Origin of the sequence: Massilia aerilata, assembly GCF_042656905.1 — a bacterium.
Lineage (GTDB): Bacteria > Pseudomonadota > Gammaproteobacteria > Burkholderiales > Burkholderiaceae_D > Telluria > Telluria aerilata.
The window spans coordinates 563,975-620,165 of the sequence record NZ_JBHSMZ010000006.1; the positions used below are offsets into that span (position 1 = coordinate 563,975).

At 65.2% G+C, this 56,191-nt stretch carries 53 protein-coding genes (2 of these 53 cut by a window edge); 42 read left to right on the forward strand and 11 right to left on the reverse strand.

The features are described 5' to 3' along the window. A protein-coding gene (locus ACFPO9_RS11650) for a phytoene desaturase family protein (RefSeq protein WP_379770811.1) crosses the window boundary here: on the reverse strand, nucleotides 1–1,371 show its 5' portion. It extends 213 nt beyond the left edge of the window; the window shows 1,371 of its 1,584 coding nt (coding positions 1–1,371); its start codon is at nucleotides 1,369–1,371; its stop codon lies off the left edge, out of view. Between the two features lie 99 nt (nucleotides 1,372–1,470). Beyond that, nucleotides 1,471–2,340 carry a TetR/AcrR family transcriptional regulator gene (locus tag ACFPO9_RS11655; protein WP_379770814.1) on the reverse strand — a complete coding sequence of 290 codons (870 nt, stop codon included), beginning with the start codon at nucleotides 2,338–2,340 and terminating at the stop codon, nucleotides 1,471–1,473. A 152-nt stretch (nucleotides 2,341–2,492) separates the two neighbouring features. Between ACFPO9_RS11655 and ACFPO9_RS11660 the strand changes: the two genes are divergently transcribed. From ACFPO9_RS11660 to ACFPO9_RS11690, 7 genes are all read left to right on the forward strand, one after another. Next, on the forward strand, nucleotides 2,493–4,124 hold the full coding sequence (locus ACFPO9_RS11660; RefSeq protein WP_379770816.1) for an ATP-dependent acyl-CoA ligase: 1,632 nt from the start codon (nucleotides 2,493–2,495) through the stop codon (nucleotides 4,122–4,124). A gap of 45 nt (nucleotides 4,125–4,169) precedes the next feature. Further along, entirely contained in the window at nucleotides 4,170–4,553 is a 384-nt protein-coding gene (locus tag ACFPO9_RS11665; protein ID WP_379770818.1) for a VOC family protein, read from the forward strand. A 115-nt stretch (nucleotides 4,554–4,668) separates the two neighbouring features. Continuing rightward, nucleotides 4,669–6,960: a TonB-dependent receptor gene (locus tag ACFPO9_RS11670; protein ID WP_379770821.1), complete on the forward strand. Its 2,292-nt coding sequence runs from the start codon at nucleotides 4,669–4,671 to the stop codon at nucleotides 6,958–6,960. Nucleotides 6,961–6,979: 19 nt separating this feature from the next. Next, the gene (locus ACFPO9_RS11675; protein WP_379770823.1) at nucleotides 6,980–8,314 is read left to right on the forward strand and encodes a spinster family MFS transporter; all 1,335 of its coding nucleotides are present in this window, start codon (nucleotides 6,980–6,982) and stop codon (nucleotides 8,312–8,314) included. A 60-nt stretch (nucleotides 8,315–8,374) separates the two neighbouring features. Continuing rightward, nucleotides 8,375–8,905 carry a MarR family winged helix-turn-helix transcriptional regulator gene (locus tag ACFPO9_RS11680; RefSeq protein WP_379770825.1) on the forward strand — a complete coding sequence of 177 codons (531 nt, stop codon included), beginning with the start codon at nucleotides 8,375–8,377 and terminating at the stop codon, nucleotides 8,903–8,905. An 11-nt stretch (nucleotides 8,906–8,916) separates the two neighbouring features. Then, a complete protein-coding gene (locus ACFPO9_RS11685) occupies nucleotides 8,917–9,612 on the forward strand; it encodes a TetR/AcrR family transcriptional regulator (protein WP_379770827.1) in 696 nt (231 codons plus the stop codon). Between the two features lie 51 nt (nucleotides 9,613–9,663). After that, nucleotides 9,664–11,265, forward strand: coding sequence for a diguanylate cyclase domain-containing protein (locus ACFPO9_RS11690; protein ID WP_379770829.1), 1,602 nt, complete (start codon nucleotides 9,664–9,666; stop codon nucleotides 11,263–11,265). Nucleotides 11,266–11,966: 701 nt separating this feature from the next. Here ACFPO9_RS11690 and ACFPO9_RS11695 read toward each other — a convergent pair. Beyond that, nucleotides 11,967–12,926, reverse strand: coding sequence for a hypothetical protein (locus ACFPO9_RS11695; protein WP_379770831.1), 960 nt, complete (start codon nucleotides 12,924–12,926; stop codon nucleotides 11,967–11,969). Nucleotides 12,927–13,166: 240 nt separating this feature from the next. On the opposite strand from ACFPO9_RS11695, the gene nirK reads away from it, so the two are divergent. Next, nucleotides 13,167–14,555: a copper-containing nitrite reductase gene (gene nirK, locus ACFPO9_RS11700; protein WP_379770834.1), complete on the forward strand. Its 1,389-nt coding sequence runs from the start codon at nucleotides 13,167–13,169 to the stop codon at nucleotides 14,553–14,555. Nucleotides 14,556–14,616: 61 nt separating this feature from the next. Here the strand turns inward: nirK and ACFPO9_RS11705 are convergent, their stop codons facing one another. From ACFPO9_RS11705 to ACFPO9_RS11715, 3 genes are all read right to left on the reverse strand, one after another. Then, nucleotides 14,617–15,828, reverse strand: coding sequence for an NRAMP family divalent metal transporter (locus ACFPO9_RS11705; RefSeq protein ID WP_379770836.1), 1,212 nt, complete (start codon nucleotides 15,826–15,828; stop codon nucleotides 14,617–14,619). 83 nt (nucleotides 15,829–15,911) lie between these two features. Next, nucleotides 15,912–17,306 carry an oxygen-independent coproporphyrinogen III oxidase gene (hemN, locus tag ACFPO9_RS11710; protein ID WP_379770839.1) on the reverse strand — a complete coding sequence of 465 codons (1,395 nt, stop codon included), beginning with the start codon at nucleotides 17,304–17,306 and terminating at the stop codon, nucleotides 15,912–15,914. Between the two features lie 18 nt (nucleotides 17,307–17,324). After that, nucleotides 17,325–18,512, reverse strand: coding sequence for an NnrS family protein (locus ACFPO9_RS11715; RefSeq protein ID WP_379770841.1), 1,188 nt, complete (start codon nucleotides 18,510–18,512; stop codon nucleotides 17,325–17,327). 240 nt (nucleotides 18,513–18,752) lie between these two features. Here ACFPO9_RS11715 and ACFPO9_RS11720 point away from each other — a divergent pair, with 240 nt between their 5' ends. From ACFPO9_RS11720 to ACFPO9_RS11735, 4 genes are all read left to right on the forward strand, one after another. After that, complete coding sequence (locus ACFPO9_RS11720; protein ID WP_379770843.1) at nucleotides 18,753–21,035, forward strand: nitric-oxide reductase large subunit; 2,283 nt, start codon at nucleotides 18,753–18,755, stop codon at nucleotides 21,033–21,035. A gap of 82 nt (nucleotides 21,036–21,117) precedes the next feature. Then, nucleotides 21,118–21,534, forward strand: a complete 417-nt coding sequence (locus ACFPO9_RS11725; RefSeq protein WP_379770845.1) for an RrF2 family transcriptional regulator — start codon at nucleotides 21,118–21,120, stop codon at nucleotides 21,532–21,534. Continuing rightward, nucleotides 21,531–21,755: a DUF2249 domain-containing protein gene (locus ACFPO9_RS11730; protein ID WP_379770847.1), complete on the forward strand. Its 225-nt coding sequence runs from the start codon at nucleotides 21,531–21,533 to the stop codon at nucleotides 21,753–21,755. Before ACFPO9_RS11725 ends, ACFPO9_RS11730 begins: the two co-directional genes overlap by 4 nt. Next, nucleotides 21,752–23,017 carry a permease gene (locus tag ACFPO9_RS11735; protein WP_379770850.1) on the forward strand — a complete coding sequence of 422 codons (1,266 nt, stop codon included), beginning with the start codon at nucleotides 21,752–21,754 and terminating at the stop codon, nucleotides 23,015–23,017. Before ACFPO9_RS11730 ends, ACFPO9_RS11735 begins: the two co-directional genes overlap by 4 nt. Here the strand turns inward: ACFPO9_RS11735 and ACFPO9_RS11740 are convergent. After that, complete coding sequence (locus ACFPO9_RS11740) at nucleotides 23,005–23,676, reverse strand: Crp/Fnr family transcriptional regulator (RefSeq protein WP_379770852.1); 672 nt, start codon at nucleotides 23,674–23,676, stop codon at nucleotides 23,005–23,007. The two genes, ACFPO9_RS11735 and ACFPO9_RS11740, sit on opposite strands and share 13 nt — an antisense overlap. 155 nt (nucleotides 23,677–23,831) lie before the next feature. Here ACFPO9_RS11740 and ACFPO9_RS11745 point away from each other — a divergent pair, with 155 nt between their 5' ends. The 9 genes from ACFPO9_RS11745 to ACFPO9_RS11785 all read left to right on the forward strand — a co-directional run bounded on the left by ACFPO9_RS11745 (nucleotide 23,832) and on the right by ACFPO9_RS11785 (nucleotide 30,901). Next, the gene (locus ACFPO9_RS11745; protein WP_379770854.1) at nucleotides 23,832–24,467 is read left to right on the forward strand and encodes a YitT family protein; all 636 of its coding nucleotides are present in this window, start codon (nucleotides 23,832–23,834) and stop codon (nucleotides 24,465–24,467) included. A gap of 51 nt (nucleotides 24,468–24,518) precedes the next feature. Next, nucleotides 24,519–24,938: a ribonucleotide reductase subunit alpha gene (locus ACFPO9_RS11750; protein ID WP_379770857.1), complete on the forward strand. Its 420-nt coding sequence runs from the start codon at nucleotides 24,519–24,521 to the stop codon at nucleotides 24,936–24,938. A 79-nt stretch (nucleotides 24,939–25,017) separates the two neighbouring features. Then, the gene (gene ubiU, locus ACFPO9_RS11755) at nucleotides 25,018–26,037 is read left to right on the forward strand and encodes a ubiquinone anaerobic biosynthesis protein UbiU (protein ID WP_379770860.1); all 1,020 of its coding nucleotides are present in this window, start codon (nucleotides 25,018–25,020) and stop codon (nucleotides 26,035–26,037) included. A gap of 2 nt (nucleotides 26,038–26,039) precedes the next feature. After that, on the forward strand, nucleotides 26,040–26,927 hold the full coding sequence (gene ubiV / locus ACFPO9_RS11760) for a ubiquinone anaerobic biosynthesis protein UbiV (RefSeq protein ID WP_379770862.1): 888 nt from the start codon (nucleotides 26,040–26,042) through the stop codon (nucleotides 26,925–26,927). 8 nt (nucleotides 26,928–26,935) lie between these two features. Then, nucleotides 26,936–27,427, forward strand: a complete 492-nt coding sequence (gene ubiT / locus ACFPO9_RS11765) for a ubiquinone anaerobic biosynthesis accessory factor UbiT (RefSeq protein ID WP_379771022.1) — start codon at nucleotides 26,936–26,938, stop codon at nucleotides 27,425–27,427. A 13-nt stretch (nucleotides 27,428–27,440) separates the two neighbouring features. Continuing rightward, the gene (locus tag ACFPO9_RS11770) at nucleotides 27,441–27,872 is read left to right on the forward strand and encodes a putative zinc-binding protein (RefSeq protein ID WP_379770864.1); all 432 of its coding nucleotides are present in this window, start codon (nucleotides 27,441–27,443) and stop codon (nucleotides 27,870–27,872) included. Between the two features lie 56 nt (nucleotides 27,873–27,928). Further along, a complete protein-coding gene (locus ACFPO9_RS11775; RefSeq protein ID WP_379770866.1) occupies nucleotides 27,929–30,412 on the forward strand; it encodes an adenosylcobalamin-dependent ribonucleoside-diphosphate reductase in 2,484 nt (827 codons plus the stop codon). A 32-nt stretch (nucleotides 30,413–30,444) separates the two neighbouring features. Continuing rightward, nucleotides 30,445–30,693 (forward strand): heavy-metal-associated domain-containing protein, encoded by a 249-nt coding sequence (locus ACFPO9_RS11780; RefSeq protein ID WP_379770869.1) that lies wholly within the window; start codon nucleotides 30,445–30,447, stop codon nucleotides 30,691–30,693. Beyond that, nucleotides 30,683–30,901 (forward strand): hypothetical protein, encoded by a 219-nt coding sequence (locus ACFPO9_RS11785; RefSeq protein WP_379770871.1) that lies wholly within the window; start codon nucleotides 30,683–30,685, stop codon nucleotides 30,899–30,901. Before ACFPO9_RS11780 ends, ACFPO9_RS11785 begins: the two co-directional genes overlap by 11 nt. Nucleotides 30,902–31,043: 142 nt before the next feature. On the opposite strand, the gene ACFPO9_RS11790 is transcribed toward ACFPO9_RS11785, so the two are convergent. After that, entirely contained in the window at nucleotides 31,044–31,208 is a 165-nt protein-coding gene (locus ACFPO9_RS11790; protein WP_379770872.1) for a hypothetical protein, read from the reverse strand. Next, on the reverse strand, nucleotides 31,198–31,449 hold the full coding sequence (locus ACFPO9_RS11795; RefSeq protein WP_379770874.1) for a hypothetical protein: 252 nt from the start codon (nucleotides 31,447–31,449) through the stop codon (nucleotides 31,198–31,200). The genes ACFPO9_RS11790 and ACFPO9_RS11795 overlap by 11 nt, the downstream gene beginning before the upstream one ends. A gap of 213 nt (nucleotides 31,450–31,662) precedes the next feature. Between ACFPO9_RS11795 and moaA the strand changes: the two genes are divergently transcribed. Genes moaA through ACFPO9_RS11815 form a run of 4 tightly spaced genes read left to right on the forward strand, consistent with a single transcriptional unit; the run spans nucleotide 31,663 to nucleotide 35,946 of the window. Further along, the gene (gene moaA, locus ACFPO9_RS11800) at nucleotides 31,663–32,637 is read left to right on the forward strand and encodes a GTP 3',8-cyclase MoaA (protein ID WP_379770876.1); all 975 of its coding nucleotides are present in this window, start codon (nucleotides 31,663–31,665) and stop codon (nucleotides 32,635–32,637) included. A 1-nt stretch (nucleotide 32,638) separates the two neighbouring features. After that, entirely contained in the window at nucleotides 32,639–33,286 is a 648-nt protein-coding gene (locus ACFPO9_RS11805) for a carbonic anhydrase (protein ID WP_379770879.1), read from the forward strand. Beyond that, the gene (locus ACFPO9_RS11810; protein WP_379770881.1) at nucleotides 33,283–35,247 is read left to right on the forward strand and encodes a type IV pili methyl-accepting chemotaxis transducer N-terminal domain-containing protein; all 1,965 of its coding nucleotides are present in this window, start codon (nucleotides 33,283–33,285) and stop codon (nucleotides 35,245–35,247) included. Before ACFPO9_RS11805 ends, ACFPO9_RS11810 begins: the two co-directional genes overlap by 4 nt. An 18-nt stretch (nucleotides 35,248–35,265) precedes the next feature. Beyond that, nucleotides 35,266–35,946: a response regulator gene (locus ACFPO9_RS11815; protein WP_379770883.1), complete on the forward strand. Its 681-nt coding sequence runs from the start codon at nucleotides 35,266–35,268 to the stop codon at nucleotides 35,944–35,946. A 1-nt stretch (nucleotide 35,947) separates the two neighbouring features. On the opposite strand, the gene ACFPO9_RS11820 is transcribed toward ACFPO9_RS11815, so the two are convergent. Continuing rightward, nucleotides 35,948–38,284, reverse strand: a complete 2,337-nt coding sequence (locus ACFPO9_RS11820; RefSeq protein ID WP_379770886.1) for a response regulator — start codon at nucleotides 38,282–38,284, stop codon at nucleotides 35,948–35,950. A 185-nt stretch (nucleotides 38,285–38,469) separates the two neighbouring features. Here ACFPO9_RS11820 and ACFPO9_RS11825 point away from each other — a divergent pair, with 185 nt between their 5' ends. The 10 genes from ACFPO9_RS11825 (at nucleotide 38,470) to ACFPO9_RS11870 (ending at nucleotide 50,827) form a co-directional block, all read left to right on the forward strand. Further along, nucleotides 38,470–39,744: an MFS transporter gene (locus ACFPO9_RS11825; RefSeq protein ID WP_379770888.1), complete on the forward strand. Its 1,275-nt coding sequence runs from the start codon at nucleotides 38,470–38,472 to the stop codon at nucleotides 39,742–39,744. 52 nt (nucleotides 39,745–39,796) lie between these two features. After that, nucleotides 39,797–41,161 (forward strand): NarK family nitrate/nitrite MFS transporter, encoded by a 1,365-nt coding sequence (locus ACFPO9_RS11830; protein ID WP_379771025.1) that lies wholly within the window; start codon nucleotides 39,797–39,799, stop codon nucleotides 41,159–41,161. A 202-nt stretch (nucleotides 41,162–41,363) separates the two neighbouring features. Further along, nucleotides 41,364–45,179, forward strand: a complete 3,816-nt coding sequence (locus ACFPO9_RS11835; protein ID WP_379770891.1) for a nitrate reductase subunit alpha — start codon at nucleotides 41,364–41,366, stop codon at nucleotides 45,177–45,179. 32 nt (nucleotides 45,180–45,211) lie between these two features. Then, entirely contained in the window at nucleotides 45,212–46,768 is a 1,557-nt protein-coding gene (narH, locus tag ACFPO9_RS11840; protein WP_379770893.1) for a nitrate reductase subunit beta, read from the forward strand. A gap of 1 nt (nucleotide 46,769) precedes the next feature. Beyond that, nucleotides 46,770–47,444, forward strand: a complete 675-nt coding sequence (gene narJ / locus ACFPO9_RS11845) for a nitrate reductase molybdenum cofactor assembly chaperone (RefSeq protein ID WP_379770895.1) — start codon at nucleotides 46,770–46,772, stop codon at nucleotides 47,442–47,444. 18 nt (nucleotides 47,445–47,462) lie between these two features. Then, the gene (gene narI / locus ACFPO9_RS11850; protein ID WP_379770897.1) at nucleotides 47,463–48,146 is read left to right on the forward strand and encodes a respiratory nitrate reductase subunit gamma; all 684 of its coding nucleotides are present in this window, start codon (nucleotides 47,463–47,465) and stop codon (nucleotides 48,144–48,146) included. 27 nt (nucleotides 48,147–48,173) lie between these two features. Further along, entirely contained in the window at nucleotides 48,174–48,920 is a 747-nt protein-coding gene (locus ACFPO9_RS11855) for a peptidylprolyl isomerase (RefSeq protein WP_379770899.1), read from the forward strand. Nucleotides 48,921–48,924: 4 nt separating this feature from the next. Continuing rightward, nucleotides 48,925–49,530: a nitroreductase family protein gene (locus ACFPO9_RS11860; RefSeq protein ID WP_379770901.1), complete on the forward strand. Its 606-nt coding sequence runs from the start codon at nucleotides 48,925–48,927 to the stop codon at nucleotides 49,528–49,530. Next, entirely contained in the window at nucleotides 49,527–50,096 is a 570-nt protein-coding gene (locus ACFPO9_RS11865) for a PAS domain-containing protein (RefSeq protein ID WP_379770903.1), read from the forward strand. Before ACFPO9_RS11860 ends, ACFPO9_RS11865 begins: the two co-directional genes overlap by 4 nt. 32 nt (nucleotides 50,097–50,128) lie before the next feature. Further along, complete coding sequence (locus ACFPO9_RS11870; protein WP_379770906.1) at nucleotides 50,129–50,827, forward strand: diguanylate cyclase domain-containing protein; 699 nt, start codon at nucleotides 50,129–50,131, stop codon at nucleotides 50,825–50,827. An 83-nt stretch (nucleotides 50,828–50,910) separates the two neighbouring features. Here the strand turns inward: ACFPO9_RS11870 and ACFPO9_RS11875 are convergent, their stop codons facing one another. Further along, nucleotides 50,911–51,480, reverse strand: a complete 570-nt coding sequence (locus tag ACFPO9_RS11875) for a nitroreductase family protein (RefSeq protein WP_379770908.1) — start codon at nucleotides 51,478–51,480, stop codon at nucleotides 50,911–50,913. A 152-nt stretch (nucleotides 51,481–51,632) separates the two neighbouring features. Between ACFPO9_RS11875 and ACFPO9_RS11880 the strand changes: the two genes are divergently transcribed. The 7 genes from ACFPO9_RS11880 to ACFPO9_RS11910 all read left to right on the forward strand — a co-directional run. Then, the gene (locus tag ACFPO9_RS11880) at nucleotides 51,633–51,890 is read left to right on the forward strand and encodes a MoaD/ThiS family protein (protein ID WP_379770910.1); all 258 of its coding nucleotides are present in this window, start codon (nucleotides 51,633–51,635) and stop codon (nucleotides 51,888–51,890) included. Nucleotide 51,891: 1 nt separating this feature from the next. Further along, nucleotides 51,892–52,371 (forward strand): molybdenum cofactor biosynthesis protein MoaE, encoded by a 480-nt coding sequence (locus ACFPO9_RS11885; protein ID WP_379770913.1) that lies wholly within the window; start codon nucleotides 51,892–51,894, stop codon nucleotides 52,369–52,371. Continuing rightward, a complete protein-coding gene (modA, locus tag ACFPO9_RS11890; protein WP_379770915.1) occupies nucleotides 52,368–53,120 on the forward strand; it encodes a molybdate ABC transporter substrate-binding protein in 753 nt (250 codons plus the stop codon). Before ACFPO9_RS11885 ends, modA begins: the two co-directional genes overlap by 4 nt. A 3-nt stretch (nucleotides 53,121–53,123) precedes the next feature. Beyond that, nucleotides 53,124–53,843 carry a molybdate ABC transporter permease subunit gene (gene modB / locus ACFPO9_RS11895; RefSeq protein WP_379770917.1) on the forward strand — a complete coding sequence of 240 codons (720 nt, stop codon included), beginning with the start codon at nucleotides 53,124–53,126 and terminating at the stop codon, nucleotides 53,841–53,843. Then, entirely contained in the window at nucleotides 53,840–54,937 is a 1,098-nt protein-coding gene (gene modC / locus ACFPO9_RS11900; RefSeq protein ID WP_379770919.1) for a molybdenum ABC transporter ATP-binding protein, read from the forward strand. Before modB ends, modC begins: the two co-directional genes overlap by 4 nt. A gap of 461 nt (nucleotides 54,938–55,398) precedes the next feature. Continuing rightward, nucleotides 55,399–56,058, forward strand: a complete 660-nt coding sequence (locus ACFPO9_RS11905; RefSeq protein ID WP_379770921.1) for a L,D-transpeptidase family protein — start codon at nucleotides 55,399–55,401, stop codon at nucleotides 56,056–56,058. A gap of 58 nt (nucleotides 56,059–56,116) precedes the next feature. Further along, nucleotides 56,117–56,191, forward strand: partial view of a SirB2 family protein gene (locus ACFPO9_RS11910; RefSeq protein ID WP_379770923.1) — the beginning only. The gene runs 312 nt beyond the window's last position; the window shows 75 of its 387 coding nt (coding positions 1–75); its start codon is at nucleotides 56,117–56,119; the stop codon falls past the right edge of the window.

The following is a 56,191-nucleotide window of genomic DNA, read 5'->3' on the forward strand; positions in this document are numbered from 1 at the left end:
TGCGGCCAGGTCCGGGGCGGCCTCGATGCGCCGGCCGATCTCGTATTCCTTCAACCCGTCCATGTAGGCGGCCGCCTGGTCGATCACCTGCTGCCCAACCCGGGCGCGGATGGCGTCCCAGCCTTCACGCGGCTCGACCGGCATCGCCACCGGATACAGGTAGACGATGTCCTGGCCGGGCGGCGACTGGCCGGGATCGACGGCGGACGGTGCGGTCATCCAGAGATAGGGCAGCCTGGACACCTCGCCGCGCGCGGCGCAGCGGAAGTTGTCGAGCACCGCCTCCGAAGTGCCGACCAGCAGCACGCTCTTGCGCAGGCTGAGCCCATCGGGACGCATGGCCTCATGGCGCGAATAAGCGACCTGGCCCGACAAGGCCACGTCCACTTTCAGCGGTGAGGCGCCGTGGGCGTTGGACGGCGCCAGCGCGACCCGGGTCAGGGTCCGGCGATCGAGCGCACCCGGCGTGACCATCTCCAGCGCCATCTTCGGATGCAGGGAGGCGATCACCGTCCGCGCCTCGACCAGCCGGCCGTCGGCCAGCCGCACGCCGCCGACCCGCCCGCCCTCGGCGAGGATTTCGGCGACCGGCGATGACAAGAGGATATCGCCGCCCAGTTCGCGCAGCCGGGCCGCCAAGGCATCCGACAGGGTCTGCATGCCGCCGACCGCGCGGCCCAGGCCGAAGCGATGGATGAAGCCCAGCAGCGCAAAGTAGATGCCGGTGGCTTCGGCGGCGATCGGTCCGGCGGCGCCCAGCAGGCAGCACAGGGCCGACTGCGTCACCGGGTGTTCGAAGCGTTCCATGACCGAGGTGTAGGCCGGGCTGCCGATCAGCGCCATCAGCTCGGGTTTCAGCTTGCGGTGCTTCAGGAGCGCCCGCAGCGACTGCCACTTGGCGCCGAGGTTGAGCCGGGCCGGATCGACCCGCATCATCGGGATCGCCATGTCGATGAAGGCATCCACCAGCTTCATCAGCGCCAGGAACTCGTCGGCGTCACGGCTCGAGAAGCGCCGGATCTCGGCCGCCGTCTGCGCCGCGCTGCGGCCGAACACCAGCGAATTGCCGTCCGGGTGGAGATAGACATAGCCCGGCTCCATGTCCACCTGGCGAAAGCCGTGACGCTCCAGCTGCAGTTCGCGCGGCATCATGGGATGCACGCGCAGTGACATCAGGTCGAGAGCGCAGGGATGAACCAGGTGGCGCGGCGCCTCCGGGATCAGGTATCCGCTGGAGGCCATGCCGCCGATCTTGTCGCGCGCCTCGATGACCACCACCTTCCTGCCGGCGGCGGCCAGGTAGCAGGCAGCCGCCATGCCATTGTGCCCACCCCCGACGATCGCCGCGTCGTATTGCTTCATTCCCGTCATGCCGTCTCCTTCCGCTCGCGCGGATTATCGTGTGCTCATTGGAACACGGCCGGGCACGCCGGCGACAGCGGAACGGTTTGACTCCTCGTCAAAGCAAGGCTAGCGGCGCGCCACCCTACCCGACACCAGCATGTGGACGAAGCGTTCGATGCGGCGCATCAGGTTACGGCGGTCGGGACCGGCCGGCACCAGCACGTCGCTCATGATGTAGCGCACCATCAGCTCGCACACCAGTTCACGGTCGATCACGATGCCATGCCGTTCTTCCCAGGCGTCGAACACCATGGACAGGATGTCCTGGAAGCGGTGCACCGAGTCGGTGAAGATGCGCTGCAGCCAGCGAGTGGCGTAGTCCGGGGCCACCAGCAGCAGGCGCCGCGCGCGGCTGGTTTCGAGATAGTTGTCGATGAAGTCGAGCAGCGCCTGGAAGCGTTCGTCCGGGTCGTTCGATGCCGCGATCGTCAGCAAGGTGGCATGGAACTGGTCGCGCTTGTGGCGCGAAAAAGCGTCCAGCAGGTCGTCCTGCGAAGAAAAGTAACGGTAGAAGGTGCCGCGCGAAATACCGACTTCCTCGCAGACGTCGAGGATCGAGATCCGTTCCGCCCCCGAGCGCAGGATGATTTCTTCGGTGACTGCCAGGATCTTGGCGATGGTGTCGCTCGACCGCTTGTTCAGCTTGGCCTTGGGTGCGGCGGTACGCGCCGTCAGCGGCGCTCGCGCCCCCTCCAGCTTGGGCGCAGGCTTCGCGGCCGGCTTGACGGCCGGTTTGGCCACCACTGCTGCCGCCGGCTTGGCGCGTGGCGCCGCCTTGGCCGCAGGCGTGGCGGGTGCTTTGGCCGCAGGCGTGGCGGATGGTCTGGCCGCCGGCTTGGCGCGCGTCGCCGCCACCTTCGCGTCAGGCACGGCCTTGGCGCCAGCCTTCGGCTTCGGCGCCGCCGTCTTCTTCACTGCTTTGACTGAACCGGTCATTGTTTTATTTGCACACGTTCCTGGAACGGCGATTGTAGCGCATGGCCATAGCTGCGGAAAGCGCATCCTCAGGCGATTTCAAGCTTTTCTTTGACACTTTTTGAGTTTGTGTTTATATTTCAAGCACAAATAAACGCAAAACAGGAGACGACATGGCAGGCATGGGCAACCCCGATACCTGGTCGGTGGGTCAGCAGGACACCATCATCGCCGCACTCGACAGGGCAGTCGCGGCCCATCCCGAGCGAGTGCTGCTCGATTTTGGCGGCGAGCTGACCACTTATGGCGAATTCGACCAATTGACGACCCGCCTCGCGCACTCGCTGGCCGGACTGGGCCTGCGTGCCGGCGACACCATCCTTACCATGCTCGACAATAATATCGACGCAGTGGCGGGATGGATCGCAGCGAACAAGCTGTGCGCGGTCAGCGTGCCGGTGAACACCGCACTGCGCGGCGAGTTCCTGCGCCACCAGATCGCCGACTCGAAGGCGCGCATCCTGATCTGCGAGGCGGATTACGTCGAGCGCATCGCCCAGGTGGCGGAGGGGCTGCCGGATGCCGCGCTGATCCTGTACCGCGGCAAGCTGGATACGCTGCCGCCCTGCCCGATCCGGATCGACCCGATCGACCAGCACCGCGGCCACTGCGACGAGCCGATCGCCAGCAAGCCAACGCCGTCCGACCTGGCATGCATCGTCTACACCTCCGGCACCACCGGCCCATCCAAGGGCTGCATGCTGAGCTACAACTACATGTGCAACCTGGCGCGCCTGCAGCTGCGCGCGGGCCCGGCCACCGCCGACGACATCACCATCACGCCCCTGCCGCTATTCCACATGAACGCCATGTGCGTCGGCGTGCTGTCGAACATCCTGGTCGGTGCGCGCGTGGCGATCGTGCCGCGCTTCTCGGTGTCGAATTTCTGGCCCGAGGTCGAGCGCAGCGGCGCCACCATCGCCTCGATCCTGGGCGGCATGGGCGGCCTGCTGGCCCAGGCGCCGGACAGCGACGCGATGCGGCGCTGCTTCGGCCAGATCCATACCGTGCGCGGCAATCCGTTCACCGAGGAGACCAAGAAGATCTGGCGCGAGCGCTTTGGCGCCCGGCAGGTTGGCGGCAACGGCTACGGCCTGACCGAGGCCAGCGTGATCACCTCGCTGCCCGGCGGCGAATACGCGGCGCCGGGCTCCTCCGGCAAGCGCATCCCCGACTTCGATGTCCGCATCGTCGACGACCTCGACCGCGAACTGCCCGCCAATACGCCTGGCGAGATCGTGGTACGCCCGCTGCGTCCCGACATCATGTTCATGGGCTACTGGGGCCGCCCGGCCGATACCATGAAAGTGATGCGCAACATGTGGTTCCACAGCGGCGACATCGGCAAGTTCGACGAGGACGGATTCTTCTATTTTGTCGACCGCAAGAAGGACTACCTGCGCCGCCGCGGCGAGAACATCTCCAGTTTCGAGATGGAAGCGGCATTCGCCGCCCACCCCGACATCGAGGAGGTCGCGGTGCATGCGGTTCCGTCGGACAAAGGCGAGGACGACGTCAAGGTCACGGCGATCCTGAAACCCGGCTGCGCGCTGTTGCCGGAAGCCCTGTTCCACTGGGCGGTCGATGCCGTTCCCTACTACGCACTGCCGCGGTACATCGAATTTCGTAGCTCGATGCCGAAGAATCCACAGGGACGGGTGCTGAAGTACCAGTTGCGCGAAGAAGGATGCACCACAAGCACCTGGGACCTGGAGGCCACCGACATCAAGGTCAGCAAGCGCTGATCCGCACCCAGACCATTTCATGCACCGGAAGCAGGAGACCATGGTATGACCATCATCACTCATTTCACGCTGGGCACGCGCGATCTCGAACGCGCCAGGACATTCTACGACCACGTGCTGGCGCCGCTCGGCTTCACGCGCCTGCTGGACATCGAAGGCCGTATCTGCGGCTGGGGCATCGGGGCGCCCCAGTTCATGGTGGGCTATCCCCGCAACGGCGAACCGGCCACGGCCAGCAATGGCCTGACCATCGGCCTGGCCGCGCCGAACCGGGCGGCGATCGACGAATTCCATCGCCGTGCGCTCGCGCTCGGGGCCCTTGACGAAGGCGCGCCCGGCCCGCGTCCGGTTGCACCGAACGCCTACGCGGCCTATATCCGCGACCCGGATGGGCACAAGGTCGCCGCGTCCTGCCGCACGCCCGAATAGCACCTGCGGCTGTTCGCCGCATCCGGACATCGCACCGCGCAAGCATGGCCAACAATGCGCGCGGCGCGCCGACTTCAGCCGGTCGAGAACGATAACAACGATCACGGAGACAAGCATGATCCCATTCGCTCCACTGCGCGTGCTGGCGGGCAGCTGCGCCATGTCCATCCTCGGCGGTGCCGCGCTTGCCGCACCGCCTGAAATGGCGCCCGACGCGGCACCATCCGGCACGCAAGTGGAGACCGACGCGGCACCCGCAGTACCGAAAGTCATCGTCACATCGCAACGCCGCGAACAGGCACTGCAGGAGGTCCCGGCGGCAGTCACGGCCATCGACGCCAAAGAACTGTCCAGGCGCCAGATCGGCGACATCAAGGCGCTCAGCGCCAATGCCCCATCCCTGCTCATCAGCGATACCCCGGTCGGCAAGAACAACATGATCATCGGCATGCGCGGCATTGCGCCGACCTCGATCTCGTCGAATAACGACCCGACCGTCGGCATCTACGTCAATGGCGTGTACTACGCCCGTACCGCGGGCGCCAACGCGGCCATGGTCGACATGGATGCGGTCGAGGTGATTCGCGGACCGCAGGGCACGCTGTTCGGCCGCAACACCATCGGCGGCGCATTGAACATGACGACCAGGGCGCCGCAGCAGGCGTTCGAAGGCAGCCTGACCGCGGGCGTGGGCAACTTTGACCAGCGCGCGCTGACCGGTATCCTCAATCTCCCGCTGGGCAAGGCCACGGCCCTGCGCCTGGTGGCCGATGGCCTCAGGCACGAAGGATACGGGCGGAGCGCGCCGCTCGGCGAGCAGCTCGGCGACGAGGACCGGCGCTACTTCCGTGCCTCGCTTCGCAGCAGGCCGCTGCGCGACCTGCTGGTCGACCTGACCTATGACAAATTCAGCAGCGACGCGGCGTCCCAGGTCTGGATCGTCAATTACTTCGATCCTGCCATCGCAGCACGCACGCTGGCCCCCGTCGCGCAATATGTCCAGGACGGCGGCTATACCAGCCAGGCCGGCTTCAATCCGCGCAATACGACCGATGTAAGCAACTCGACCGCGACGCTGCGATGGAACACCGGACCGGCCACGCTGAAGTCCATCAGCGCATACCGTCATCTGTCGACCGTCAGCGGCTACGACCTCGACGCGACCCCGGTCTTCGTCAACCAGTTGCAGCGCTACGCCGTCAGCGGCCACCAGTTCACACAGGAGCTGCAGGTGTATGGCAACGCCATGGAAGACCGCCTCGACTGGATCGCCGGGGCCTATTACTTCAGCGAGGGGCTGCGCGACAGCAGCCTGGTGACGACGCCCTCCGGAGCCAATACCCTCGGGCGCCTCAACGCATTCGACTCGCGCCAGACCTCGGCGAGCGTATTCGGGCAGCTGTCCTATGCCGTGCTGCCGCAGCTGCGTGCCACCGCCGGTGCGCGCCTGGTCAGGGACGAGCGCGAAGTCGACTATTCCACCCCGCGCTACCTGCTACAGAGCGGGACCATGTTGGCGGGTAACGCCGGCTGCGCCCTGGCCGCGGCCGGGCTCGACCAAGGCGGCTGCCATTATGTGCCGCCCGCGCTGCACGCCCGCTACACGCCGTGGACGCTCGGCCTCGACTACAAGCTGGGCAGCGACACGCTTGTGTACGGCAAGGTGTCGCGCGGCTTCCGATCTGGCGGCTTCCAGCCCGGAGGCGCCACCAGCGCGTTCGGCTACGCGCCTTTCGACAAAGAACAGGTGATGTCGTACGAGGCGGGCTCGAAGATGGAACTGCTCGAGCACAGGCTGCGCCTGAACCTGGCTGCCTATCTGGCCAAATACAAGGACATCCAGCAAATCACGCCGCAGTTCCCACCCGGCAGCACGACGACCATCAGCTCGGTGATGAATGCCGGCGACGCCACCGTCAAGGGCCTTGAACTCGACGCCGTGCTGCGCCTGGCGGACCTGAGCCTGAGCGCCGGCATCGGCTTGACCGATCCCGAATTCGACAACGGTCCGTTCAAGGGTTTGACATTCGTCACCACCGCCAAGACCACCGCCGCTGTGGGAGCGGATTATCCGCTGGTCACGCCGCTCGGGCAGCTCGACCTGCACCTCGACTACAACTGGCGCTCCAAAGTGGCCTACTTCCAGCCAGTGAACACAAATACCTTGCCCTTCCAGGCCCTGACGGCCGGGCAAGTCGCCTCGAACACCCAGCCGGCATTCGGCCTGCTGAATGCCATGGCCACGCTGAAGCTGGCGGGCGACCGGACGCGCGTCAGCCTGTGGGCCAAGAATCTGGCCGGCAAATACTACTGGGCCCGTTCGAACTCCTTCTACATCCAGGGCTATAACAACCAGACCCCTGGCGACCCGCGCACTTTCGGCATCAAGCTCGAGCTCCGCTTTTAACGCCAACCTGGAAAACGACATGGAAATCCTTCCGCGACAACGGCTGGCGGCCCCCTATCCCAGCCTGGGCTACGCCGCCTGGGTAATCGGCGTGCTGTTCCTGGTCACCCTGTTTTCCCAGCTCGACCGCCAGTTGCCGGCCCTGCTGGTGCGTCCGATCCGCGCCCATTTTCAGATCTCGGACACCTCGTTCAGCCTGTTGCAGGGTTATGCCTTCTCGATCTGTTATACCTTGATGGGACTGCCTCTCGGGCGTCTGGTCGATCGCGCAGTGCGGCGTAACCTGATTTTCTGGGGCTTGCTGTTCTGGACCGTGATGACTGCCCTGTCCGGGTTTGCCAACTCCTACACAGTACTTTTCCTCGCACGCATGGGGGTCGGCGTCGGCGAAGCGGTGCTTGCTCCCGCTGCCTATTCGATCATCGCCGACTACGTGGCACCCGAGCGACGTGGGAGGGCTCTGGCCTTCTACTATACCTCGCTGGCGGTGGGTTCCGGCGCATCCATGCTGCTGGGGGGCTGGCTCCTTGGTGCGATCCCCAAAGAAGGGATGGCGCTGCCCCTGCTGGGCGTATTACCGGCCTGGCGCATCTGTTTCCTGGCAGCCGCCGCGCCCGGCATCGTGCTCGGCGCCCTGCTGTTCAGCGTACGCGAACCAGTGCGGCGCGAGCAAAGCGCAGAGGCGAAGCATTGCACCGTCCGTGAGTTCCTGGCTTTCCTCGGTCAGCACCGACCTACCTTCGCGCGCCTGCTGACGTATCCTGCGTTGCTGGCGATGATCGGCTACGGCATGCTGTCGTGGGCGCCCGCCCTGTTCGACAGGCGCTTCCACATGCCATCCAGCCGCGCCGGCATCGTCCTCGGCGCAATCATCGCTGCCGCGGGCCTGGGTGGTACCTTGCTTAGCGGCTACCTGAGCGACCGCTGGCTTCGCAAGGGGGTGCACGCGGCGCGCTTCCGGGTCTCGCTGGTCGGCACCCTGATCTGCGCACCGATGGCAGCGCTTTGGCCACTGGCCCCGGACGCGACCACAGCCTTTGTACTGCTCGGCTGCGCCGTTCTGGGCTTGAGCATCTCACAGTCGGCGGCCCCGGCATGCATCCAGGAGATTTGCCCGAACAACATGCGCGGCCAGGCGATCTCGGTCTATCTTCTGATCGCCGGCCTGTTAGGCATCGGACTGGGGCCGACACTGGTCGCGCTCGTGTCCGACCTTATCTTCCACGACGATACCAAACTGCACTGGGCGCTCAGCACCACCGTCCTGCCGACTGCGCTGGTGGCAATCTGGCTTTGCTGGTCGGGCCTGAATGCGTTCGAGTCCACGCGCACAGCAGTCCAGGAACATAAGTAGAACCGGCGAAGGACAGCGACAGCCTTCGTCTGCCATCGACTCGACTAACGAAAAGCAAATATGCACGCACCACCAGCGCCATCCCAAGTTGACACGATGCTTCCGGAACGATTCGCCATCGCCCTGCACGCTACCGCGCGCGCCTGGCGCCTGGGGCTCGACGCACGGCTGAAGAACCTGGGCATCGGCCAGGCCGGCTGGCTGGCCATAGCCGCCATTGCCAAGTCGACGCCTGAGCTGTCCCAACGCGCGATCGCCGAGCGCCTGGGTGTGGAAGCCGCATCGATGGTTGCGATGATTGACCGACTGGAAAGCCTTGGATTGGTCGAGCGCATGCCCTGCCGGTCGGACCGGCGTATCAAGCTTGTCCGCTTGACTGCCTCCGGGTGCAAACTGCATGGGAAGGTACAAGCGGAGGCGAATGCATTTCGCACGAATATACTGGCCGGGGTGGATTCTGCGCATTTGGAGCAGGTCGCCGAATTGCTCGTCCGGCTGAACGGGGACATCGAGCGTGAACTTGGCAACTTGTCGCCTCGTGGGCGGCAGAAAAAAGGCTGCGTTACCCTTGCCCCTTCGGTTTTTCAATGAGGGAACTATCCATGAGGTGGCAAAGGCGCAAGGATGCGCGTCCCGCGGAGATCGTCGATGCGGCGATCAGCGTCTTTACAGAAAAGGGTTACGCAGCGACCAGGCTCGACGAAGTCGCGAAACGCGCCGGCATTGCAAAAGGCACTCTCTATCTATATTTCGACACAAAGGAAGACATCTTCCGGGCGGCGGCCCACCATGCCTTCGAGTCCAACTTGGATGCTGTTGGCGCGGCTGACTCCGCGCCATGGACATCGCTGCGCGAACGCCTGCCAGAGCTGCTGCTCCGTTTGATTGACGTGGCAAACGAAAACCGATTCCCGGCGATATTCCGCATGGTTATCAGCGAAAGTCGCCTGTTCCCGGATCTGGCACGCATATGGCATGACGATGTCGCATCCCGCATCCTTGACCTGATCACAACGCTGGTTGTCCAGGCACAGATCCGCGGCGAGGTCAGAGATGGCGACCCTCGGCTATTCGCATTTTCCATCACCGGGCCACTCCTGGCCGGAATGCTGTTTCGCGAGACTTACGGCGCATTCAGTTCTCACACACCTGAGCTACAAGCCTTGGCATTACAGCACGCGACTACCGTGCTGGACGGCTTGATGCTGCCAGCACAAGCGCAGGCAGATGCATCCACTTTTAAAAGTTCTGGTGTGCATCCTGATGAGCCGCGCATCACTGGAGCCAGTAATATCTGAAGAGGCGTACGCAGGGCTTGTAGAATGCCACTTCCGTGTTCAGGTGCTTCCATGCAATCGATCGTTCGTCTAGGTTCCCTTAAGTTCCGTATCACCGTTGTCGTGGCAGTATCCGCATTGCTTGCCGCTAGCCTCGTGGCCCTCGCATCGCTTGCAGTAACAGAGCAAGAAATGATGCATATTGTTGGGGACCAGCAATACACGCTGCTGGAAAGCGTGGCATCCAACATCGATGAAGACCTCGAGTCGAAGCGAACCATGCTGAAGATTCTCGCCGAGGCCCTGGAGGCTGCCCTCATCCATGACGGTGCGCAGCTTCAAGAATTCCTTGAAAAACGTGGGACTTTGCGCGACGAATTTTTCAACGTGGTGGCTTTCGACCCGAATGGCACCGTCATCGCCAGCCTGGCCGATCGACGTGCAATTGGCACGAAGGGCTTTCAACATCGAGAATATTTCACTCGAACGGTCATGGCGCGCGAGGGTACGACCTCCGAGCCTTTCCGAAGCGCCTTGTCGGGAAAGCCGGTGGTGCTGGTAACACAACCGGTGTACGCCGACGATGGACGATTACTGTTTATCCTTGGTGGCGGTATCAACCTCGAAAGTCCGAGATTCTTCGGACAGCTTTTGAAGCTCAAGCCCGGCGACAGCGGTTATTTATTTTCAGTGACAACAAAGGGCGTGATCATTCACCACCCCACGCCTGGGCGGATTCTTGCGAACGTCAAGTCTGAGCCAGGAGGGGCAGTAAAGTCGACGCTCGCCGCGATGTCGGGTTTTGAGGGTTGGACCGAGGGTGTCAGTAAATCGGGGGTCCACGCGCTCATTTCATACAAGAGACTTCGCTCGGTGGATTGGATCGTTGGCGCGGTGTACCCGGTTTCCGAGGCGCTTACACCGATCATCGACATGCGCCGAAAGGCATTGATCGCGTCTTTCGTAATCGCAATCGCTACTGCGGTGATTGCGTGGTTTGCAGTGCTCCGCTTGCTGCGGCCGCTTGCCGCTTTAAGGCGGCATGTTGCAGGTCTTTCAGACGGCGAAACAGATATTTCTGTGTTCGACGTAGATAGAAAGGACGAGTTTGGTGACCTTAGCCGTGCCTTCTATAACCTGTCTCAGGAGCGAGCAAAAGCAGAAGCCGAACTGGCGGAACTCGCACAAACCGATGCACTTACCGGCGTTTATAACCGCAGAATGCTGGAGAAAACGCTTGCCTTTGCGGTTGCGCGAACGAAACGCGCGTCGTATAAGATCGTTCTGGCGTATATGGATATCGATCACTTTAAAGCGATAAACGACGGTCTTGGGCATGCGTGCGGCGACGCGATTCTCGTTGAGTTTGCTCAGCGGCTCTTGTCCGTTGTTCGTACGGCAGATACGGTTGCACGCCTTGGCGGCGACGAGTTTGTCATCGTCTTCGAGCACGTACGCGAGGTAACGGAAGCTCAGGCTCTTGGCGAAAAGATCGTTGATGTCATGCGGCGACCATTTAACTTGCCAAATAAAACCCTATCAATCACAACTAGCGTGGGGCTTGCCATATCCGACGAGTGCAAGGACACGCCGGAACTCATGTTGGCTCGTGCAGATACGGCTCTTTACAAAGCCAAACAAGCCGGGCGTGACCGTTATGTCGTTTCCTGTTAGAGCGCATCTGTGAAAACGCTCAATATGCTTCAAATGGGATCGAAAGCTGGCAGGAAGATGCGGGCGATACGTGTGGCGAAAGCGCTGACGTAGATCAGCGCAATAGCACTGATCTACAGATATGCTGGAGGCGAGGACGGGAGTCGAACCCGTCTAGACGGCTTTGCAGGCCGTTTTTCATCCATATCAATCAATGAATTAGGCGAGAACCGCAGTTTTGCACCACATGAGCTCGTTAAAGAGAGCCTTTCAAGATGAGAAGAAACCGGCACGGTGCCGGTAAAAGCCGGTCTTCGACCGGCTGGCTTCGGACGAAGCGGGACTCTAGAACGCATAACCGATACCAAGGCCCAGCAGCAGCGGGTCAACCTTCACTCGACTGGCGCACCCTTGCAATCTCGACATCCCTGCGGTTTTGCTCCTTCTTGACAGCGAGGTTGACACACCAGTGTCGGTCGATCCTGAAGTCGACACGGCTCCCCGTTCTTTATCGCGACCGTGGACAGGATTGACTTGCTTTAGGCGATGGATTTAAGACGTTGCGTGCCAGGCCGGCCAGGCAAGACATTCCCATGCTGCTGGTGCACTGGAGCTGCGTTGCTCGCGACGGTCTCGCGAAGGGCCGCCCATGACATCACATGGACTGGCATCGCCGCAGGAGCTTTCAAAAATGTAGCCGAGTCGCCGGACGCAACCGGAATTCACAGGCGGCCCGAGACGCCGAACATCAAGGCTCTGTCGGCAGTAAGCTGCACACCGTTGACGTGCCGTAGCACCGGCTGCTGAAAGAAGCCGTAGGCCTGCAGGCGTTCGCTGAAGGTGTAAGAAAGGCCTGGGCTCAGGAACAGGTAGCGTCCACCGCTATCGGCGGGTTCGGCATTGACGCCACTGTCGCGCGCCTTGTGAACGAAGTTCAGCTGCGCCAGCAGGCCCAGGCGCTCGCCTACCCCTTTCCGGTAGCCGAGGTCGGTACTGAACTGCGCGCCCGCCTTGTAGCCGTCGCGGCTGTTCAGCGCGCGCTGGTATTGTCCTTGAACGAACCAGGAAGCATCGTCGGCCGTGCAACGCTGGTGGAAGTAGCTGCCGACGATCAGATCGGTCGTCCCGGTACCGGGCTGCAGGCTCCGCTCCGCGCGCTCGCTTTCGGCGTTTTCTACGGTAAAGTGGCCTGTCGGCAGCTTGAGTCCAATGACGATGCCAGCCCTGCCGGGGTTCATCGCATCGCCCGTGGCGGCGTACTGATAGCGCGCCAGCAGGCGTACGTCCCCGAGTTCGGTGAACTTCCATTCGTTCGTCAGCGCCGCACCGTGGTGATTGTGGATGTGCGCGTGATCGCGGTCGCCGAGCGCCGCGCTGATCGAAAGGCCCCATCCATTGCCGAAACCATGGCTGTAGGTAGTCATCAGGTTGCGGTTGACGGTCTCGACCTCATCGTGGTGATGCGGTATCTGGCCGACCGCTACCTTGTCTCCTCCCGAGAAGGCTTGATCCTGGTCGATGTACTCATAGTGCAGATCGAAGCTTGAGCCGGCCTCGATCAGGGCGCTGTGCGAGGTCCAGTTCGTGTTCACGGTGCAGAAAGCCGAGCCGCAGCTTGCAAAAGCGGCGCCCGGGAGAATGAATGCGACAGCGATGGCGTGACGAAGTGTGCTGGCTTTCATATCTGATCCTTATCAGTTGATTTAAATTTTTCCGTTTGGAAAAATCATAGCCGTCGCGAAGTCGATTCTTGAATGATTCAGATCAAGGTCCTGCACCATGAATCGATGTGCCGCGAGGTACTTACCCGATCCGCGCTGGCTTGAAAAGGCTTGATCCGAATCATTTCTACTACTCATCCCTGAAACCTATGATTGCGTCGTATCAACGACAAAACACAGGTATATAAAATGAAACCCAAGATGCTCCCTTATCTCATCGCCTCCGTCCTACTGGGTGGCGGCATGCTCGCGCCAGCCTATGCCCAGCATGAGCACATGCATGCGCCTTCGGCAGTGCAGACCGTTGCGGATGTCACGTTCACGCTGCGCACCGATATCTCTGACGGCAAGTTGGTCTTCATGGGAGACGCGGGGCCGATCAACGGCAAGGCCAACCCGACCCTGAACGTGCCAGTCGGCGCAGTGGTCCAGATCAACCTCGTCAACGGCGATGGCGCCACGCACGACATCAGCGTCAAGGACTTCGACGCCAAATCGAACCAGGTGAACGACAAGGGCGCGAGCACGACCATCGTGTTCCGCGCCAACAAGAAAGGGACCTTCGACTATGTCTGTTCCCTGCCGGGCCACGTCCAGGCCGGCATGATCGGGAAGATCGTCGTCGGCGAGCCGGCGGCGGACACCCGGCCAAAGGCGGCCGACATCTCGCGCGATCCGCACGACCTTCCCCCATCGGTCGGCAAGCGCGGCCCCCAGCACCTCAGCGTCAATCTGGAAACCACGGAAGTCATGGGCCAGTTGATGGACGGCTCGACCTACAAGTACTGGACCTTCAACAGCAAGGTGCCGGGTCCTTTCATCCGCGTGCGCGTGGGCGACACCGTCGACGTCAACCTGAGCAACGCGAAGGACAGCCATATGATCCACTCGGTCGACTTCCACGCGGTAACCGGCCCGGGCGGCGGCGCCACGGTCACGCAGGCGGCGCCCGGTTCATCGAAGTCCTTCACCTTCAAGGCGCTCAATCCCGGCCTGTACGTGTACCACTGCGCCACGCCGATGGTGGCCCAGCACATCTCCAATGGCATGTACGGCATGATCCTGGTCGAGCCGGAAGGCGGACTGCCGAAGGTCGACCGTGAGTTCTATGTGATGCAGGGCGAGCTGTACACGGCCCAGCGCCATGGCACCGCAGGGGAAAACGAGTTCTCGCTCGAGAAGCTGCTCGCGGAGCAGCCGGAACATCTGATCTTCAACGGCAATCACGACGCCCTTACCAAGACCCACCGCATGGAAGCAAAGGTCGGCGAGACGGTACGGATCTTCTTCGGTGTCGGCGGCCCGAACGCCACCTCGAGCTTCCACGTGATCGGCGAAGTGTTCGACCGCGTGTACAGCCTTGGCGACCTCACCACGGCGCCGCTGCGGAATGTCCAGACCACGACCGTGGCCCCCGGCGGCGCGACCATGGTCGAGTTCAAGGTCGACGTACCGGGCCGCTACATTCTGGTAGACCACGCGCTGTCTCGCATGGAAAAAGGCCTGGCCGGCTTCCTGTATGTGACGGGCGATCCCAATCCGGCCGTGTTCCGCTCGACCAGCAGGCCGGACGCACTGTCCGGACACTGAGGGAAGGCCATGAACGCCGCGTCCGCGCGGCGTGGCCGGCGAGACGCACTCGCCGGTCGGCTTACATCAGCAGCATCGCCGCCACCGCGCACGCCATGACAACGGTACTCAGCCAGCCAAGCAGTTTCAGGCGTGGGCGGGCAGCCAGGCTGCCCATGATGTCGGTGCGCGTCACAATCAGCATCATGACGGTCATGATCGGTACTGAAATGACGCCGTTGACGACTGCGCTCCAGTATAGGGCCTTGATGGGGTCAATGGGCGTGAAAATCAGGCCCATTCCCGCCAGCGTCGAGATAGCAATCATCGTGTAGAACCGCGGCGCCATCGCCGGCTTGTCCTCGAGGCTGCTGCGCCATCCCAATGCGTCGGACACCGCGTAGGCGGCAGAGCCGGCAAGTACCGGTATCGCAAGCATTCCCGTTCCGACGATGCCGAGGCTGAACATCAGGAAAGCCGCCTGGCCTGCCACTGGGCGCAGCGCTATGGCCGCCTGGGCGCTCGTCTGGATATCGCTGACGCCATGGACGTGCAAGGTCACTGCGGTCGTCAACATGATAAAAAACGCCACCAGATTCGAAAAGGCCATGCCGATGCACGTATCGAGCTTGATCCGGGCGAAATTCCTTTTTACCTGCGCAGGCGGGCACTTCAGCGGGTGTGCCGCCGGGTCGGACCTGAGCTCTTCCACTTCCTGCGATGCCTGCCAGAAGAAGAGATAGGGGCTGATCGTCGTTCCGAACACCGCGACGATGGTGGTGACATGGGACGCGCTCCACGGCAAGCCGAGCACGTCCCCCGGATGCAGAAATACTGCGTTCCAGGGCACGTGCACGGCGAAGACTGTCCCGACATAAGCAAGCAAGCCCAGCGTGAGCCATTTCAGCAGGCGCACATAACGCGAGTAGGGAATGAAGACCTGTAGCAGTACCGAGGCGAGCCCGAAGCCGATCGCATACAGGTGCGCAGGACCACCCATCACCAGGTGGACCGCGTCGCCCATTGCCGCCACGTCTGCTGCGATATTGATGGTGTTCGCGACCAGAAGCAGGCCCACGATGAAATACAGCAGCGACGGCGGATAATATCGGCGGATATTGGCTGCCAGCCCCTGGCCCGTGACCCGCCCTATTCTTGCGCTGACGATCTGGATACCCATCATCAAGGGGTAGGTGAACAGCAGCGTCCACAACATCCCGAAGCCGAATTGGGCGCCGGCCTGCGAATACGTCGCGATGCCGCTCGGATCGTCGTCAGCTGCGCCGGTGATCAATCCGGGGCCAAGCTTGCGGATCCAGGCCTTATCGGGACGATCGGAGGGGCCCCGGACTGGCACGCTTTGGAGGAAGCGGTATTTCAGATCGTCCTCGAGTAACGAAGACGCTGCAGCGGCACGGCCTCGGGCGTGCCGAAGTATTTGTCGAACACCATGCACACGTTGCGGATCAGTAGCCGACCCTTGCGGCTCACCTGGAGCCCATCGTCTCGCAATTCGAGCAGGCCTTCGGCGCCGAGCGCCGCCAGCTGCGCCAGCTCGGCCGCGAATCCGGCGCTGAAGTCGATTCCCCAGCGCTGTTCCAGTGCGCCGAAGTCGAGCTCGAAATTGCACATCAACTGCTGGATGATGTGCCGCCGCGCGAGGTCGTCGGCCGATAGGCGGAACCCGCGCGCGACGGGCAGCACACCCTCGTCCAGGCGCGAGTAATACGCCTCGAGCGATTTTTCGTTCTGGCTGTAGGTGCCGTTGACGGCGCTGATCGCCGACACGCCGCAGGCGACGGTGTCGATCGCCGCGTGAGTCGAGTAGCCCTGGAAATTGCGGTGCAGAGTGCCATTGCTCTGCGCAAGCGCCAGCTCGTCGTCCGGTCTCGCAAAATGGTCCATGCCGATGTAGACGTAGCCGGCCGCGCACAAGCGTTCGATGCACAGCCCAAGCATCGCAAGCTTGGTGGCCGCATCGGGCAGGTCCTCGTCGCGGATCAGCTTCTGCGATTTGAACATTTGCGGCATGTGCGCATAGTTGTAGACCGAGATCCGGTCCGGATCAGCCTCGATCACCTTGTCGAGCGTCTGGGCCATGGTGGACAGGTTTTGCAGCGGTAGCCCGTAGATCAGGTCGATGCTGACCGAGCGGAAGCCGGCTGCGCGTGCCGCCGCGATCGCGTCGCGCGTCATCGCTTCCGGCTGCACGCGGTTGACGGCGCGCTGCACGTTCTCGTCGAAGTCCTGGACGCCGAGGCTCAGGCGGTTGAAACCCTGGGCCCGCAGGGAGTGGATGCGCTTCGCATCGACCGTGCGCGGATCGATCTCGATCGAATATTCGCCATCCTCGTCGCCGGCAAATTCAAAGCGGCTGCGCAGGAAATCCATCAAGGCACCCATCTGTGCGTCGCTAAGGTAGGTCGGCGTGCCGCCGCCGAAGTGCAGCTGCTCCACCGGGCCGCAGGCCGCGAACAGGCTGGCCTGCATGTCGACCTCGCGCACCAGGTAACCGAGGTATTTTGCCGCCTTGCTGCGGTCATGGGTGATGATCTTGTTGCAGGCGCAGTAGTAACAGAGGGACTCGCAGAATGGCACGTGCACATACAGCGAGAGCGCCCGTCCGGGAACGCCGCCCCATGCCGCGGCTGCGAAATCGATGGCTGAGAACCCGCTGTTGAAACGGTCGGCGGTGGGATAGGAGGTGTATCTCGGCCCGCGCTGGCTCATGCGGGAAATCAGTTCGGGGTCGAAATCGACGGTATGTTGCATGATGAGGCTTTCGTTGGTTCAGCCTTCGCGTCCGTCGGGGCGCGGGGCAGTAAGGAGCGGCAGGTAGGCCGCGACATAGGCCAGGAAGCAGCCGCTCCAGCATACGGTGGCAAGGACCAGCCAGGGCATCCGCGAAGCAGGCGCCACGGCGGCCGCGAAACGGGCCAGGACGGCGCCCTGCGCCAGCACGTACATCAGGGTTTCCGCACGTCCGGCCTTTAGCGGACGGCCAGTGTGGCCGAGCGCGGTGCGGGTGATCATGCCGATCACCAGTCCGGCGAGCGAGCCGACGGTCAGCAGGTGCAGCGCCGCGCTCTGCGTCACCACGCCGTACTGGGCCAGCGCCAGCGCGGCAAATCCGAGCGGAATCCAGGCGTACGAGAGGTGCAGGATCCACAGCAAGGGGTTGCGCCAGGTGCGCCACGGCTTCCAGCCGGCCAGGCGCAGCGCCTGGGCCGCCGCGGCGGCCAGCGCGAGCGCCGCTGTGAACGGCGCCGGCAGACCCACGGTCCAGGCGGCGCCGGCCAGCACGGTCAGAATCAGCGAGGCCTTGTCGCGGCGGGCGTCCTGCACCGGCTTGGTGCCGGGCGCACCGTTGGCGGTGAACATCGGAATCACGCGGCCGCCGATCACGGCCTCGATCGCCACGATCAGCACGATGGCGGCATGCACCGGCGCCAGCGGGTCCAGGCGCAGCCAGCCCAGGGCGGCGGCGTGATATAGCAGGTTGGACAGCGCCAGCAGCCCGAGCAGGACCACGAGAAACATGTTGCGGCGGTTGCCCGACTGCTTCAGCACCCTGTACAGCGGCAGCGCGGCAAGCGGCAGGAACGCCAGGTCGACCACGGCCGCCGGCAAGGGCGGTGCGGCCAGCATGGCGGCGCGCCCCGCCACCCAGACGCCGGCGATCGCCGCCAGCGGCCAGCCGCGCGGCGTCCACAGCTTGGTCCAGTTATAACCGGCCGTGTACAAAAAGCCGACGATGACGGCGATGGCGAAGCCGTACACCATCTCGTGCATGTGCCAGAGCATGTCGATACGGGCCGGAACCGGCCAGCCCGCCTGCGCCGCCACCCACAGGGGCACGCTGACCGCGGCGAAGGCAGCGGCCAGCAGATAAAAGGGCCGGAAGCCAAGGCCGAACAGGGCCGGGCCGGTGCGCGGCGCCGGTGCGGGGCGGGCTTCTTCGATGGTCATGAGCGGCATGCGGATTCTCCTGAAAGCTGCATTTGATCCGCATGTTAGTTGGGGGCTGCGGACCCCGCAATCCGCCAAAGTGACTAGCCCCCTAGCCCGTGCCGCCGGCCTGCAACGGCCTTCCTAAACTGGATCAAGGATTTCAAATAAAAGCTGCATGTGATATGCAACAAATGCCGGACTGGACCCAGAATATGTCGTTGGCGCTGTCCGGCGCCACCGATCAACCACCCGTGAAGGAACGAGATTATGCAAGCGACACGCAAACTCTGGGCCTGGCTCGCGGTCATCTGTGTACTCTCTTTTGCCACCCTGCTGATGGTGGGAAGGGAGATTTACCTGAAGGCCCCGCCGATCCCGACATCCATCGTCGATACCGGCGGCCATACCCTCTACACCGGCGACCAGGTCCGGCTCGGTCAGCAGGCCTGGCTGTCGGCCGGCGGCCAGCAGCTCGGCACCGTCTGGGGCCACGGCAGCTACGTCGCGCCCGACTGGTCGGCCGACTGGCTGCACCGCGAAGCCCTGGCTCTGCAGGAAAACCTGGCGCAGCGCGACCACCGTACCGCCTACAGCCAGCTCGACGGCGGCGCCCGCGCCCGCATCGACGCACTGGTGAAGGACGAACTTCGCCACAACAGCTACGACGCGGCCACGGCTACGCTAGTCGTATCGGGCGAGCGCGCCGCCGCGATGCGCGACGTGGCGGCGCACTACGCCGGCCTGTTCGGCACCGATCCGAAGCTGGACAAGTTGCGCGAGCAGTACGCCATGAATGCCGGTTCGCTGCCGCAGGCCGACCAGCGCGCAGCGTTGACCGGCTTCTTCTTCTGGTCGGCCTGGGCCGCCGCCACCGACCGTCCGGGCGAAACCGGCCTGTCCTACACCAGCAACTGGCCGCACGAACCGCTGGTCGGCAATACCCCGAGCGCCGGCACCGGCATCTGGTCGATCGCCAGCGTGATCCTGATGATCGGCGCGATCGCCGCCATGGTGCTGTTCCATTCTGCCCACAAGGAGGAAGACGATCCTGCCCCGCCCAAGGCCGACCCGCTGTTCAGCCTGAAAGCCACGCCCTCGATGAAGGCGACCAAAAAGTACTTCCTGGTCGTGGTGGCCCTGATCCTGGCCCAGGTCGGCATGGGCGTGATCACCGCCCACTATTCGGTCGAAGGCCACAGCTTCTTCGGCTTCCCGCTGGCCGACATCCTGCCCTACACCGTCAGCCGCACCGTCCATACCCAGTTCGCTGTGCTGTGGATCGCCACCGCCTGGCTGGCAACCGGCCTCTACATCGCCCCGGCCATCTCCGGCCGCGAGCCGAAATTCCAGAAGCTGGGCACCGACGTCCTGTTCTACGCGCTGCTGTTCATCGTCGCCGGTTCCACCATCACCGGCTGGCTCGGCACCCTGCAGCACCGTGGCGTCGACTTCAGCTTCTGGCTCGGCAACCAGGGCCTGGAATTCACCAGCATGGGCCGCATCTGGCAGTACCTGCTGTTCGCCGGCCTGCTGTTCTGGGCCCTCCTGCTGGGCCGCGGCCTGTGGCCCGCGCTGCGCCGTCCGTCGGAAAGCCGCGGTCTGATCGCCATGGTGTTCCTGGCCGCGCTGTGCATCGGCGGCTTCTATGCCAGCTCACTGGCCTGGGGCCAGCACACGCACTACGCCATGATCGAATACTGGCGCTGGTGGCTGGTGCACCTGTGGGTCGAGGGCTTCTTCGAAGTATTCGCCACCGCGGTCATTGCCCTGCTGTTCTCGCGCCTGGGCCTGATCCGCGCCGCCACTGCCAACAGCGCCATCGTGCTGGAAACCATCGTGTTCCTGTTCGGCGGCATCCTCGGCACCCTGCACCACCTGTACTGGACCGGCACCCCGACCTCGGTGATCGCCATCGGCGGCATGTTTTCCGCCCTCGAAGTGGTGCCCTTGTCGATGATCGGCATCGAAGCATACCGCAATTACCAGCGCTCGAAGGCCGCGCCGTGGGTCAAGAGCTATAAATGGGCGATCCTGTCCTTCATCGCCGTCGGCTTCTGGAACATGGTTGGCGCCGGCCTGCTGGGCTTCTCGATCAATACCCCGATCGCCCTCTACTACATGCAGGGCCTGAACCTGACCGCCGCCCACGGCCACGCGGCCCTGTTCGGCGTCTACGGCATGCTCGGCATCGGCCTGATGCTGTTTTGCCTGCGCGGCCTGTCCGACCGCCTGGCCTGGTCAGACGCCCTGCTCAAGCCGATGTTCTGGCTGCTGAACATCGGCCTGGCGATGATGGTCTTCATGGCCCTGGTGCCGGCCGGTATCTACCAGGCCGTCGCCGGCATCACCAGGGGCATGTGGTATGCCCGTTCGCCCGAGGTGATCCACTCGGCCTTCATGGAAAACATGGTCTGGCTGCGCGTACCGGGCGACATCGTGTTCAGTATTGGCGTGCTGTGCCTGGCGCTGTTCGTCCTGCGCCTGGCGCGCCGCAAGCCGGCGACGGCCGAAGCGTCGGTGACGGCCGGCGCCCCGACCACCAAGGCCTGAGTTGATCTGAGTTGCGGGCGCCGGCCGGACCGATTCCGGCCAGCGCCCGTCTTCGCACATATTGCGCGCACAAGGAGCCAGCATGCGCCTTACCGACCATACCGACTACGCCCTGCGGGTCCTGATGTATCTTGGCGCCCACGACGGGCGCCTGGCGACCACCGACGAGGTGGCCACCTTGCACGGCATCTCCCACAACCACCTCACCAAGGTCGTCAACCAGCTCGGGCACGCCGGCTTCGTCAAGACGGTGCGCGGTCGCGCCGGCGGTATCCGCCTGGCGCGACCGGCCTGCGACATCACGGTCGGCGACGTGGTGCGCTGTACCGAGCCCGACCTGCACGTGGTCGCCTGCCTGGATGGACGACCGAGTGGCTGTGCGTACGCCGATACCTGCTGCCTGAAGCGCATTTTCCGGAGCGCGACCTCGAGTTTCCTCGACGTCCTCGACCGCGTACCGCTCTCCAGCCTGCTGGCGCCGGCGGGAGCCCCGGCATGAACGCCCTGCGCTGCCTCGACCTGCGCGGCCTCCAGCCGCCCGAGCCGATGGAACGGGTACTCGACGCCCTCGACCTGCTTGCCGGCGATGCCATCCTGGAAGTCATTCTCGACCGCGAACCGCATCCCTTGTACCGTATTCTGGCCCGCAACGGCTACACTTGCACGGCACGATGGGCGCCCGAGGGCTGCCGCGTCAGCATCCGCAGGGCCGCCGCGTGAGGCGCGCGCTCGAACTCGGGCGCACCCCGGGCCCGTCGCTGCCGCTGCGTTTCCTGCTCACCGCGCCCTGGTTCGGCGTGGCGGCCGGACTGCTGCTGGCCTGGCACGGCGGCGACGCGCTGGCATCGCGCTGGAGTGGCATCACGCTCGCCATGGTGCACCTGCTGACGCTCGGCTTCCTGAGCATGACGATGGCCGGTTCGCTGCTGCAGATGCTGCCAGTGGTGGCCGGGCTGCCGCTGCGCGGCGAGCGCCTGGGACGCTGCAGCTGTCCGCTGCTGGCGGCCGGCACCGTCCTGCTGGCGCTGGCCTTCGCCACCGGCGCGGCGCCGCTGTTCGCTGCGGCCGCCGCCACGCTGGCGGGAGCCTTCGCGCTGCTGCTGGGCTGCCTGCTGCCTACCGTGTGGCGGCGCGACGGGGCGCCCGCATCGATGCTGCACATCGTGCGCGGCATGCGCAGCGCAGCCGCCATGCTGGCGGCAACCGTGTGCGCGGGCCTGGCACTGGCCGCCTGGCTGGCCGGCGGCCCTGCAATGCCGGCGCTGGCGCTGACGGACGTGCATGCCGGGCTCGGCCTGGTCGGCTGGGTCACCCTGCTGGTGGCCGCCGTGTCCTTCCAGGTGCTGCCGATGTTCCAGGGAACCTCGCCTTATCCGGCGCCCGTCGTCCGCTGGCTGGTGCCGGCGCTGGCGCTGGCACTGGCCGCCTGGGCCGCCGCGCGCTGGTTCGACGCGCCCTGGCGCGACGCCTTCGGCATGGCCGGTGCGGCCGGCACCGCGGCATGGATCGCCGCCGGCTGGCGCCTGCTGGCCCGCCGCCGCTCGACGCCCGACCCGACCACGGCGCACTGGCGTCTCGCGCTGGCGTCGCTGGCGGCGGCCTGCGTATTCGCCTGGCCCGGGCCGGCCGGCGACGCTCGCACGCTGTTCACGGGCGTCGCCTTCCTCGTTGGATTCGCGATGACGGTGGTCGACGCCATGCTGGTCAAGATCGTGCCCTTCCTGCTCTGGTATCACATGCAGGAGCGCGCTGCGCCCGGAACGCGGGTCCCGAAAGCCATCGAGCTCGTGCCGGCGTCACGCATCCGGGCGCAGTTCCGCTGCCATTCAGCGGCCGTCGGGCTGGGAATGCTGGCGTGCTGGATGCCTGTGCTGGCCAAGCCGGCCGGGCTGATGCTGGTCGCCGACTGCCTGCTGCTTGCCGCGAGCCTCAGCGCGCCACTGCTGCGGCACCGCCGGCTGTTATATCTTCAGCCTTCGTAGGCGCGCAGGCCATCGGCGTCGAGGATCTCGATGACGCGTCCGTCGACACGGATCAGCTCGCGTACCGACAAATCATGCAACACGCGTGAGAAATACTCGGGCGTGATGTTCAGTCGGGAGGCGATCGAACGCTTGCTCACCGAGAGCGTCAGCCGCTCTCCGGTTTCCGGCGCGTCCTTGAGCAGATAGCCCACCACGCGCTGGCCGCCGGTATGCAGGGTATAGGCTTCGACATCCGCGATCAGGCCGTGCATGCGGCGGCTGATCCCGGCCAGCATGCGGCGGGCAAGGGCCGGGTGGCGATCGAGTTCAGCGAAGAGGCCGTTCTTTCCGACATGCAGCAGCATGCAATCCTCGAGCGCGGTCGCGGTCACCACGTAGGGCTTGTCCATGAACATCACTGCCTCGCCGAAGCTCTGGCCGCGTCCGAGGATCTCGACGATCTTTTCCTGTCCCTGTGCCGACACGAAGCCCAGCTTCACCTGGCCGTACACGACCGAGTAGAAGCCCGAACACGGGTCGCCGCGCTCGAAGATGGTGCGCCCGCGCGGCGCATGCACTTCCGTGGCCGCGTCGGCGATGGGCCCCAGCTCGTTGTCGCACAGGTCCGAGAACAGCGGCATTTGACGCAGGAACCTGCGGGGATCGATGGCGTGCATGGGGTTTCCTTTCGATGTGATCCCATCCATTGTCGACCCGTCAAGCCGGAAGCGGGATACGCCGGAAGAACTAGCCCGCTTACGCCATCGTGCAGACAGCCAGGCGGAAAGCTGCTCTCTACAATGATCGCACTGCAACCGAAGACGACCCAGACATGGCAAGCACCCCTACGGCCGCGGCGCCATCGGCGCGCACACCGGCCCCGCACACGCTGTTCGACGACGCTCAGGCCCTGGTCGCCGGCACCATGCTGGCCTCGCTCGGCGTGGCGCTGATGACCAAGGCCGGCCTGGTCACCGGCGGCATCGCCGGCCTGTGCCTGCTGCTGCACCATGCCACCGGTGCGCCGTTCGGTGCGATTTTCCTGGTCCTGAGCCTGCCCTTCTACCTGTTCGCGATCCGCCGCCTGGGCTGGACCTTCACCCTCAAGACCCTCGGCGCGGTGCTGCTGTTCTCGAGCGCAGCCGAACTCCTGCCGCGGGCGCTGGACCTGGCGCGCATACAGCCGTGGTATGCAGCCTGCATGGGCGGCATTCTGGTCGGCACCGGCCTGCTGGTGCTGTTCCGTCACCAGGCAAGCCTGGGGGGCTTCAACGTGCTTTGCCTGTGGCTGCAGGAGCGCCGCGGCTGGCCCGCCGGCCTGGTGCAGCTCGCGATTGACACGCTCATCCTCCTGGCCTCATTGACCGTCATCGCACCGCGCCCGTGGTTGTATTCGCTGCTGGGCACCGCGATCCTGAACCTTACGCTCGCCGTCAACCACCGGCCCTGCCGCTACGCCGCGCGCTGATACCCGCTGATGCGCGCCCACCGTCTTGAACGATCCGACCTTTTAACCAATATGCAGACCACCGCCCCCACCCTGTCCAGCTTCAACGACTTCCTCGCCGCCGCACGCGCCCAGCCGGACGCGCAGCGCCTCCTGTTCGTGTTCGGCGTCGCCGAACTTCCGCCCACCCACAGCCCCGGACAGGCGATCCGCTTCCGCGAAGGCAGGGGCGGCGCCCTGTCGCCGGTCATGTGCGTCGACAAGGCCATCGGTGAACTCGCGGACTTCCCTGCCCTGGTGGCGGAATCGCGCAGCACCGGCCAGCCCTGGGACGTGGTGTTCGCCGCCGCGCTGGCCGCGCCCGCCGGTCGCGAACCGTCGGAGCCAGAGGTCGAGCAGGCGCTGCGCTCGATGATCGGGGCGGTCCACCGCGGCGCGGTCGAGCGCTTCCTCGCCTTCGACGCCGAGGGCCGGTCACTGCTTTTATCCTGAAGCTTGAACCGGTTTAAGGACGGATGCGGAGCGGGTGCCTATAGTCCTGCCACGACTTACATCGCGCTTCCTACCGACCATGCCATCCACCTCCCCCCATCCATTTGAACTCGTCTGCCCGGCGGGCAGCCTGCCCGCCCTGAAAGCCGCCGTCGACCACGGCGCCGACTGCGTCTATCTCGGCTTTCGCGATGCCACCAACGCCCGCAACTTCGCCGGCCTGAATTTCGGCGAAGCGGCCATCGCCGAAGGCATCCGCTATGCCCAGTCGCGCGGCCGCAAGGTCTTCCTGGCCCTGAACACCTATCCGCAGCCCCAGGGCTGGGACACCTGGCGCAGTGCCATCGACCGCGCAGCCGAACACGGCATCGACGCGGTGATCCTGGCCGACCCCGGCCTCATGGAATACGCCGCCCGGGTCCACCCGCAGCTACGCCTGCACCTGTCGGTACAGGGCTCGGCCACCAGCCACGAGGCGATCGCTTTCTACCACCGCCACTTCGGCATCGCGCGCGCCGTGCTGCCGCGGGTGCTGTCCCTGACCCAGGTGGCGCAGGTGATCGGCAACACGCCGGTCGAGATCGAGGTGTTCGGCTTCGGCAGCCTGTGCGTGATGGTCGAGGGACGCTGCCAGCTGTCCTCGTACGTCACCGGCGAATCGCCGAACACGCACGGCGTCTGCTCGCCGGCCAGGGCGGTGCGCTGGCAGCAGACCCCGAAGGGGCTGGAATCGCGCCTGAACGAGGTGCTGATCGACCGCTACGAAGACGGCGAGCAGGCCGGCTATCCGACCCTGTGCAAGGGCCGCTTCGACGTCGATGGCGAGACCTACTATGCGATCGAGGAGCCGACCAGCCTGAACACGCTGGAAATCCTGCCCCGGCTGGCGGCCCTCGGCGCGCGCGCGATCAAGATCGAGGGGCGGCAGCGCAGCCCGGCCTATGTGGCCCAGGTCACCCGGGTCTGGCGCGAGGCGATCGACAATTGCCTGGCCGAGCGCCAGCGCTATTCGGTCAAGTCGGCCTGGATGGCGGCGCTGGACAAGCTTGCCGAAGGCCAGCAGCACACGCTGGGAGCCTACCACCGTCCGTGGAAATGAACATGAAAATCGCTCTGGGACCCCTGCAGTACTACTGGCCGCGCGACACGGTCTTTTCTTTCTACGACACGATGGCGCAGGCGCCGGTCGATATCGTCTACCTCGGCGAGACGGTATGCTCGCGCCGCCACGAACTGCGCCTCGCCGACTGGCTGGCCGTGGCCGAGCGCCTGGCCGCGGGCGGCAAGCAGGTGGTGCTGTCGACCCAGGTGCTGATCGAATCCGGCGCCGAGCTCGGCTCCCTGCGCCGTATCGCCGACAACGGCCGCTTCCTGGTCGAGGTCAACGACATGAGCGCGGTCGCCTGCATGGAAGGACGGCCCTTCGTCGCCGGGCCGCACCTGAACATGTACAACGTCCCCTCGCTGGCGCTGCTGGCAAGGGCCGGCGCTACGCGCTGGGTCGCGCCATTCGAGATGTCTGCCGAGAGCCTCGCGGCCATGCGCGCCGCCCTGCCCGGCGGCCTGGAAACCGAGGTGTTCGCCTTTGGCCGCATGCCGCTGGCGTTTTCGGCGCGCTGCTTCACCGCCCGCCAGCAGAACCTGCCGAAGGACGATTGCCGCTTCAGCTGCCTCGTCCATCCGGACGGCCTGCTGATGGAAACCCGGGAACGCCAGCCCTTCCTGGTGCTGAACGGGATCCAGACCCAGTCGGCCATGGTCTGCAACCTGGCCGGGGAACTTGACGCCATGCGCCGCATGGGGGTCGACGTCATCCGCCTCAGCCCGCAGTCGGCGCACATGGCCGAGATCACCGGCCTGTTCCATGCCGTGCTGTCGGGCAAACTGTCGGGCGCGGATGCGCAGGCGTGCATGGCGCCGCTGCTGCCCGCCCAGGCCTGCAACGGATTCTGGCACGGCAAACCGGGCATGGCGCAGGAGGCAGCATGAGCGGCCACATGAGCGCCCAGCCTGCGCGCCGCCTGCCGTCCGCGGTGGCGCATCTGCTGTCGCGGCTGCCGGCCAGGCCTGGGTCGCGCGCCTTCGCCCACGCGCTGAATGCCTTGCTGGCAGCGCAGCTCGACAGCGACACCCGCCAGGCACTCGAAGGCCGGCGCCTGCGCCTGGCGGTGGCCGACGCCGGCCTGGCCTTCGACTTCCGCTGGCGCGGCAAGGCCTTCGAGGCGCTGGCACCGGGCGCCGCGGCCGACCTCGTGATCATGGCCACCCTGCACGACCTGGCCCTTCTGGCCGCCCGCAAGGAAGACCCGGACACGCTGTTCTTCGGCCGGCGCCTGGTGATGGAAGGCGACACCGAGCTGGGCCTGTTGATCAAGAACACCCTCGACGCACTCGACGGCACGCCCTTCGACCCCGCGCGCCTGCATCCTGCCCGCGTTCTGGAACGCCTGCGCCTCCGCCTGCGCCGTCCCGGACACGCCCCATCCTGACTGGAGAACCCCCATGGGCAAAGACCGCACCGTTTTCCCTCTCGTGTATTCCTGCTCCGGCTGCTCCAGCGCGGCGCAGATGGCCAACCACATCGCCCTCGAGCTGGACCGCCGCGAAGTGGCGGAGATGTCCTGCATCGCCGGCGTCGGCGGCGACGTGCCCTCGCTGGTCAAGCTCGCGAAGTCCGGGCGGCCGGTAGTCGCAATCGACGGCTGTCCATTGGAATGCGCACGCAACTGTCTGGCCCGGCACGGCGTGGCGCCCGACCTGCACTGGCAGCTGGCCGAGCACGGCGTCCGCAAGCGCTACCACGCCGCCTATGACCCCGACCAGGCGGCCGCGCTCGCGCAGCAGGTCGCGCAAGAGGTCGCCGCGCATGCCACGCGCACGGCTTGCGCTTTGCTTCAACCAGTTCAAGGCGCGCACGGCGCCGACGGTGGATAGTGGGCGACACCAGCAACACTCACCGATCCGCTCGGATCTTACATACAGCAAGAACGATGAACGCGAACGAAAAACTAATCAGCACGCGGATGCCGCCCCAGGAAGTGTCGGTGGACGTCCTGCGCGAGAAGTACGCGAAAGACGGCGAGACCAGCATCGCCGAGGTGCGCGCGCGCGTGGCGCGCGCCCTCGCCGCCTGCGAGGCGGAACCGCTGCGCCTCGACATGGAGCAGCGCTTCCTGTGGGCCCAGGACCACGGTTTCGTTCCGGCCGGCCGCATCAACTCCGCCGCCGGCATGGGCATGAAGGCGACCTTGATGAACTGCTTCGTGCAGCCAGTCGGCGACGCCATCAGCGGCAGCCATGACGGCCTGCCGGGCATCTACGCGGCGGTGGCCGAGGCCGCCGAGACCATGCGGCGCGGCGGCGGCGTCGGCTACGACTTCAGCGCGATCCGGCCGGCCGGCAGCCTGGTCAAGGGCACGCAGTCGCGCGCGTCCGGCCCGGTCTCGTATATGGAGGTGTTCGACGCTTCCTGCCGAACGGTGGAATCGGCCGGCGCGCGCCGCGGCGCGCAGATGGGCGTGCTGAGGATCGACCATCCCGACATCGAGCGCTTCATCGCCGCCAAGGACGGCGGCGCCTTCAGCAATTTCAACCTCTCGATCGGCGTGACCGACGCCTTCATGGCAGCAGTTGTCGAAGACGCCGAGGTCGAACTCGCGCATCCGGCCGAACCGGCGCCCGAAGACGTGGCGGCCGGGGCCCATCAGCGCGCGGACGGCTGGTGGGTCTACCGCCGGGTGGAGGCGCGCACCCTCTGGGACAAGGTGATGCATTCGACCTACGACCACGCCGAGCCGGGCGTGCTGTTCATCGACCGCATCAACGCCGAGAACAACCTCCACTATTGCGAGCGCCTGGCCGCCACCAACCCGTGCGGCGAACAGCCGCTGCCGCCCTACGGCTGCTGCGACCTCGGCTCGCTCGACTTGACCCGCTTCGTACGCGCTCCGTTCACGACCGATGCGCGCTTCGATTTCGATGCCTTCCGTGAAGTCGCGGCGATCGGCGTGCGCATGCTCGACCTGGCGCTCGATGCCACCGAATGGCCGCTGCCGCAGCAGGCCGCCGAAGGCCAGGGCAAGCGCCGCGTCGGCCTCGGCTTCCTGGGCCTGGGCAGTGCGCTGGTGATGCTGGGCCTGCGCTACGACGCCGACGACGGCCGCGCGCTGGCCGCGCGCATCGCCCGCGAACTGCGCGATACCGCCTACGCCGCTTCGGTGGCGCTGGCCCAGGAAAAAGGCGCGTTCCCGCTGTTCGACGCCGGAGCCTACCTGGCCGGCCAGTTCGTGCAGCGCCTGCCGGACGAGCTGCGCGAGGCGATTACCCGGCACGGCATCCGCAACTCGCACCTGCTGTCGATCGCCCCGACCGGCACCATCTCGCTGGCCTTCGCCGACAATGCCTCGAACGGGATCGAACCGGCATTCTCCTGGACCTACCAGCGCAAGAAGCGCATGCCGGACGACAGCACCCGCGTGTACGAGGTGGCCGACCATGCATGGCGCCTGTACCGCGACCTGGGCCACGACGTCGCCGGCGAGGCGGCGCTGCCGCCGCAGTTCGTAACCGCGCTGCAGATGTCGGCGCACGACCATCTGCGCATGATGGAAGCGGTCCAGCCCTACGTCGACACGGCGATCTCGAAAACCGTCAACGTACCCGCCGACTATCCGTACGACGACTTCAGGGACCTCTACCTCGACGCCTGGCGGGCCGGCCTGAAAGGCCTGGCGACCTACCGTCCGAACAGCGTCACCGGCAGCGTACTGAGCGTCGCACCGGAGCAGGCACCGGCAGCGCCACCTATCCGCGCCACGGACGTCGACCCGTTGCGCAAGCGCTTCGACAGCCGCCCGCTCGGCGAGCTCGAATCCGTCACTTCGAAGGTCGAGTACAGCACCCAGGACGGCAAGAAGGCACTCTACCTGACGGTCAGCTTCATCCGCGCGCAGGGTGTGCTGGACGGCTGCCCGGTCGAGATCGAGCGCCCCTTCGAATTCTTCATGCCGGCCAACCAGCGCAACGAAGGCCACCAGTGGATCACCTCGACCATGCGCCTGCTGTCGCTGGCGGCGCGCGCCGGCAGCTCGATCGCGAAGGCGCTGGCGGACATGCGCGAAGTGGTCTGGGAAAAGGGACCGGTGCGCTGCGGCCACCTGACCCGTGGCGACGGCGTGCAGGTGCCGGTCTACCACGATTCGGAAGTCGCCGCGATTGCCTTCATGCTGCAGCGGATGCTGATCGGGCGCGGCTTCCTAGACGCCCATGGCAACCAGGTGCCGCCCGAGCAGCTGGACCGTGAACTGGCGGCCCGCGCGGGCGGCCAGGCGCGCCGGCCGCCGCCGGCGGCGGCCACGGCGCTTGCGCAGCGGCCGTTCGAGCGCCAGTGCCCCGAATGCGGCGCGCGCGCACTCACCAGGGTAGACGGCTGCACGCGCTGCACCGAATGCCATTACATCGGGGCCTGCGGCTGAGCGGCCCCTCGATTCCATAGAAAGGAAATATCATGCAACAACGCTTTCAACTGTCGACTCCTCTCGCCTTCGCGGACGTTGAGCGCATCACCAGCACGCTGTGCGTCCTGCCGGGTGTACAAGGCATCGACATGGCGCCGGGCAGCCGCCAGATCCAGGTGGCCTTCGACGAAACCCTGACCTCGCCGCAGGCCATCGTGGATGCCGCGGCGCAGGCCGGCTACGGCGACATGCGCGGCGCGCCGGCTGGCGGCTGCTGTGGAGGCTGCTGTGGCAGCTGAGCCATTCCTCCAGAAAGGCGCTCGCGCCCAAAAGCATGCCCGTGACGCGGTCCAGCTGGCGATCCCGATGGCGGTCACGCTGGCCCTGTTTTACGCCGGCGACCTCGGCCTGATCCCTTCTTCCGGGCCGCTGGCCTGGATCGCCGCATGTTGCGCCGCGCTGCTCATGGGGACCGCACTGGTCGGCATGGACACCTCGCATCAATGACAATCCCATTCTTGCCATGCCAGGATCAGCTGTCCGGTGTCCTTCAATTTGAAGATGCGAATCGTATCGTTCGGTGTAGTGGCCTGAACCTGCAGGGCGGCATTCTGGTGCGTAACGCTGTCCATTTGGCTCGCCGCAATGTTCACCTGTTCGATGCCGGCGCGCGCTGCTCCGCGCTGGCGCTGGTGATCTCGACCATGATGCCGGCGACCTGCTGCACGCCGGCCAGCACCTGACCAATGGTGTCGCCGGCATGCCCGGCCAGCCGAGCGCCGTCCGCGATCTTTAGCGTCGAGTCAAGAATCAATGCCTTGATTTCCTTGGCCGCTTTCGGCGGCGCGGCACTTCTGCAACTGGTTCACGGCGCGGACGCTGTCCTGGAGCAGGTCCAGGCGCGGCAAGGTTTCCGCCAGCACCAGGGCACGTGCTTCGCCCTCCTTGCCGATCTCTGCCTTGTTGCTGGCGATCTTGTCGTGGATATTGTTCCGGTATGCCTCGTCCGGTGCAAGGAAGAGTTCCAGCGTCCGGCGCGCGTTGGCACGCGTCATGGTGTCGATCGTGCTGGCAGCCTTCGCCTTGGCCTATTCTTTATCAGACCTTATTGCGGCAACAATTGCCTTACGAAAACTAGCTTTGCCGATGCCCGTCGCACCTCGGGAATACGCCGAAGTGACTAGCCTGTGTCGTCCCTCCTGCCGACTCTCATGCAACCGATGCTTCCGTAGAATGCCAGCTGTTCTCACCCTCATTTGGAGCACCGCATGCTGCGCGACCGCTTTGGCCGAACGATCGAATATCTGCGCCTGTCCGTGACCGACCGCTGCGACCTGCGCTGCACGTATTGCATTCCGACCGGCTTTAAGGGATTCGAGGAACCCGAACACTGGCTGCGCTTCGACGAGATCGAGCGCCTGGTGCGGGCCTTCGCCCGCCTGGGCACCCGACGGGTGCGCCTGACTGGCGGCGAGCCGCTATTGCGCCGCAACGTCACCACGCTTGCCGGGCGCCTGGCCGCGATCGACGGCATCGCCGACCTCTCGATGTCGACCAACGCCACCCAGCTGGGGCGCCACGCGGAGGCGCTGCGGCGTGCCGGCCTCGGCCGCATCAACGTCAGCCTCGACACCCTGGATCGCGCCTGCATGCAAAGCATCACGGGCCGCGACAGCTACCAGCAGATCATGGCCGGCATCATGGCGGGCAAGGAAGCCGGTTTCGATCCGATCAAGATCAACATGGTCGCCATGCGCGGCGTGAACGACGGCGAAATCGAGCGCATGGCCGAGTTCTGCATCGAGAACGCTTTCGTGCTGCGCCTGATCGAGGTGATGCCGATGGGTGAGACCGGACGGAACACCGCCTACCTCGACCTGCGCGAAGTGCAGGCGAGGCTGACGAAAAGGTTCGATCTCGTGCCGCAGGCGCTCGAACTGGGAGGCGGCCCGGCGCGCTACCTGGCCACGCGCGACGGCAGGAGCAGCATCGGCTTCATCACCCCCATGTCGCAGCACTTCTGCGCCACCTGCAACCGGGTGCGCCTGTCGGTGGACGGCACCCTCTACCTGTGCCTCGGCCAGGAAGAGAAGTTCGAGTTCCGCCCGCTGCTGCGCGGCGGCGCCAGCGACGCCGAGCTCGAAGCGGCGATCCGCGCGGCGATCGAGCTCAAGCCCCAACAGCACGATTTCACGGCGCGGCCCGAAAAGATCGTGCGCTTCATGGCCCAGACCGGAGGCTGACGTGCAGGACATCGAACGCTTCATCCGCGGCTTCGGCCGCTTCCAACAGCAATACCTGAGCGAGCCCTCGGCGCGCGACAGCCTGCGCAGCGGCCAGCACCCTGCCACACTGGTGATCGGCTGCTGCGACTCGCGCGTCGATCCGGCCCTGCTGACGGGCTGCGATCCGGGCGACATCTTCGTGGTCCGTAACATCGCCAACCTGGTGCCGCCATGCACCCCGGACGCGTCGCCGGGGGTAACCTCGGCCATCGAGTTCGCGGTCTGCGCCCTGGAAGTGGCGCGTATCGTGGTGCTGGGTCATGCCCGTTGCGGCGGCATCCGCGCCCTGATGCAGGGCGGCCGCGTGACCGAGGAAACCGATTTCGTCGCGCGCTGGATGCAGGTTGCCGAACCGGTGCGCGAACAGGTGCTGCGCGCCCTGCCGGACAAGCACGAGGAAGGCCGCTGCCGCGCCGCCGAACAGGCCAGCATCCTGCATTCGCTGGACAACCTGATGAGCTACCCGTGGATCCGTCGCCGTGTGGAGGATGGCAAGCTGGCCTTGCACGGGTGGTACTTCGACATCGAAAGCGGTTCCCTGCTTGCCTACTCGCCCCGCAAGCAGGAGTTCCTGAACCTGGTGCAGCCGCTGGACGCCGCCGCATGAGTGCCGCTCCCGCCGCGGCCGCCGCCTATCCGCCCATTCCGGGTCATCTGCGCCTGTCGAGCCGCATCGCCGGCGCCCTGGTCGGATTCCTGCTGCTGGCACTGGCGGCAATCGGCGCCACCTTGTGGCTGTCGTGGCAGCTCGAAGGCGCAGGAGCGGCCATCAACGAAACCGGTAGCCTGCGCAAGCAGGAATACCGGCTCGCCATGCTGCTGGGGCGCGACGTGCATACGCCAGGCGCCGGCTTCGACAGCGCCGCGCGCGCCCAGGTTGCCTCCATCGACGCCACGCTGGCGCTGGTCGCGCAAGGCGACCCGCAGCGCCCGCTCGGACTGCCGCCCACCGCCACAATCCGCGACAGCTTCGCCGCCCTGGCGGAACAGTGGCTGCGCGACGTGCGTCCGCTGGCGCTGCGCGTACTCGACGCGCGCGGCGAGCAGCGCGTGCTTACGCTGCGGCGCTTCCTCAGCGAAGCCGACCCCTATGTCGACCGGATCGACACCATCGTGCGCCTGATCGAAAGCGACAACGAAGTGCGCACTTTCTGGCTGCGTTCCTCGCAGCTGGCGCTGATGGCGCTGGGTGTTGGCGGCACCGTGGCCCTGGTCTATCTGATGTTCAGCCTGATCGTGCGCCCGGTCGAACGCCTGCACGCCGGCATGCGCAGCATGGCCGACGCCGATTTCGGCGTGCGCCTCGAAGTCGATAGCAAGGACGAGTTCGGGCAGCTCGCCACCGGTTTCAATCAGATGGCCGACCGCCTCGAGCGCGTCTACGGCAGCCTCGAGGAAAAGGTCAGGGAAAAGACGGCCGCGCTCGAGGATCAGAACCGCGAACTGGCGCTGCTCTACGACAGCGCCGCCTTCCTGCAGGCGCGTCAGACGCTGGAACCGATGTGCGAGGGGTTTCTCGAACGGATACTGCAATACTTCGGGGCAGACGGCGGCTCGGTGCGTCTGGTCGAAGCCGGCAACGAGAAAGTCCATCTGGTGGCCCAGCAAGGCCTGCCCGAAGAGATGGTCGAGGCCGAGCGCTGTATGCCCCTCGGCGATTGCCTTTGCGGCGAGGCAGCGCTCGAGCAGCAGCCGGTGGTGCATTGGCTGCATGCGATGCCGGATGCAGCCCGTACGCCCTGCGCTCGCAGCGGCTTCGGCACCGTGTCGGCGTTCCAGATCTTCGACCAGGACCAGCACCTGGGCGTATTCACCCTGCACTTCCGAAGCGAGCGGCGCTTCCGCGACCAGGAACAGGCGCTGCTCGACACCCTCGGCCGCCTGCTCGGCACGGCGATCGAAAACCTGCGCCTGGCGGCCCGCGAACGCGAAATGGCCATCTCGGAAGAGCGGAACATGGTCGCCCGCGGCCTGCACGACAGCATTGCCCAGGGCCTGAACTTCCTCAACCTGCAGGTGCAGATGCTGGACGACTCGCTGCGCCACGGCCAGCAGCAGGAAGCGGCGGAGATCGTCCCCGCCCTGCGCGCCGGCGTCAAGGAAAGTTACGAGGATGTGCGCGAACTGCTGCAGAATTTCCGCAGCCGCCTGGAAGAGGACGATCTCAATAGCGCGCTGCGGAAGGCGGTGCGCAAGTTCCGCGACCAGACCGGCATCGACGCCGGTTTTTCCGCCGAGGGCGCGGGCAGCCTGCCGTTTTCTCGCGAGGAGCAGTTGCAGATCCTGTTCATTGTCCAGGAAGCGCTCTCCAATATCCGCAAGCACGCGCAGGCCGACCATGTCAGCGTACGCGTGGTCGACGGACAAGACTTTTCCTTATCGATCAGCGATAATGGCGTCGGCTTCGATTCCAGCGCCGAGTCCGATGACGGTGACCGCCGGGTTGGCTTGCACATCATGCAAGAACGGGCCGAGCATATCAAGGCCGAGCTGGGCATCGAATCGCGGCTTGGCGCCGGCACCACCATCCGCCTGCATGTTGCGAGGGAGCAGCGGCGAGCGGCCTGAGCATGAATGGAGTAACACATGGACGCCTCAACCGACACGATCAGTGTCCTGCTGGTCGACGACCACACGCTGTTCCGCAGCGGCGTACGATCGTTGCTGCAGCGCAACCCACGTTTCACCGTGGTCGGCGAAGCCTCGGACGGCGTGGACGGGGTCAAGCGGGCCATGCAGCTGAAACCGGACGTCATCCTGCTCGACCTCCACATGCCCGGCATGACGGGCGTTGAAACACTACAGCTGATCCTGCAGGGCTGGCCGGAGGCCGCGATCATCATGCTGACCGTGTCCGAGGAAGGCGAAGACCTCGCCAGCGCCCTGCAGGCCGGCGCACGCGGCTACCTGATCAAGAACATCGACGCCGACTACCTGGTCCGCGCAATAGAGCGCGCCGCCGCCGGCGAATCGGTGCTGGCGGAATCGATGACCGCCAAGCTGGTCGCCGAGCTGCAGAAGCAGCGTGAACCCAAGGCGCCTGCCCCGCCTTCCGAACTCGACAAGCTTACCCCGCGCGAGCGCGAGATCCTGGCCTGCCTGGCGCGGGGCGAAAGCAACAAGCTGATTGCCCGCGTGCTCGACCTGGCCGAGAGCACGGTCAAGATCCACGTCCAGAACATCCTCAAGAAGCTGGGCCTGTCCAGCCGCGTCCAGGCCGCCGTGTTTGCCGTCGAGCAGGGTCTGACCGGCGGTTCCGACCGGTAAGTCACACGGATCGCAATCCCAGCAACGCGGCCTGGGTTTCGTCGTAGGCCCGCGTCAAGTCCGCCAGCTGCTCCTGGGCGCCGTCGAAAGTCTGCCCCTTTCCCATCAGCTCCAGATTGGTGCATGGCAGCCGCATTCGGTTGGCGCCGACGAAGGCGATGCTCGAGCGCAGGTAGTGCGCGGTCGAGGCCAGCAGCTGGCCGTCCTGCTCGCGCACCGCATGAGCCAGCTTGTGCAGCAGCTGCGGCACTTCGCCGACGAAGGACGCGATCACTTCGTCCAGCAGCGAGGCCTCGTCGTCGATTGCGCGCAGTTGCTCGATGCGGGCCGGATCGAGCAACTCCTCGTCGCGCCTGCGCGCAGCCACGTTCGCCGTGGCGGCGGCCAGTGCCTTTTCCAGCACATCCAATTCGATCGGCTTCGGCACATAGTCGTTCATGCCCGCATCCAGGCAACGTTCGCGGTCGCCCGGCATGGCGTTCGCGGTCATGGCGATGATCCAGGGCGCGTTCGCGCCCTGGAAACGCCGGCGCAGCCGGCGCGTGGCTTCAAGCCCGTCCATTTCCGGCATCTGCATGTCCATCAGGATGACCTGGTAGTCCTGGCGCTCGAGCGCATCGACCGCCTCCAGTCCGTTGGCTACCACATCGGCGCGGTAGCCGAGGTGGCGCAACAGCTGCCGAATGACCTTCTGGTTGATCGTATTGTCTTCCGCGACGAGGATGCTCAGGGAGCTGGCCGGCACAGCCGCCTCCCTGGCCGCGGGCAGAGCACGAGGCGCCGCAGACTTGCGCTCGCCCAGCACCTGCTGCAGGGCCTCGAGCAGGGCCGCCGGCTTGATCGGCTTGTTCAGCCAGGCCGAGAAGGCGCCCATCTCCCTGGCGTCGCCGGCCTTGTGCTGGCGCTGGCCCACCGAGGTCAGCAGCACCAGCGGCAGGGCCTCGCGGTCGCGGTGCTTGCGCAGCTCGGCCGCGAGACGGGCGCCGTCCATGTCGGGCATCTGCATGTCGAGCACGGCGACATCGAAGGGATGACCGTCGCGCACCAGGTCGATGGCCTCGACCGCCGACGCCGCGGCCAGCGGTTCCATGCCCCACAGCAGTGCCTGCTTCATCAGGATGCGGCGGTTGGTGGCGTTGTCGTCGACGATCAGGATACGCCGCCCGCGTACCGTCGCCGCGCGGTCGCGCAGCACGTTCTCGGCCAGTTGCTCGTCGAAGGCGTCGGCCAGCACCGTGAGCGTGAAGGTCGAGCCGCGCCCGACCTCGCTCTCCAGCGTGAGGCCGCCGCCCATCATCTCGGCCAGGCGCCGGCTGATGGTCAGGCCCAGGCCGGTGCCGCCATATTTGCGGGTGGTCGAGGCGTCGACCTGGGTGAAGGACGAGAAAACGTCCTCCTGCCGGTGCGGCGGGATACCGATACCGGTATCCCGCACCGCGAAGGCCATCCGGCAGCCGCCGCCCTCCTGCGCCTCCGCGGACACCGTGACCACGACCTCGCCGTGGTGGGTGAACTTGATCGCATTCGACAACAGGTTGACCAGCACCTGGCGCAGCCTGGTGGCGTCTGCCAGGATGGTGGCGGGCACGCCCGGTTCGATCATGTAGGCCAGGTCCAGGTTCTTTTCGCTGGCGTTCGTGGCCAGCAGGTCGAGCGCCTCCTCGACGCAGCGCCGTACTTCGAAGGCATGGCGTTCGAGATCGAGGCGCCCCACCTCCAGCTTGGAATAGTCGAGCAGGTCGTTGATGATGGCCAGCAGCGACTCGCCGCTGGCGCGAATAGTTTCCGTGTAGTCGCGCTGCTCGTCGTCGATGCCGGTGTGCAGCAGCAGGCTGGTCATGCCGATCACGGCGTTCAGCGGCGTGCGGATTTCATGGCTCATGTTGGCCAGGAACATGCTCTTGGCCTGCATCGCCGCTTCCGCCTTTTCCTTGGCCAGTTCGAGTTCGCGCTCATAAGCTTTGCGCTCCGAAATGTCCTGCAGGATCGCGGTGAGGATGCGCCGGCCGCCGGCCGCCGACTTCGAGATCGTGGCTTCGGCCGGGAACTCGGTGCCGTCCTTGCGCAGCGCGAAGATGGTGCCGCGCTCGCCCATTCTCCTGGCGGCGCGCTGGCCATGCTCGAAAGAGGCCATGCGCTCGTCGTGCCCTGGTCGGAAACGCGGCGGCAGCAGCAGCGCCAGATCCTTGCCGATCGCCTCGGCGGCGCTCCAGCCGAATACCCGCTCCGCACCTTGGTTGAAGAAGATGATGCGATGCTGCTCGTCGGTGCAGACCACGGCGTTCTCGGCGATGTCGATGATGCTGCTCAGCTGTTCCGGGCTCAGGGGATGGTGCATGCGGTCGGGTCCGTACGAAGGTAAAGAGCCGCCATCCTACGCCTTTGTGACTAGCCCCGCTAGCCCATCCGCCGGACGTGCCTAGGTCTATTGCCCTCTCGAAAACACTCCTCCGGCCAATAGTTGGGCGCACAGCCCATGCGTAAGCTTGCATCTATCGAGAAGTGCATCCCAAGGAGGAAAAAATGAGCACCGATAGAAGGCCGCTTGCGGTCCTGGTCAGCAGTACATTCGCGTTCACGATGTGCTTTGCGATCTGGATGATGTTCGCGGTGCTGGGCATTCCCATCAAGGCCAAACTGGGCTTGAACGAGACCGAGTTCGGGCTGCTGGTCGCCACCCCGGTCCTGAGCGGCGCGCTGGTGCGGGTCCCACTCGGCATCTGGACCGACCGCTTTGGCGGACGCATCGTGTTCTTCACGCTGATGCTGGCCTGCGCGCTGCCTATCTGGCTGATCAGCTACGCCACCGCATACTGGCATTTCCTGGTGCTGGGGCTGTTCGTCGGCCTGGCCGGCGGCTCCTTCTCCGTCGGCACACCGTATGTCGCGCGCTGGTTCGGCAAGGAGCGCCGCGGCTTCGCGATGGGCGTGTTCGGCGCCGGCAACTCCGGCTCGGCACTGACCAAGTTCGTTGCCCCAGCCATCATCGCCGCCGCCGGCTGGCAGGCCCTGCCCAAGGTGTACGCCCTGGTGATGATCGCGACCGCCCTGCTGTTCTGGTTCGGTTCGTATTCCGACCCGTCGCACAAGGCCCCTTCGGGCGAAAGCTTCGCCCAGCAGATGCGGATACTGAAGGATCCGCGGGTATGGCGCTACTGCCAGTACTACTCGGTCGTGTTCGGCGGCTACGTCGCCCTGGCCCTGTGGATGACCAAGTACTACGTCGGCGAGTACGGCTACGACCTCAAGCTGGCCGCCCTGCTGGCCGCCTGCTTCTCGCTGCCCGGCGGTGTGCTGCGAGCCCTCGGCGGCTGGATATCCGACAAGCATGGCGCCTACAAGGTCACCTGGGCCGTCATGTGGGTATGCTGGGTATGCTTCTTTATCCTGTCCTACCCGCAGACCACGATGAGCGTCAAGACCGTGGGTGGCGCCATGGACCTGCACGTCGGGCTGGGCCCGGTGGCTTTTACCGCCCTGCTGTTCGTGGTCGGCGTCGCCATGGCGATCGGCAAGGCCTCGGTGTTCCGCTTCATCGCCGATGACTTCAGCGACAACATCGGCGCCGTCTCGGGCGTGGTCGGCCTGGCCGGCGGCCTGGGCGGCTTCATCCTGCCAATCATGTTCGGCGCCATCGTCGATCTGACCGGCATCCGTTCCAGCTCCTTCATGCTGCTGTACGGCACTGTCTGCGTCTCGCTGGTTTGGATGCACTTCTCGTTCAAGCCCGGCCGCAGCGCGCCCGCCGCCGGCGCCGGCAACACCGTCCCGGCCGCGCCCCTGCGCAAGGCCGCCTGATCCACCGGATACGACAACCAACCCTCACACAGGAGAAATCGTGAGCAAATACATGATATCGACCTGGGAACCCGAAGTTCCCAGTTTCTGGCAAAGCCGTGGCAAGCCGACCGCCAACCGCAATCTCTGGATATCGATCCCGGCGCTGATGCTGGCCTTCGCGATCTGGATGGTATGGAGTGTGGTCGTGGTCAACCTGCCGAGCATCGGCTTCAAGTACAGCACCAACCAGCTGTTCTGGCTGGCGGCGGTGCCGGGACTGTCCGGCGCCACCTTGCGCATCTTCTATTCCTTTATGGTGCCGATCTTCGGGGGCCGCAAGTGGACCGCCATCTCCACCGCCTCGCTGCTGATCCCGGCGCTGGGCATCGGTTTCGCCGTGCAGGATCCGCACACCAGCTACCCGACCATGCTGGTGCTGTCCCTGCTGTGCGGCTTCGGAGGCGGCAATTTCGCCTCCTCGATGGCCAACATCAGCTTCTTCTACCCGAAGGCGCAGAAGGGCTACGCCCTCGGCATGAACGCGGGCCTAGGCAACCTCGGCGTGTCGGCCGTGCAGTTCGTGGTGCCGCTGGTGATCACCGCGGCCGTGTTCGGCGGCGAGCCGCAAACCTGGGTCAAGGCGGCCCAGACCAAGCAGGTGTGGCTGCAGAACGCCGGCTTCATCTGGGTGCCCTTCATCGTGGTCTCGACGCTGGCGGCCTGGTTCGGCATGAACGACCTGGCCTCGGCCAAGGCCTCCTTCGCCGAGCAGGCTGTCATCTTCAAGCGCAAGCATAACTGGCTGATGTGCTGGCTCTACGTCGGGACCTTCGGTTCCTTCATCGGCTATTCGGCAGCATTCCCGCTGCTGACCAGCACTCTTTTCCCGCAGGTGAATCCGCTGCAGTACGCCTTCGTCGGCCCGCTGGTAAGCGCCCTGGCGCGCGTGGCCGGCGGTTATGTCGCCGACAAGCTGGGAGGCGCCCGCGTCACCGTCTGGACCTTCGTCGCCATGATCGCTGCCGTGCTGGGCGTGCTGCACTTCCTGCCGCACGACGGTAACCCGGGCAACTTCATGGGCTTCTTCGGCATGTTCCTTCTGCTGTTCGCCTGCACCGGTGTCGGCAACGCCTCGACCTTCCGCATGATCCCGGTCATCTTCATGACCCTGCACCAGCGCGCCGCCAGCAAACAGACGGAAGCCGTGAAGGCTCAGGCCGTCGTCAACGCCAACAAGGAAGCCGCCGCCGTGCTGGGCTTCACCTCGGCAATCGCCGCCTATGGCGCCTTCTTCATCCCGAAGAGCTACGGCACTTCGATCGCCCTGACCGGCAGCGCCGACGCCGCACTGTGGTGCTTCATCGGCTTCTACGTGAGCTGCATCGCCGTGACCTGGTGGTTCTACGCCCGCAAGGGTGCCGACATGCCGTGCTGACGGTCTAACCGTTCGCCCTTGGCACACGGCCGCCGCGAGGGCAACCTGCGGCGGCCGTTGTCACTCGGGCAAGCCCGCAGTGGCGGCGCGTAGTTAGAAAGGACTAGTCGGCCTAGTTCCTTATTCGCCACCCAACCGCCTTCTTACGAATATTCAATACCCCTGCCCAACCGTAGACTGTCCTCAGTCAATTGGAGGAATCATGAGTCACTTTCTGGACCGACTGAAATTTTTCGGCAGCCCCAAGCAAACCTTCTCGAACGGCCACGGCGAAGTGGTCAACGAGGACCGCACCTGGGAAAAAGCGTATCGCCAGCGCTGGCAACACGACAAGATCGTGCGCTCCACGCACGGCGTCAACTGCACTGGCTCCTGCAGCTGGAAGGTGTACGTCAAGAACGGCCTGATCACCTGGGAAACCCAGCAGACCGATTACCCGCGCACCCGACCGGACCTGCCGAACCACGAGCCGCGTGGCTGCCCGCGCGGCGCCAGCTACTCCTGGTACGTGTATTCGGCGCAGCGCGTCAAGCACCCAATGGTGCGCGGCCGCCTGATGCAGATGTGGCGCGAGGCGCGCGTCACCCGTGATCCAGTCGCAGCCTGGGAGTACATCAGCCAGGACCCGCAGCGCGCCGCCAGCTACAAGGCGATCCGCGGCCAGGGCGGCTTCGTGCGCGCCAAGTGGGACGAGGTCAACGAGATCATCGCCGCCGCCAACGCTTACACGATCGGCAAATTCGGTCCGGACCGCATCATTGGCTTCTCGCCGATACCCGCGATGTCGATGGTCAGCTACGCCGCCGGCACCCGCTACCTGAGCCTCATCGGCGGCGTCGCCATGAGCTTCTACGACTGGTACTGCGACCTGCCGCCGGCCAGCCCGCAGGTCTGGGGCGAGCAGACAGACGTGCCGGAATCGGCCGACTGGTACAACTCGACCTACCTGATGGTCTGGGGCTCGAACGTGCCGATGACCCGCACGCCGGACGCCCACTTCTACACCGAAGTGCGCTACAAGGGCACCAAGACGGTGGCCGTGTCCTCCGACTTCGGCGAGATGGCCAAGTTCGGCGACATCTGGCTCGCCCCCAAGCAGGGCACCGACGCCGCGCTGGCGATGGCCATGGGCCACGTGATCATGAAGGAGTTCCACGCCACCGGAAAATCGGCCTACTTCACCGAGTACGCCAAGCAGTACACCGACTTCCCGATGCTGGTGATGCTCAAGGAACGCGACGGCACCCTGGTGCCCGACTACTTCCTGCGCGCCTCGCACCTCGAAAACAGCCTTGACGAGACCAATAACCCGGAATGGAAGACCCTGGTCATCGACCAGAGTACCGGCAAGATCGTCGCGCCGAGCGGCTCGATCGGCTTCCGCTGGGGCGAGTCGGGCAAGTGGAACCTGGAGCAGAAGGACGGCAGCAGCCGTAATCCGATCGATCCGCAACTCTCGCTGATCGACGGCCACGACCAGGTCGTGCCGGTCGGCTTCCCCTACTTCGGCGGCAAGGATGCCGGCGACCTGCTGCTGCGTAACGTGCCGGTCAAGAAGATCGAACTGGCCGACGGCACGAGCGCGCTGGTCACCACGGTGTTCGACCTGTCGATGGCGAACTACGGCGTCGACCGCGGCATCTGCCCGAACGCCGCGAAGAGCTACGAAGACGACGTCCCCTACACCCCGGCGTGGCAGGTCAAGCACACCGGCGTCAAGGCCGCCGACGTGATCACCGTGGCGCGCGAGTTCGCCGATAATGCCGACCGCACCCGCGGCAAGTCGATGGTGATCGTCGGTGCCGCGCTGAACCACTGGTACCACATGGACATGACCTACCGCGGCATCATCAACATGCTGATGATGTGCGGCTGCATCGGCCAGAGCGGCGGCGGGTGGGCCCACTACGTCGGCCAGGAAAAGCTGCGCCCCCAGACCGGCTGGACCCCGCTCGCCTTCGCGCAGGACTGGAACCGTCCGATGCGCCAGATGAACTCGACCTCCTTCTTCTACGCCCACACCAGCCAGTGGCGCCACGAGAAGCTGCATACCTCGGAGATCCTGTGCCCGACCGCCGACGGCAAGCTTGAAGAGATGGCGCTGATCGACTACAACGCCAAGGCCGAACGCATGGGTTGGCTGCCGTCGGCGCCGCAGCTGGAAACCAACCCGCTGGAAGTGGTGCGCGCCGCCGAGGCGGCCGGCCAGGATCCGGCGAAGTACGCCGTCGAACAGATCAAGGCCGGCAAGCTGAACTTCTCCTGCGACGACCCGGACAATCCCGCCAACTTCCCGCGCAATATGTTCGTGTGGCGCTCGAACATCCTTGGCAGCTCGGGTAAGGGCCACGAGTACTTCCTGAAATACCTGCTCGGCACCCAGAACGCCCTGATGAGCGACGAGGACGATTGCATCAAGCCGCGCGACATCAAGGTGCGCCCGGCCGCCGAAGGCAAGCTGGACCTGCTGGTGGTGCTCGACTTCCGCATGTCGACCACCTGCCTGTACGGCGACATCGTGCTGCCGACCGCGACCTGGTACGAGAAGGACGACCTGAACACCTCCGACATGCACCCCTTCATCCACCCGCTGTCCGAAGCCGTGCAGCCGCTGTGGGAATCGAAGTCGGACTGGGAAATCTACAAGGGCATCGCCGCCAAGTTCTCCGAGATCGGTGGCCAGCACCTGGGCACCCGCAAGGACCTGGTCCTAAGCCCGCTGCTGCACGATACCCCGGGTGAACTGGGACAGCCTTTCGACCCGAAAGACTGGCGCTTGGGCGAATGCGAGCCGGTGCCCGGCAAGACCATGCCGAGCATGACGGTGATCGAGCGCGACTACAGCCAGATCCACAAGAAGTTCACCTCGATCGGTCCGCTGCTCGAAAACGTCGGCAACGGCGGCAAGGGCATCTCCTGGAAGACCGGGCATGAAGTCGATATCCTGCGCGGCATTAACCGCACCGTGCTCGAGGAAGGCGTGTCCCAGGGCCAGCCGCGCCTGGACACCGCGATCGACGCCGCCGAGATGATCCTGACGCTGGCGCCTGAAACCAACGGCCACGTGGCGGTGAAAGCCTGGGATGCGCTGTCGAAGATCACCGGCCGCGACCACACCCACCTGGCGATCCCGCGCGAGCACGACAGCATCCGCTTCCGTGACGTGCAGGCCCAGCCGCGCAAGATCATCTCCTCGCCGACCTGGTCGGGCCTTGAAAGCGAGGAAGTCAGCTACAACGCCTGCTACACCAATGTGCACGAACTGATTCCCTTCCGCACCCTGACCGGCCGCCAGCAGTTCTACCAGGACCACCTGTGGATGCGCGATTTCGGCGAAGGGCTGTGCGTGTACAAAGCGGCGATCAACACCAAGACCACGGAGGCGATCATGAATCGCCGCCCGAACGGCAACAAGGAGCTGGCGCTGAACTTCATCACGCCGCACCAGAAATGGGGCATCCATTCGACCTACTCGGACAATATGCGCATGCTGACGCTGTCGCGCGGCGGCCCCCACGTGTGGCTGTCCGAGATCGACGCCAAGGCCGCCGGCATCGAGGACAACGACTGGATCGAGGTTTTCAACGTCAACGGCACCCTGACCGCCCGGGCGGTGGTCAGCCAGCGCGTCCCGGAAGGCATGACTCTGATGTACCACGCCCAGGAAAAGATCGTCAACGTGCCGGGCGCGGAGATGTCGAAGAAGCGCGGCGGCATCCACAACTCGGTGACCCGCGCCGTGACCAAGCCGACTCACATGATCGGCGGCTACGCCCAGCTGTCCTACGGCTTCAACTACTACGGCACGGTCGGCTCGAACCGCGACGAATTCGTGGTGGTGCGCAAGATGCGCACGGTGGACTGGATGGAAGGTGCGCGCGACGAATCGCGGCCGAACAGCGACGAGATCACGCGCGGCACGGCGCCGGCGAAGCCGGTGCCCGCACCCAAGCCCGGCCGCGAACAGGAAGAGCGCGAACCCGCGCTGGCACGGATGCCGTCCCCGAAGGCTGTTTGAAGCCGCCGCTTGAGGAATAAAGAGGAATCAACATGAAAATCAGAGCACAAATCGGCATGGTCCTGAACCTGGACAAATGCATCGGCTGCCACACCTGCTCGGTGACCTGCAAAAACGTCTGGACCAGCCGCGACGGCGTCGAGTACGCGTGGTTCAACAACGTCGAGACCAAGCCGGGCATCGGCTACCCGAAGGAATGGGAAAACCAGGACAAGTGGAACGGCGGCTGGAAGCGTAACGCCAACGGCAAGATCGAACCGCGCCAGGGCAGCCGCCTGAAGATCCTGGCGAACATCTTCGCCAACCCGAACCTGCCGGCCATCGACGAGTACTACGAGCCTTTCACCTACGACTACGAGCGCCTGCAGAACGCGCCGCTGTCGGAAACCCCGCCGACCGCACGGCCAGTCTCGATCCTGACCGGCAAGAAGATGGACAAGATTGAATGGGGCCCGAACTGGGAAGACGACCTGGGCGGCGAATTCGCCAAACGCAGCAAGGACAAGCTGTTCGACAACGTGCAGAAAGAGATGTACTCGACCTTCGAGAACACCTTCATGATGTACTTGCCGCGTCTGTGCGAGCACTGCCTGAATCCGGCCTGCGTGGCCTCCTGCCCGTCCGGTTCGGTGTACAAGCGCGAAGACGACGGCATCGTGCTGATCGACCAGGACAAGTGCCGCGGCTGGCGCATGTGCATCTCGGGCTGCCCGTACAAGAAGATCTATTACAACTGGTCCTCGGGCAAGGCCGAGAAATGTACCTTCTGCTACCCGCGCATCGAGGCGGGCCAGCCGACCGTGTGCTCGGAAACCTGCGTGGGCCGCATCCGCTACCTCGGCGTGCTGCTGTACGACGCCGACAAGATCGAAGCCGCTGCCTCGGTCCCGAACGAGCAGGATCTGTATGAAGCCCAGCTCGACCTCTTCCTCGACCCGCACGATCCGAAGGTGATCGAAGAGGCGCGCCGCCAGGGCATTCCGGACTCGTGGCTGGAATCGGCCAAGCGCTCGCCGGTGTACAAGATGGCGGTCGAATGGAAGATCGCTTTCCCGCTGCACCCGGAATATCGCACGCTGCCGATGGTCTGGTACATCCCCCCGCTGTCGCCGATCCAGGCCGCGGCCGAATCGGGCAAGATGGGCATGAACGGCATCCTGCCGGACACCAGCAGCCTGCGCATCCCGGTGCGCTACCTTGCTAACCTGCTCACCGCGGGCAAGGAAGAACCGGTGGTGCACGCGCTGGACCGCATGCTGGCGATGCGCGCCTACATGCGCGGCAATTCGGTCGACGGCGTCGAGGACCTCGAGGTTCTCGACCAGGTGGGGATGACCAAACCGGTGGTCGAGGATATGTATCACATCATGGCGATCGCGAATTACGAAGACCGCTTCGTGATCCCCAGCAGCCACAAGGAAATGGCCGAGGACAGCTTCAACGAGAAAGGCTCCTGCGGTTTTTCGTTCGGCAACGGCTGCTCGGACGGCGTCAGCGATGCCTCCCTGTTCGGCAAGAAGAAGCAGGGTTCGACCTTCTTCGTCTCGATGCCGAAGTCGCGCAAGAAGCAAGAAACGGAAGGAGCCTAAGATGCAAACCGACATGCAACACTACCGCATCCTATCCGCGCTGCTGACCTACCCCGAGCCCGAACTGGTCGCCGCCCTGCCCGAACTGCGGACGGCGCTGGATTCGCAAGCTCCGATCCAGGCGCGCCTGGCGCCGCTGTTCGCGAACCTGGCGGACAGCGAGCTGATCGCGCTGCAGCAGGAATACGTACAGACCTTCGACCGCACGCCGACGCATTCGCTGCACCTGTTCGAGCACATCCACGGCGAGTCGCGCGACCGCGGCCAGGCCATGGTCGACCTGATGGAGGAATACAAGAAGCACGGCCTGGAGATGACGCCCGACGAGCTGCCCGACTTCGTGCCCCTGTTCCTCGAATTCCTGTCGCAGCTGGAAGATGAGGACGCGGCCGGCCGCCTGCTGGGCGACGCGGTCCACGTGCTGGCCCATATCGGCCGCAAGCTGGCCGCCAACGGCAGCGTGTATGCCTGCGTGTTCGCCGTTTTGGAAAGCCTCTCGCCGGTCGCCGCCGAAGAACTCAGCGAACCGCCCATCAAGGACATGGACGAGGCCCTGGAAACTTTCGGCCCGGGCGCCGACGGCGTCGAGCCCCTGCTCAAGCAGGCCGCCAACGGCGCGCAGCCGATCAATTTCTACCCACGGGGCACGCATCCGGCGCAACCGGCCCGCGCCTGAACGGACCAGGAGACCATCATGAACTACGTGCACCAATTCTTCTTCGGGATCTATCCCTATATCGCCCTGGCGGTCTTTCTGCTCGGCTGCCTGATCCGCTTCGACCGCGAGCAATACACCTGGCGCTCGGAATCGACACAGGTGCTGCACCGCGGTAATCTGCGCCTCGGCAGCATCCTGTTCCACATCGGTATCATCGGCCTGCTGGGTGGCCACGCCGTCGGTCTGCTGACCCCGGTGTGGGTCTGGGATACGCTGGGCGTGACCCACGGCGCCAAGCAGCTGTTCGCGATGGCCGCCGGCGGCCTCATGGGCAGCCTGTGCCTGATCGGCATCCTGCTGCTGCTGGCGCGCCGCCTGGGCAACGAGCGCCTGCGCGCCGCCACCAGCATCAAGGACAAAGTGGTGCTGCTGTGGATCCTCGGCACCCTGCTGCTCGGACTCTCGTCGATCTTCGTCTCCGCCGGTCACATGGACGGCCATATGATGGTGCTCCTGATGACCTGGGCGCAACACATCGTGAGCTTCCGTGGTGACGCCGCCGGCTTCATTATCGACGCCCCGCTGGTCTTCAGGCTGCACCTGTTCATGGGCATGTCGCTGTTCGTCATCTTTCCGTTCACCCGCCTGGTCCACGTCTGGAGCGGCTTCGGCGCCGTCACCTACCTCGGCCGCGCCTTCCAGCTGGTCCGTCCCCGCTGAAACCCGACCACGACCAAGGAGCACATCATGGGAATCACCGTCAACGGCATCGATATCGACGACGCACTGATCGAACAGGAACTGCCGCATCACCAGCAGGCCGCCAATCCACTCAAGCAGTCGGTGCACGAAGTCGTGCTGCGCACCGTGCTGCTGCAGGAAGTCGGCCGGCTGGGCATCGAAGGCAGCGACGACGATGCGCGCATCGAAGCACTGCTCGCACGCGAAGTGCGGGTGCCGGAAGCAGACCTCGCAGCCTGCGAGACCTACTACCGTAACCACCCGCGCCAGTTCACCCGCGGCGAGCTGGTCGAAGCGCGCCACATCCTGTTCCAGGTCACGCCCAGCGTGCCGCTCGAGCTGGTGCGCGGGACCGCCGAAGCCATCCTGGAAGCCATTAAGGCCGAGCCGGCGCGTTTCGGCGAGCTGGCCGCGCAGTACTCGAACTGTTCGTCCGGCGCGGTAGGCGGGAGCCTGGGCCAGTTGGCCCGCGGCGCATGCGTGCCGGAATTCGACGACGTGCTTTTCCGCCTCGGCGCCGGCGAGCTGGCCGGCAACCTGGTGGAAACCCGCTTCGGGCTGCACATCCTGGAAGTGGTGCGCCGCATCGATGGGGTGGTGCTTCCTTTCGATGCCGTCAGGTCGCAGATCGCCGACTATCTCGGCACCGCCGCCTGGCAGCGCGGCGTCCACCAGTACCTGCAGATCCTGGTCGGGCGCGCGCGCATCGAAGGCATCACGCTGGAGGGCAGCCAGTCGCCGCTGGTACAGTAAGACCATGGGACCGCTCCGTTCATCTGGCACCGTCGAGGACCCGCTCGGGCTGCGCAACAGGAAGCTGCTGGCAGCCAAGGTGCTGGTCGACTTGCTGCGCCGGTTTCCCGCGACACGCCGCATCGCCCCTGCCGCGCTGCCGATCGGCGACATCGCCCGGCTTCTGCACGGGGCAGTCGGCGGCGCGCAGCTCGAACGGCCGCCGCTGCGCTCCGGCGACAGCGAAGGTGTCGGCGTCTACGTCGCCCTCGATTCGGGCGTTTATCGCTACGACCGCTACACGCGCCTGTTGTACATGATGTCGTCCGAGGATATCCGGCCCCAGCTTTCCCTGCTGGACCGCCTCCCGCCTGCGCCGCTGAACCTGCTCTACGTCGGCCGCACCGGCTGCGCCGAGCGTCGGCGCGAGGAGGACAATGCGGTACTGTCGGCGCTGAACACGGCCGCACTGTGCGAGGAGGTGGCGCAGTTCTGCGCCGCCGAAGGACTGTCCACGTCGGCCAGGGGCTGGCTGGAGCGAAACCTGCTCGCCGCCACGGTCGGCATGCCGCAGGACGAATACCTCCTCCTGGTGCAGTCGGTCGGCTACCCGGGCCACGGAGCCGCATGACGGGTGCGTGCCACGTTTCTCCGGTTTATCGGCGCAAGCGCATGGCGCTGGCGGAGTCGGTCCTGGACAACCTCATGGAAGTGGTGTTCCAGACCGACTCGTCCGGGTGCTGGATGTTCCTCAACCAGGCCTGGCGCGAGATGACCGGCTTCGACCTCGCCGACACGCTCGGCAAGCGCTCCTTCGACTACGTCCATCCCGACGACCGGCAACAGTGCCAGGCGCTGTTCCAGTCTCTTATCGCCGGCGACGCGGACGAGTGCCGCAAGGAGGTGCGCTACCTGCAACACGACGGTAGTATTCGCTGGGTCGAGGCGTTCGCACGGCCGGCGCTGGACGAAGATGGCCAACTGACGGGCGTTGCCGGCACACTGGCCGACGTCACCAAGCGTAAGGCTGCGGACGACAAGCTACAGCTCGCGGCGAATGTCTTCATGCACGCCGGCGAAGGAATCATGATCACGTCCAGTGCCGGTCTGATCGTCGATGTCAACTCGGCATTCGAGACCATTACCGGCTACCCCCGCGATGAAATTTTGGGACGCAGTCCGAAGCTGCTCAGTTAGGGGAGGCAGGACGCCGCCTTTTATGCTGACATGTGGCAAAGCCTGCAAGCCCACGACTACTGGCAAGGCGAGATCTGGAACCGCCGCAAGACCGGCGAAATCTATGTCGAACGCCTGACCATCACCACCATCCGCGACAGTGGGGCAAGCCTTCGCACTACGTCGGTATCTTCAGCGACGTCACGATTCAGAAGATCCAGGCCCAGCACCTCGACCAGATCGCGCATTACGACCCGCTCAGCGGCCTGCCGAACCGGCGCCTGCTCGCCGACCGCCTTCGGCAGGCCATGGCGCGCGCCAGGCGGGAAGGCACGCGCGTCGCAGTCGCCTACATGGACCTGGACGGGTTCAAGGCCGTCAACGACAAACACGGACACCAACTCGGCGACCGCCTGCTGGTGGCCGTCGGACGGCGCATGCAGCAGCTCGTACGTGAGTTCGACACCGTGTGCCGGCTCGGCGGCGACGAATTCGTGGTCGTCATCGGCGACGTCCGGCAGTCCGACGAATGCCTACCATTGATCGCGCGCCTGCTCGCTGCCGTGGCGGAGCCCGTATTCGTCGACAACACCCGGCTCTGCGTCACCGGCAGCATCGGCGTCTCGTTCTACCCGCTGGACGAGGACATCGATGCCGACCAGCTGATGCGACAGGCGGACCAGGCGATGTACCGCGCAAAGGGCCTGGGCAAGAACCGCTACTGTGTATTCGAGAGTGCCGAGCACCGCTAGACTCTTGACCGCAACGGCCTGCTCGACGGGATCGAGCGCGCTATCGGCGGGCGCGATTCCGTCCAGCGCCTGCGTGCGACGCTTCAAAGGGTCGAGAAGTATTCGTCGAGCGCCGGACGCACGCAGTGCCTCGCCGCCCTTTCCGCGCTGCCGATACCGATGAAACAGATCGCCCGTTCGTGCGGGCCGAGCGCCAGCAGCTCGCGCATGGCCGTCGTCTGCAGGCCGGCCCCGCTGGCCAGTCCGCTCGCAAACTGTTGCGCCTGTGCCGCGATCAGCACGTTCTGGATCGCGCATCCGAGAGAAATCAATTTTTCTTCCCGCGGAACGGTGGAAACGGATGGATCGTCGCAGAACACTGCCACGATCAGGCAGGGTGCGTGGAAGGCCTTGCCGAAGGCCGCTGTCCGCGCCTCTTCGCTGCATTCCGGTTCCCGCGCCGCGAGCGTATCGGCGAACACTGCGCCCAGGGCGCCCCGCCGGTACGTAGGGACGAGGATGAAGCGCCAGGGCCGCGAGCGGCCGTGGTCCGGCGCATGCGCAGCTGCTTCCAGGATGCGCCGCAAGGCGCCATCGTCCGGGCCGGGGGCATTCAGCCTTCGCAGTGAGACGTGGCGGCGAGCCGCCAAGTGATGAAGGAGATCGGAGCGCATGGGTGCAGCATGACGCCGTCGCCGCGATTCGGGAATAGCCCGGAATGACTAGCGCGGCTACGCCCTGATGCCGACAGCGCCGTTCGTCCGCTGGCAATACAATTCGGGGCGTAAGGCGGCGCGGCCGCCCTTTCTTTACGATCGGTTCAAACATGCAACTTCGAATGCGCTATTTTGCCGGCCTACGCGAGTCGTTGGGCGTCTCTTCCGAACAATTCACCGCGCCCGGCACAGTCCGGACCGTGGACGACGTCGTCGTGGCCTTGCGCCAGCGCGGCGGCAACTGGGCAGAGGCGCTGGCCGATGCCAGTGCCTTCCGGGTGGCGGTCGACCAGCGCATGTGCGCTCTGTCCAGCCCGGTGCATGAGGGCATCGAGCTGGCCCTGTTCCCGCCGGTCACCGGGGGCTAGCATGCCTGTGAGGGTACAACTCGAGGACTTCGACCTTTCCGCCGACCTGGCCCGCCTGCGTGCCGGCCATCCCGACACGGGAGCGGTCGCCGCCTTCGTGGGCACGGTCAGGGAATTCGATGGAGACGGCACGGTGTCCCAGCTGGAACTGGAACACTACCCCGGCATGACCGAAGCCGCGCTCGAGGACATCGTGGCACGGGCCCGGCGCCGATGGGAGGTGATCGACGTGCTGGTCGTGCACCGCGTCGGCGCGCTGCGTGCCTGCGAACAGATCGTACTGGTGGCGGTGGCGGCCCGGCACCGGGCCGAAGCTTTCGCCGCCTGCGAATTCGTCATGGATTACCTCAAGACGCGCGCGCCGTTCTGGAAAAAGCAGCAGACCGCAGAGGGAGAATGCTGGGTCGATGCGCGCGAGTTGGACGAAGCTGCGCTGGCCAGATGGACGGTTGCTGGAGCGGCGCAACCTTTATCCATATGAAGATCCTATCCTTGCTTCCCAGCATCGCGGCCGGCGTGCTCGCCATGCTCCCGGCGCAAGCCGCCAATGTGAGCGTGGCGGTGGCCGCGAACTTCATCGCGCCGATGCAGCGCATTGCGGCCGAGTTCAAAAAGGACACGGGACACACGGCCCTGCTGGCGTTCGGCGCGACCGGTGGCTTCCAGGCCCAGATCGCCAACGGTGCGCCGTTCGATGTCCTGCTGGCGGCCGACGCGGCCGCACCGGCCGCACTCGAGGCGCAGCGACTCGCCGTTTCGGGCACGCGCTTCACCTATGCGACCGGCAGGCTCGCGCTGTGGTCGCCCCGCCCTGGCTACATCGACCGCGAAGGTCAAGTCCTGAAGAACGGCACGTTCTCCCATTTGGCGATCGCCAATCCGAAGACTGCGCCGTACGGAGCGGCCGCGGTCGCGGTGCTCGACAAGCTCCGGCTGGCAGGACGCCTGCAGTCCAGGCTGGTGGTGGGGGCGAACGTCGCCCAGACCTGCCAGTTCGTCAGTACCGGCAACGCCGAGCTCGGCTTCGTTGCGCTGGCTCAGGTTTATCGCGATGGCAAGCTCGCAGCCGGATCCGGCTGGATCGTGCCAGCGCATCTGCACGCCCCGATCCGGCAGGACGGCATCCTGCTCGCCGAAGGCAGCGCCAACCCGGCGGCCCGCATGCTCGTGGATTACATGAAATCCGACAAAGTCGGGAATATCATTCGTTCCTACGGTTACGAGCGCTAAACCATGGAGAGTGCGATCGGACCACTCGTCACCGCAGACGCTGGCCTGGCGGAGGATCTCGCCGCTGTCTGGCTCACGCTCAGACTCGCCAGTGTCGTTACCCTGGTGCTCTTGCTCATCGCTACCCCACTAGCCTGGTGGCTGGCCCGCACGCGATCGCGCCTGAAACCCGCGATCGGCGCCGTCGTCGCACTCCCGATCGTGCTCCCGCCCAGCGTCCTCGGTTTCTATCTGTTACTCACCTTGGGGCCCACCGGCCCTGTCGGGCGTCTGTTCGCGGCGCTTGGCGTGGCGCCGCTGCCGTTCACGTTCGGCGGTCTGGTGCTAGCGTCGGTGCTGTACTCCCTGCCCTTCACGGTCCAGCCGCTGCAGAATGCGTTCGAAGCGATCGGCGAACGCACGCTAGAAGCCGCTGCGACGCTCGGCGCCAGCGGCTGGGATCGCTTCTGGTCGGTCGCCATGCCCCTGGCACGGCCCGGCTTCGTCTCCGCCGCAATGCTGAGTTTTGCGCACACCGTCGGCGAGTTCGGCGTAGTATTGATGATTGGCGGCAACATTCCGGGGAAGACACGCGTGGTTTCCGTGCAGCTGTACGACCATGTCGAGGCGCTGGAGTATGGCCGGGCGCACTGGCTGGCTGGCGGGATGCTCGCCTTTAGCTTCACGGTCCTGCTGGTGCTCTACACCTTCTATCCGCTGGCCGCCAGGAGGCAGGGCCGATGAGCGGCCTGCGCCTGCGCTTCCGGCTCGACCGGGCCGCCGCGGCGCCCTCCGGCGGCGGCTTCGCGCTCGACGTCGATCTCGACCTGCCCCGGGGCGGTATCACTGCGTTGTGCGGTCATTCGGGCTCCGGCAAGACCACTTGCCTGCGCGTGATCGCGGGACTGGAACGGGTTGCCGGCGCATTCGTCACGTTTGGCGACGAAGTCTGGCAGGACGACACGCGCGGCCTGTTCGTCCCGTCCCACCGGCGCCGCCTTGGATACGTATTCCAGGAGGCCAGCCTGTTCCCCCACATGACTGTGCGCGGCAACCTGGAGTTCGGACGCAAGCGCGTAGAGGCCGAGGAAAGGCGCTTCGAGCTGGAAACCGTCGCCACGCTGCTTGGCCTCGACAGCCTGCTCGAACGTTCACCTGCCGGCCTGTCCGGCGGCGAACGCCAGCGCGCCGCTATTGCGCGCGCCCTATTGGCTTCACCCCGCCTGCTGCTGATGGACGAACCGCTGGCCGCGCTCGACTTCCGGCGTAAGCAGGAGATCCTGCCCTACCTCGAGCGCCTGCATGAAACGCTGTCGATTCCTTTGGTCTATGTCAGCCATGCGCCGGACGAGGTGGCGCGCCTGGCGGACCATCTCGTGCTACTGGACGGCGGCAAGGTGGCGGCGAGCGGCCCACTGAACGAAACACTGGCGCGCGCCGACCTGCCCCCGGTATTTGCCGGCGATGCCGGGGTCGTGCTCGACACCGTGCTGGTCGCGCATGAAGCCGACGCGCTGTCGCGGCTCCACTTCGAGGGCGGCAGCCTGCTGGTCGGGCGCCGTCCGGAGCCGATCGGCACCCGCCTGCGCTGCCGTATCCTTGCCCGCGACTGCAGCCTGGCACGCGACAAGCCGCAGGGAACAAGTATCCTCAACCTCCTGCCAGCCGAGGTAAAAACGGTTGGCACGGCCAACAGTCCCGGCCAGGCGCTGGTGCAGCTGCACGTCGGTCCGACACCCATGCTCGCGAGGATCACCTTGCGTTCCGTTCGTGAGCTGGGCATCGTCCCGGGTGAGCGCCTGTGGCTCCAGGTGAAGGGTGTGGCGCTCCTCGGCTAGGCGGCAATACTTTTGACGTGCATCAATGACCCAATGCATGACACCGCTCTATTGTGGATACGTCCTGAAATCCGGCGCCATGTTCGCCCCCTACCAATGAAGAGTGCCGATAAACTGCTTGAGCGCGTCCGTTTCCCCATCCGCCAGGTCTGTACTGTTTTGCTCATCGTCGTCCATCTAACCGGACATACCCATCCTTCGGATCACTCAGCCGTCGACGCCCGGCTGTTGGCGACTCGCCTGTATGCTTCGGGCCAGCAGCCATCCTGGCTGGCTAGCGAACAAGCAGAACTGGCCTTGCAGTTATTGCGGGGCGCGAATATACGCATGGGCTCGATCCGGCGTTCTACAGTGTCGCGGAGCTGGCGCGCAGGCTGGATAGTCGCGTCACGGATTGACGGAAAAAGGGGGGGCTGGGACCGCAGACCCGCAATGCCCTTTCGGTGCCGCTGAGCCATCGTGTGGCCCAACTCGCGCCCACGCTCGAAAGGCTGCGCTGGTTCCCTCCGCTCCGCCCGGGCCGCATCGTCGCCGTCAACCTGCCAGCGTACCGCCTGCGGGCTTTCGACACGCGCAGCGATGCCGCCGTGCCGCTATTGGAAATGCGGGTCATCGTGGGGACGGCGGAGAGGACGCCGACCTCGCTGTTCATCGGTGAAATGCGCTACCTCGAAATCAACCCTTACTGGAACGTGCCGCGCGGTATCGAGGTGGGCGAGATCGTGCCCAAGCTCGTCCGCAATGGCGCCTATCTCAGGCAGAACGACATGGAACTGGTGTGCCGTCGGGCGAAGTCCTGCCCGAGGGAGCTGTTCAACCGGACACGGCGCGACCTGAGCCACGGCTGTATCCGCGTGGAGCACCCGGACGAACTGGCGCAATTCGTGCTGCCCGACGCAAGCAAGTGGAATGCAGAGAGTCTCAAGGCGGAGATCCGCAGCAGCCGGACACGCACTGTGACCCTGCTTGCACCTGGTTGTGGCAGCTCCACTGGTAACCCGGCACCACCGTTTCTGCCGGCGCTGTTGATGCAGATGATCTGGATCGAAGCACTGGTCTTGCTGGCGGTGGTCGTGCTGATGGCATGCCCGATTGTCCCAGCGATAGTGCGGAATGACTAGGCCACTTACCCCGTCGTGCCGACAGCCGCGGTCGGCGAGCATCCCTACAATTACCTCCATGGACTATCTACTGCTGAAACACTTCCACATGAGCTGCGCAGCACTGTCGGGCAGCTTTTTCATGCTGAGGGGA

Excerpts from the sequence above, each read along its gene's own strand:
- ACFPO9_RS11655 (WP_379770814.1), bottom strand. The coding sequence starts at position 2,340 with ATGACCGGTTCAGTCAAAGCAGTGAAGAAGACGGCGGCGCCGAAGCCG.
- ACFPO9_RS11660 (WP_379770816.1), top strand. The coding sequence starts at position 2,493 with ATGGCAGGCATGGGCAACCCCGATACCTGGTCGGTGGGTCAGCAGGAC.
- ACFPO9_RS11665 (WP_379770818.1), top strand. The coding sequence starts at position 4,170 with ATGACCATCATCACTCATTTCACGCTGGGCACGCGCGATCTCGAACGC.
- ACFPO9_RS11670 (WP_379770821.1), top strand. The coding sequence starts at position 4,669 with ATGATCCCATTCGCTCCACTGCGCGTGCTGGCGGGCAGCTGCGCCATG.
- ACFPO9_RS11675 (WP_379770823.1), top strand. The coding sequence starts at position 6,980 with ATGGAAATCCTTCCGCGACAACGGCTGGCGGCCCCCTATCCCAGCCTG.
- ACFPO9_RS11680 (WP_379770825.1), top strand. The coding sequence starts at position 8,375 with ATGCACGCACCACCAGCGCCATCCCAAGTTGACACGATGCTTCCGGAA.
- ACFPO9_RS11685 (WP_379770827.1), top strand. The coding sequence starts at position 8,917 with ATGAGGTGGCAAAGGCGCAAGGATGCGCGTCCCGCGGAGATCGTCGAT.
- ACFPO9_RS11690 (WP_379770829.1), top strand. The coding sequence starts at position 9,664 with ATGCAATCGATCGTTCGTCTAGGTTCCCTTAAGTTCCGTATCACCGTT.
- ACFPO9_RS11695 (WP_379770831.1), bottom strand. The coding sequence starts at position 12,926 with ATGAAAGCCAGCACACTTCGTCACGCCATCGCTGTCGCATTCATTCTC.
- nirK (WP_379770834.1), top strand. The coding sequence starts at position 13,167 with ATGCTCCCTTATCTCATCGCCTCCGTCCTACTGGGTGGCGGCATGCTC.
- hemN (WP_379770839.1), bottom strand. The coding sequence starts at position 17,306 with ATGCAACATACCGTCGATTTCGACCCCGAACTGATTTCCCGCATGAGC.
- ACFPO9_RS11715 (WP_379770841.1), bottom strand. The coding sequence starts at position 18,512 with ATGCCGCTCATGACCATCGAAGAAGCCCGCCCCGCACCGGCGCCGCGC.
- ACFPO9_RS11720 (WP_379770843.1), top strand. The coding sequence starts at position 18,753 with ATGCAAGCGACACGCAAACTCTGGGCCTGGCTCGCGGTCATCTGTGTA.
- ACFPO9_RS11725 (WP_379770845.1), top strand. The coding sequence starts at position 21,118 with ATGCGCCTTACCGACCATACCGACTACGCCCTGCGGGTCCTGATGTAT.
- ACFPO9_RS11730 (WP_379770847.1), top strand. The coding sequence starts at position 21,531 with ATGAACGCCCTGCGCTGCCTCGACCTGCGCGGCCTCCAGCCGCCCGAG.
- ACFPO9_RS11740 (WP_379770852.1), bottom strand. The coding sequence starts at position 23,676 with ATGCACGCCATCGATCCCCGCAGGTTCCTGCGTCAAATGCCGCTGTTC.
- ACFPO9_RS11745 (WP_379770854.1), top strand. The coding sequence starts at position 23,832 with ATGGCAAGCACCCCTACGGCCGCGGCGCCATCGGCGCGCACACCGGCC.
- ACFPO9_RS11750 (WP_379770857.1), top strand. The coding sequence starts at position 24,519 with ATGCAGACCACCGCCCCCACCCTGTCCAGCTTCAACGACTTCCTCGCC.
- ubiU (WP_379770860.1), top strand. The coding sequence starts at position 25,018 with ATGCCATCCACCTCCCCCCATCCATTTGAACTCGTCTGCCCGGCGGGC.
- ubiV (WP_379770862.1), top strand. The coding sequence starts at position 26,040 with ATGAAAATCGCTCTGGGACCCCTGCAGTACTACTGGCCGCGCGACACG.
- ubiT (WP_379771022.1), top strand. The coding sequence starts at position 26,936 with ATGAGCGCCCAGCCTGCGCGCCGCCTGCCGTCCGCGGTGGCGCATCTG.
- ACFPO9_RS11770 (WP_379770864.1), top strand. The coding sequence starts at position 27,441 with ATGGGCAAAGACCGCACCGTTTTCCCTCTCGTGTATTCCTGCTCCGGC.
- ACFPO9_RS11775 (WP_379770866.1), top strand. The coding sequence starts at position 27,929 with ATGAACGCGAACGAAAAACTAATCAGCACGCGGATGCCGCCCCAGGAA.
- ACFPO9_RS11780 (WP_379770869.1), top strand. The coding sequence starts at position 30,445 with ATGCAACAACGCTTTCAACTGTCGACTCCTCTCGCCTTCGCGGACGTT.
- ACFPO9_RS11795 (WP_379770874.1), bottom strand. The coding sequence starts at position 31,449 with ATGACGCGTGCCAACGCGCGCCGGACGCTGGAACTCTTCCTTGCACCG.
- moaA (WP_379770876.1), top strand. The coding sequence starts at position 31,663 with ATGCTGCGCGACCGCTTTGGCCGAACGATCGAATATCTGCGCCTGTCC.
- ACFPO9_RS11810 (WP_379770881.1), top strand. The coding sequence starts at position 33,283 with ATGAGTGCCGCTCCCGCCGCGGCCGCCGCCTATCCGCCCATTCCGGGT.
- ACFPO9_RS11815 (WP_379770883.1), top strand. The coding sequence starts at position 35,266 with ATGGACGCCTCAACCGACACGATCAGTGTCCTGCTGGTCGACGACCAC.
- ACFPO9_RS11820 (WP_379770886.1), bottom strand. The coding sequence starts at position 38,284 with ATGCACCATCCCCTGAGCCCGGAACAGCTGAGCAGCATCATCGACATC.
- ACFPO9_RS11825 (WP_379770888.1), top strand. The coding sequence starts at position 38,470 with ATGAGCACCGATAGAAGGCCGCTTGCGGTCCTGGTCAGCAGTACATTC.
- ACFPO9_RS11830 (WP_379771025.1), top strand. The coding sequence starts at position 39,797 with ATGATATCGACCTGGGAACCCGAAGTTCCCAGTTTCTGGCAAAGCCGT.
- ACFPO9_RS11835 (WP_379770891.1), top strand. The coding sequence starts at position 41,364 with ATGAGTCACTTTCTGGACCGACTGAAATTTTTCGGCAGCCCCAAGCAA.
- narH (WP_379770893.1), top strand. The coding sequence starts at position 45,212 with ATGAAAATCAGAGCACAAATCGGCATGGTCCTGAACCTGGACAAATGC.
- narJ (WP_379770895.1), top strand. The coding sequence starts at position 46,770 with ATGCAAACCGACATGCAACACTACCGCATCCTATCCGCGCTGCTGACC.
- narI (WP_379770897.1), top strand. The coding sequence starts at position 47,463 with ATGAACTACGTGCACCAATTCTTCTTCGGGATCTATCCCTATATCGCC.
- ACFPO9_RS11855 (WP_379770899.1), top strand. The coding sequence starts at position 48,174 with ATGGGAATCACCGTCAACGGCATCGATATCGACGACGCACTGATCGAA.
- ACFPO9_RS11860 (WP_379770901.1), top strand. The coding sequence starts at position 48,925 with ATGGGACCGCTCCGTTCATCTGGCACCGTCGAGGACCCGCTCGGGCTG.
- ACFPO9_RS11865 (WP_379770903.1), top strand. The coding sequence starts at position 49,527 with ATGACGGGTGCGTGCCACGTTTCTCCGGTTTATCGGCGCAAGCGCATG.
- ACFPO9_RS11875 (WP_379770908.1), bottom strand. The coding sequence starts at position 51,480 with ATGCGCTCCGATCTCCTTCATCACTTGGCGGCTCGCCGCCACGTCTCA.
- ACFPO9_RS11880 (WP_379770910.1), top strand. The coding sequence starts at position 51,633 with ATGCAACTTCGAATGCGCTATTTTGCCGGCCTACGCGAGTCGTTGGGC.
- ACFPO9_RS11885 (WP_379770913.1), top strand. The coding sequence starts at position 51,892 with ATGCCTGTGAGGGTACAACTCGAGGACTTCGACCTTTCCGCCGACCTG.
- modA (WP_379770915.1), top strand. The coding sequence starts at position 52,368 with ATGAAGATCCTATCCTTGCTTCCCAGCATCGCGGCCGGCGTGCTCGCC.
- modB (WP_379770917.1), top strand. The coding sequence starts at position 53,124 with ATGGAGAGTGCGATCGGACCACTCGTCACCGCAGACGCTGGCCTGGCG.
- modC (WP_379770919.1), top strand. The coding sequence starts at position 53,840 with ATGAGCGGCCTGCGCCTGCGCTTCCGGCTCGACCGGGCCGCCGCGGCG.